The sequence below is a fragment of the Colwellia sp. 12G3 genome, assembly GCF_002836775.1.
GTDB lineage: Bacteria > Pseudomonadota > Gammaproteobacteria > Enterobacterales > Alteromonadaceae > Colwellia.
On record NZ_PJAQ01000004.1, the window covers coordinates 1 to 57,671 of the forward strand.

Consider the following 57,671-nt stretch of genomic DNA (forward strand, 5'->3'; position numbering starts at 1 on the left):
AGTAAAACCTTCTAGCATAAAAATATTTTTATTTTTTAGCTATTTGTTTAACTAAATTAACCCCTGATTGACCTAGTATTTTTTTCATACCTGCTTTTAGAGTACTTTTACTTTCTTTGACAGTAGAGTTTATTAATTCTATCGCTTTACTCTCGTCTCTACTATCTGTAAAAATCTCTAAAACCATTGATTGATTAGTAATTTCAGAATTAACAAATCGAGTTAATACATTATTGAGCTCTGATTTATTGCTTGCGCTTAAATATTCAAAACCAAGGTTCTCTGAATAGTTTTTGATTAACAATGGGGATTTATTCCCAAAATGTTTAGCCGCTGCTATAAATTCATCAGCATCATCTTCAAAATAAGCTGCGGCAGAGTTATATCGCTTAAACTCAGCACCTATACCATTATTAATGACTAGTATACGCAGATTATTCCCAACATGACGATTACCCATTACGTTCATATCGTAAAAAAAGGCTTGATCTCCTAAAACACAAAAATACAAACGTTCTGAATGATTAAGTGAAGCGCCAATTAATGATGAAAGGCAACCATCGGTACCAAAACCGCCGACATTTGATGCCGTATGTACCCCTTCAGCCACATTAAAATAATTCCAAGAACGCAGACTGCTTAAGATTCCTAAATGTACAGTTGAACCTGGCGGAATTTGAGGTGCCACAATAGAAGCAGCCCAAATATTCGAAAAAGGCAACTCTGGTATGCTAATTCTTATCTCGTTAAGTCGATCTTCGCATTTTTGAAAATAACTATCATCATTTGTGGTTCCTCCACAATAAGAGCTAAAAAAGTCTTTTTCCGTCATTTCAAATACATAATGCAACTTTCTGAAAGTATCTCGTATTTCACCATCTTCATTTACTCTCCATACTTTATGTCCGGAAAGCCCCAAAGTTGGATAGTCGCCACTAATATCACCTATATGTATTAAAGTATCAGGTTTAAATGCGGACTTATCCATCTTATCTTGAGCTGCTAATAGTGAAAAAAGAAGACGATACTTTCCTTTATAACCACTAGTATGGTCACAAAAAACTACTGCATTATTTCTAAGACAAAACTCATCTAAAGTCTTAGTTTCGTCGCTAGTAAACTTTTTATGTGAACCGATGAAAACGGCAACTTTACCTTCTAATTGTGGAAGTTTATCTTGTTTAGTTATACGTTTAATGACTCGATAATTAGGTAGAACTTTATTTTCAAAGGGAAGCGTATATTTAGTTGGCACATTTATGTGTACAGGACCGCCATTTTTACGTTTGAGCTCTAGAATAGCTTGGTTAACTTTTATTTCACAATCCCATATATCATCGTCATCTTTAACTATTGGGAGCGTAACACTTAAGTTGACAATATCATTTTGCATCGAACTTCTATCTGTAACCTGTGCAATATGATGGCCAACCTTTGCAACATCTTGAGTAGATGTTAGAGCTAAAATAGGTAAGTTACGATAATATGCTTCAGTTAATCCAGATATATAGTTTCGTGCAGCTGTCGCACCTGTGCAACTTATAACGACTGGTTCACCACTATCCTCAGCCATGCCACACGCCATATATGCTGCCGATCGTTCATCAACTGATGAGTAAATCTCAAAAAATGGATCTTTTTGAATAGACCCTACAAAAGCAATATTTGTACCACCTGGTGAAGTTATAACCTTACGAATCCCATGGGATTTCAACAATGATATAACGATTTGTGTATTAATTTCTTTTGTATGTGAGTTACTCATAAAACCTCTATTTTTTATTGCAAACTAACGATTAACTCTGTACTTACAGAGTTTCAAATACCATAAGCAAATAAGATTCATTTGCTACAGCCATCATTACTTCAACTTGAATACTATCTTTTTATTAATTTAGATGCTTAACTAATGGATCAAAATACTTATCATTCCAATCCGGTACTGTAAAATCTGTTTCGTTTAAAACATTTTTAACCGTTTCATTTACTGTATCAATTGAGTCCGCAAACTTAACGAACTTCACGCCATCGAACCAATCAAATGCCGATGTTAATTTATGATCTACTGTTTTTAATACAACTGTTGGTTTTTTACATAAAATAGAAAAAATCAGTCCATGGAACCTATCTGTAACGATATATTCATACTTAGAAAACATTCTTAAAACTTCATCTAATTTTTCTTTTCGTTGCTCATTATCAATATTTTCAGGAATCGTAGTATCATAAACATCAAACTCCAATGCACAATTTTTAAGTAGATCAGCTCGTTGCTTATTTGATATTGCTGATTCATCATCTTCTCTTAAGCAAAATAATACTTTTCCGTTAGTTACGGTTTTTTCCAAATCTAGGTGTTCAGTATTATAAGATAAAACAAAATCAGGTGCTTTGTTCGTAGAACACTGTTCAAAATACTCATTTGCTAATTTAAAGCTTTCGTTATCACGAGCGACAATGGTTAACTGTTTATGTTTATTATATATATCTTTAGATATACTTAGCTCTTTTTGCCCTTTTTCAGTATTTCTAAAGTTAATTGTTTGTGGCAAGCTGAGTATCTTATTGTTTGGGAAGTTATCTATCATTTTTCTTCTGGAAGTTTCAGACCAAAGCCCTCTGTCACCGAGGTTTCCTCCACTATGCAAAACTATTAAGTCAGTAGTCTGAACTTTATTTTTAAAGCTAGAAACACAATTGATAACTTCATCTTTATTAACTTCAATAATTGAGTGATTAGGATAATTACGTTCTAACCACTTATAAATAGCAACAACTTGCGCTTGATCACCTAAATTACTTAATTCAGGTGTCGGTGTTATTGCATATATAATACGTTTACCTTTCTTATTAAATCTAGCATTTATTTCTGAGGCTTTTAATTTCCACTTTATGATACTGCGTATTTTTCTTAGGACTCTGATAGGTGATTTTTTCATTTTGATCTCTATATTTAAATAATAAAAATGCTACAGCTGATATTATGAAGCATATTGCCATGTAAAGGCTTGATTAATGTCCTCGATTAAAACAACTCGGGAAGTTACATATGGGAAGAACGATTAAACGACCTCTTTCTTTGCAAATACAAAGTGAAAAACCAATACGATAAACATACCAAAAATATCCCTGAGTAGCCTTGCTAAATACACAAATAAAGGCGCGTATTTAACCATACCAAAATCAATCGAGATTAATGGCGTTGAGGCAACAATTGTTTTGAAGGTATTTTAGGCTAACATCCGTATTATTTTTTTCCTATTGTTCAATAAATCGTTGTAAATTTCCAACACCAAACCTCAGATGGTTCTATCACCTGAGACAAATTCTGTCGTGATTGAGACACATTTTTTACCATTCAAAAACTGCTCAACCCACACTAAATACTGGCACCGCGGGCTTGCCGCCATACCCTTTCAATTTCTGCCAACAGGTTCGCATATTGAACACTTAATTAACATTCAAATAAGCTTCCGCCCTTTGGTTTCGCTCCAATAAGCAAGAATAGCATATTTTATATAATTCTAATTAATTAAAAATTGTTAATTAATTTTGTCAAAGTCATCATTTTCAATGACCACTTTATTTTCTTTACCGAGTATATTTAATAGTAAAATAGAGCGTTCTAACCCATCTTTACATTGGTATACCCCTTTAAGGCCAGCTAAGGGACCGTCTAAGATAACTAATTCATCACCTTTATTTATATTGATTAAGGTTTTTAGATTAGTTCGCTCAGCTTGGTTATTTAAATCACTTGATAATTCATTAATAAATTCATTAGAGACTTTGCCGTAATTTAAGCCAAAACGTACAAAGTTACTAACTCCTCGAGTAGAGCGAATAGCATTAAAGTTATCTTTTTCGGTATCTAATTTAACGAATAAATAATTAGGAAATAGTGCTTCTTCACCAATTAGTTTCTTTCCTTGTCTTTTTTTTAACTGCTTTACTTTGGGGAAGTAAACTTCTATTTTCTGTGCAGTTAAATTTTCAACAGCTCTTTGTTCATTTTTGGGTTTTGTGGTTAATAGATACCAGCTTGTTCTCACTTTATTCACCACTAATTACATCCACCAAGTCCATTTATTGTAACTTTAACGCGGCAGAATTATACGCGAGTTGTATTGATTTACCAGACATTAATACGATTAAATACAAATTTGTCGTCTATATAATCACTGTAAATAAGAAGTGGGGTTTGGGGTTTGGGGTTTGGGGTTTGGCATCATTTGAAGGACAAACTAAAACTAGTAATAGAAATATCACCACCGAGGACACAGAGGGACTTCGTCCTACACCGAGAAGCGAACAGTATTAGTGATGAGATAAGTTAATGGATTCAGGAGAATATGCGTCCTGCATTCTCTAATAAGTGGCATCCATGCCACGTCAGACCAGTAATAACTGCAATGACAGTCATCAACTGGATGCTAGTTGTTCTAGTGATTAAAGACAGGGATATTCACCACCGAGGACACAGAGGGACTTCGTCCTACACCGAGAAGCGACTTAAACTAGCAAGTGATGAGATAAGTTAATGGATTCCCGATCAGAAACTTCGGGAATGACGGGGTGATTGTGTGGTAGCTTTGATTTTTACTTTCCTATTTCTATCAATGCATCAGGCAGTAGTTCTTGGTAATGCTGTTTTAATGAGGCTTTAGCTTGCTCATCACCATGGACAATTAAAATGTGTTTTGGTTTTATGCGCATACGCTTAACAAAATTTATTAATCCTTGTTGATCTGCGTGGGCAGAATAACCACTAATTGTGTGAGTATTGGCTTTAATAGTAATTTTTTTACCATCAATGTAAACATAACCGCATGCTTTGCTTTTTCCTTCGCTCTTTTCTTCGTGAGGTTTGGGTGCATATTTTTGGATATCTCGCCCTAGTGTGCCTTGTGCTTGATAACCGACAAATAAAATATCAGCGGTTTTATCATGTAAAAACTGCTTTAGGTAATTTACAATTCGACCACCACTACACATACCGCTAGCTGCAATGACAATAGCGGGCTTATTGCGTTTGGCCAAATATTCAACAGTTTGTAGGTGCTCTTGGTGTGCGTTTACTGTGTAAAGTTGCTCGAAACTTAAGGGATGGCGACCGACACTAAGTTCGCTTTTAGCTTCTTTATCCCATAGGTCTTTGAAGTTTTGGTATTGTTCAGTAAATTTCGCCGCCATGGGTGAGTCAACGATTATATCAATATTATGCCAAAAGCTATTTTTATGTTTGGCTTGTTTTTTGTGTTGATGAATTATTTTTTCTAGTTCATAAAGTAATTCTTGAGTACGACCAATACTAAATGCCGGAATCAGTACTACCCCGTTATCGGTTACTGCTTTTTCAATAATGGTTTGCAGGTTTTTAGTGCGGGCTTTTCTATTTTGATGATTTTTATCACCATAGGTTGATTCAATAATTAAGGTATCAGCACGATAAGGGCTTTTCGGTGCAGGAAGTAATGGCGCATACGGCGCGCCTAAATCACCTGAGAATACTACTCTATGGTTATTAGGCCGTGTAGTACTTTTTTCTGACTCTACATTTAGGTCAACCTCCACATAAGCAGAGCCTAAAATATGCCCTGCCATTTGAAATTTAATCTTTGCCTTGCTTTGGTTGTTAGCGCTATTTGAACTAATTGCTAGTTCAAGTGACTGCCATTTTCTGTATTCAACTGGTACTAACTGGTTTTTAAGTAGTTTTATACAGGCTCTTATGATGGACTGATTACGAGTTACGCCAACTTTAAGTGCGTCTTCAATCACTAGCGGTAATAGCGCTGCGGTTGCTGTGGTGGCATAGATTGGTCCTTTGAAACCTGCGGCAAGTAGATAGGGTATGCGGCCAACGTGATCTATATGACAATGAGTAACTATGAGGGCTTTTACTGTGCTGATATCAAAATTTATGGCTAAGTGATCTTCATTCTCGGTATCAGCTTCTGTGCCTTGGAAAAGACCACAGTCGATTAGTACTGAGTTATGGTTATCAATGTGAAGTTGATGGCATGAGCCTGTTACGCCGTTTATTGCTCCGTGGTGCTGAATGCGCATAAACAATCCTTGTTTTAGTGTCAGTAATATTATGATAGTTAACTTTTTGATAATCAGTTATAAAAATTACGAATAAGTGATAAGTGATAAATCTTACCACCGAGGACACAGAGGGGCTTCGCCCTACACAGAGAAGTGATTCGACATTAAATACCTAGCAGGAAATTATAATTTGATTACTTTGGCTTATGTCTTCTCGGTGTAGCGTAACGAAGTGAAGCCTCGGTGTACTCTGTGGTGAATTGGTTTGATTTTTTAAACATTTTAGAGACTAGATATATACCACCGAGGACACAGAGGGGCTTCGCGCTTCACAGAGGAGTGACTTAAACAAAAAAACAATGCGGTTAAAGAACTAGCTATATTTTTCTTGTCATTGTTCTTTTATTTCTTCTCGGTGTAGCGTAACGAAGTGAAGCGTCGGTGTACTCTGTGGTGAGTAGGTTTGATTTTTTAAACATTTTAGTGACTAGATATCTACCACCGGGGACACAGAGGCGCTTCGCCCTACACAGAGAAGTGACAATTCAAGCTTTCTAATTACTAAATTAAATGCTTACCCGTTTTATGCCTGATGTTAGCTTTTGTACATTGAAGTTAATCAGTAGGCCTGTTTTGATGCCACTGAGTTTTAAGTAGGTGATTAGTTGTGCTGTGTGGATAGGTTGTATTTTGTCTACGGATTTTAGTTCGATGATTACTTTGTTAGGTATCAGAATATCTAGTCTGTAGCCTGCATAAATTTCATTACCTTTATAAATGATGGGTAATAATGTTTGTCTTTCAATAGGTAGGCCAATATTGCATAGTTCGTAGGCTAAGCAGCTTTCATAGCTTGATTCTAATAAACCTGGGCCAAGTATTTTATGAACCTCAATGGCGCAACCGATAACTTTTTGTGTGATGTAGTCCATATCCATCATTGCTCCCTGCAAGTTATTTTCTAACATAGTATAGCTTAGTGGAAATTCACTGAGAATGTTCAGGTATTAATAGACTAGATAATCACCACTAAGGTCATTTGAAAAGTGATTTTTAGTGAATAAAGATATATCACCACCGAGGACACAGAGGGGCTTCGCCCTACACAGAGAATTGATTCGACATTAAATACCTAGCAGGAAATTATAATTTGATTACTTTGGCTTATTTCTTCTCGGTGTAGCGTAACGAAGTGAAGCCTCGGTGTACTCTGTGGTTCAATTCACTTGGTCTTTGAACTGATTATTTTAGAGATTAGATATCTACCACCGAGGACACAGAGGGACTTCGTCCTACACCGAGAAGTGACTTAAACCAGCAACACAAAATAGGTTACAGACTCAGCCCCTTAAAAAGGGATCTAAGTATCTCTCGTCACTTTGGCTTATGTCTTCTCGGTGTAGCGTAACGAAGTGAAGCCTCGGTGTACTCTGTGGTGAATAGGTTTGGTTTTTCAAACATTTTAGTGACTAGATAGCTACCACCGAGGACACAGAGGGGCTTCGCCCTACACAGAGAAGTGATTTAAACCAGCAACACAAAATAGGTTACAGACTCAGTCCCTTAAAAATGGATCTAAGTATCTCTCGTCACTTTGGCTTATTTCTTCTCGGTGTAGCGTAACGAAGTGAAGCCTCGGTGTACTCTGTGGTGAATTGGTTTGACTTTTGTTATACATTTTAGTGACTAGATATCTACCACCGAGGACACAGAGGGGCTTCGCCCTACACCGAGAAGTTCAAAATACTTTACACACTTAACGCATTTATTGCGCTTTGACAAAATAACAGGATCGTTTTATATTTTTTATCTTTTACAATTAGCTTAATAAGTGTCTTATCTATATTGAGGTAGTCATGCACTAGTGAATTGCGTAACCCTATGATTTTTCGCCATTCGGTGAGTTCATTTTCATTAAGGATAGTAAGCTCATGTAGACCAACAAACGTTTGATAAGCATTACTACCTGATTCTTTTTTGAGCGACTTAAGCCAGTGTTTGGCAAGTCCAATTGATACTTCAGACAACAGTTGCAACAAGCGCTCTGCGGCTCGGTAATCTCGAGTATTCAATGTGGTTAATTGACTTAATTCATTTAACTCAAATTCATACTCGTTAATATGGATCACCACCTCTTTTAAATAGAGCTTTAAACCATGATCTACCACTTTCAATACCTCTGTTATTTATGCTCTATCATTTCAAATTCATACTGGCTATATATACGTTGAATTTCTTTAAACTCCCTAGCGCTATTTTTGCTACAAATAACTCTGCCGTATTCAACCACGTTAAGCGCTAAATATACAGGCACAGTGTTAATATCAATAATAGACAGTTTACCATCAGGTAAATTTAGCTGCTCTGACCAAATAAGGCTCAACTCTTGAGGGCGTAGCTTTCGGTCTAACTCCGACAAGTTAAAGTTTTTAAAAGCGATAGCTAAATCGATATCACTTTGGCTGTGTGCCGTCCCTTTCGCTTGAGAACCATACAACCATAACACTTCGATATTAGGATCTAATGAAGCAAGTTCTGCAATTGATTTTATTGTCTTTTCCTGACTCAACATAGGTTACTAATTTTTTTTGCTAAAGTAGCGAATTAATACAATTAACACCGACAGCATACCACCAAGCATAGTGCCTAACACCACAATTAAAGCGCGTTTTGGTTTGTCTTTGGTATCTGGTACTTGAGCAGGGTCTATGGTTTTAAGTACATATTCTTTTTTCACCATAGTTAACATCATGCTTTTAGTTTGTTCTTCAATAAGCTGATAAAAAACAGTTTCCATGGTAGCGACTTTAATATTAACAAGTTGTTTGGTTAGATAATCAATTGAAGCTTTGGCTTCAATTTGATCTTGATCTCGCATAAATTCATTAATGTCTTGAACCAACCAGGTTAACCATTGTTTCGCTATTTCTGGTGAATAAAACTCAATATCAATGTTAACCATTGAACTTGTTTTATCTTGCGAAACTGTTACTAGGTTTGAGAATGCTTGATAGGCTTCCCATGAAGATGGCTCTGGTTTTTTAGGTGCTTTGACTTCCCTTAGCCACTTATTGTTTACTGAGTCGTACATTTCTTCGTTTATGACTAAAGTGTCTGATGCCCTATCCCACTTCATCGATGCCATTAATGGTACGACTAAGTCATGCTTTGTAATGAAGGTTTCAACAAATGAACGTGATTTAATAATTTCTAAGGCTAACGCTGTTTTGTCGACTCCACCACCGCCACCAAGACTAATGCCGGCCATACTAGCTAAACCACCGAGTTTGCCAGACATACCACCTAATCCGCCAGCTTTGTCAGAGGCCGGAGCAAGTATTGCTGAGGCTTTATAGATATCAGGTTTAGATAGCGCGAAGAAAACAGAAGCTACCGCAAATATCATACTGATGATAATGATGGTAAATTTTCCCGCCCAAATAGCGCGCCAAAGTTCAGCTAAGTCTATTTCATCGTCTTGGTTTTGAGTGTTTTGTAAAAGTAGTTGTTGCTGAAGTAATTGTTGTTGTAACAATTGTGCATTCACTTCATTTGGCATTGCTTGAGAGTTCTCTACTGACTTTGACACTTTTCACCATATCCGATTGGTATATGTTGTCCGTATTCGCTTAGTTAGCCTAACGAACAACATTAAAATTTCCCGCATTATACGAAGATTCCTCACAAAGTTAAAGAGGGAAAGGCTTGGTATCGTTAATAATATAAATGAACAAAGAGCCACAATAAACAACCAAAACAAACAATTCCACCACCGAGGACACCGAGGGACTTCGTCCTACACCGAGAAGGGATTAGGGATGAAGTGATGGGATAAGAGAATGGATTCCCGATTAAAACATCACGGGAATGACGGAACTTAACATACAACACCATGGATTCAGGTGAATGTGCGTCAGGATAATTGCTCCTGCATTATCTAATAAGGTACTTCCTGTACCGTCTGCATTCTCTAATAAGTGGCATCCATGCCACGTCCGATCAGACACGTCGACAATGACAATATAGCTTCTGTGATCTCGGTCGTGGAGGTAATTTATGCTTAAGTGCTTAATAAAACTAGGTCTTCGCTTTCCATCCCCTTTGCCAATTGAAGATTTTCTTTGCCTCCATGGGACTACCTATATAAAACCTTGGCCATAACAACTTTGTATGTCTCTGGGCTAAATGCCCCCCATAAAAGAAAATATAACCTCCTTCAAATTCACATTATGAAACGAGTTCATTCCAGGTATAGTGCTTAATTAAAATAGTTGGATCTGCTACAATTTTAAATTGTCACGGTCGGTTAGTTCATCTAACCACTTTTTTCCATTTACTTCTCGTACAGATAAATGATTAAAGCTTTGTATATAATGACGATATTTATCTAGTTTTACTGGCAAATGACAGAAAATAAGCATCGTCAAAGTCAATACAATTCACATTCCAGATTTGATCACTTCCGCATATAAGATAATGATATTTTTCATCTAACAGATTCAATTGCTTTACAAAATCATAAGACTTAGTAGTTAACGTAAAGTCTTTTTTAATAAACAATTCAAAATCATCAAATCTAGACTTTAATAGCGGATAACAAATAAAGTTAATGATATTTTTTATTAAAATATTCGTTGATATAACTTCAGGTAATAAACAGTAATATCCCTTTGCCCTTTACTGGAGAAATTAATAATCTCCACTTTAAGCATCTATTTTTCTTTCAATACATACTGCAAAGCATATATTTTTAATATAGATCCAATATTATGGGATGCATGATATGTAGCTAATCCAACTTGTTCATTTCAAACCTTATTAATTTTGTATTTTAAAACAAGATAAAATATTAACCTCTAAACTCATCCTGATTATTCAAAAACCACTCGTAAGCTTTAGTAAGACCATTTTCTAACGGCACTGTATACTGCCACCCTAATGATTTTAGTCTGCCAACATTCATTAGCTTACGTGGTGCACCATCGGGCTTACTAGGATCAAATTTAATTTCACCTTTAAAACCAACAACCTTGGCAACAGTTTCAACTAATTCTCTGATTGTACAATCAACGCCAGTTCCCACATTAATATGGCTTAACATGGGTTCTGTATTAGCATCGTAAATAGATTTGTCTAAGTTCATTACATGAATTGAAGCATCAGCCATATCATCTACATATAAAAATTCGCGCATTGGTTTGCCACTGCCCCATGCTATTACTTCTTTATCACCATTAAATTTAGCTTCATGGAAACGGCGTAATAGTGCAGGAATAACATGGCTATTTTCAGGATGAAAATTATCATGTGCGCCATAAAGATTGGTCGGCATTACACTGCGGTAATCTCTACCATACTGACGATTGTAGCTTTCGCACAGCTTGATACCTGCAATTTTAGCCACAGCATAAGGTTCGTTAGTTTCTTCTAAGGTACCTGTTAGCAAAGCAGTTTCCTGCATTGGTTGCTCTGCTAATTTAGGGTAAATACACGAAGAGCCTAAAAACAATAACTGCTGAATATTAGCTAAGTGCGCGCTGTGAATAATATTGCACTGAATCATCAGGTTTTCATAAATGAAGTCAGCAGGGTAAGTATTATTAGCAACAATCCCACCAACTTTTGCGGCTGCTAAGTATACTTGGTCTATTTTTTCTGTTTGAAAAAAATTAATAACAGCTTGCTGGTTAGTTAAGTCTAATTCAGTCCGCGTACGGGTAATAATATTAGTATTACCACTTGCTTCAAGCTGACGAACAATGGCCGAGCCCACCATGCCGCGATGACCTGCGACAAATATTTTAGGGTTTAACGCTGACATACTGTTAACCTCGATTTTCAATTGACATCGCTACGTTATGGCCGTGCGCTTTAAGTAGTGCGTGTTGTTTTGCTTTACTTAAATCATTCTGCACCATTTCAGCACACATCTCTTCTACTGTAATTTGTGGTACCCAACCTAATTTTTCTTTGGCTTTTGAGGGATCACCGAGTAACGTTTCAACTTCTGCTGGGCGGAAGTAACGTGGATCAACACGCACAATAACATCGCCAACCTTTAATGCTTGTGCGTTATCACCTGTGATAGCCTTAACTGTCGCTATTTCTTCAAGACCTTCACCGGTAAACTCTAATTCAATACCTATTTCTTTAGCTGATAATGATACAAATTCACGTACTGATATTTGTTTTCCTGTTGCGATAACGAAATCATCAGCCGTTTCTTGCTGTAGCATCATCCATTGCATACGTACGTAATCTTTAGCATGTCCCCAGTCACGTAACGCGTCCATATTACCCAGATATAAACATTTTTCTAACCCTTGAGAAATATTAGTAATAGCGCGAGTAATTTTACGCGTAACAAAGGTTTCACCACGACGCGGGGATTCATGGTTAAACAAAATCCCGTTACACGCATACATACCGTAAGATTCACGGTAGTTAACAACGATCCAGTACGCATACATTTTTGCTACTGCATAAGGTGAGCGCGGGTGAAATGGCGTAGTTTCTTTTTGCGGAATTTCTTGCACTTCACCATAAAGCTCTGAAGTTGATGCTTGGTAGAATTTGGTTTTCTTTTCTAACCCTAAAAAGCGGATCGCTTCTAATAACCGTAATGTGCCCATTGCATCTACATCAGCAGTATATTCAGGACACTCAAAAGACACGGCAACATGAGATTGTGCACCTAGGTTATAGACTTCATCTGGCTGCACATCTTTTATAATACGCGTTAGGTTAGATGAATCGGTTAAATCACCGTAATGCAAAAAAAACTTTTGATTGTTTTCATGGATATCTTGATAGATATGATCAACACGCTCGGTATTTAATGATGAAGCACGACGTTTGATACCATGAACTTCATAGCCTTTTTCTAATAACAGTTCAGCAAGGTAAGAGCCATCTTGGCCTGTAACACCGGTGATTAATGCAACTTTTTTCTTTGTCATTTTTTGATTCCTTTACTCAATTTTTAGATATTGCCGTTTAGCGGAAAAATCAAAATTATTTGTTTAATGTTTAATTTTAGCCATTCACATTACAATGTTTGAACATTCTTCACACTTGTAATAACAAATTCACTAGCCTTGAAATAATTTTCAGCCTCTGCATAGCAGCGTAATTCTGTCGTATTACCTGATGGACGTATGTGAACAATACTGTTATCTGCTAACGTAACTATTCATCCGTCAATTTCGTCCATACTTTTAATTCTGCCTTTGAAAAACCTATTGAGCTAACAATTTTTTATGATCTTGTTTGCCTTGTGCGATTATTTCTTGGCTTTTTTCAGTGGCAAAGTTTTGAATGCGATCACTGTGGGTATAACGTTTTGGCAATGCATCAACTAATGTTGATATTAGACCTTTATTTACGGCGAATAATAGCATAATTGCAGGGGATATTGCATCTCGTGTTGGTAATGCTTTTAGTGGTTTTCCATTTAGCTGTAGATCAATCCCTGACAACAAGCCTCCATTGGCTTCAAAACCCGCTACGGATTTAAATTTTTTGTTCAAATTTTAAAATTCCGCAATGACATAAGGCGAGCCTATTTTTGTACGCTCGCCATGGGTAAATTTATTACTTAATTCAACCGCTGTATTACAACTTACTAGGATCGCTAACGCTCCAACATTTAATGCATCGGCCGTTAATAGCCCAAGAATATCACCACGTAACCATTGGCCATTCTCGTCTGACATTAATGGCCGGTCGCCATCGCCATCGCCATCATGGTGTCACCAAAGATTGTATAACCCTCTTAGTCTTTCTCACTAACTTCCCATAAAGCTGACCAAGTGCCGATATCATTGCAGTCGGCATCTAATGGTTGATAAGTTTTATTAAATCACTAGATCACTGTTAGTACACGTATAAGTACTAATTAACGAAACGATTATAAAAACATGTTAAGTATTAGCCATTTATTAGAAAAATAAAATTCTTGATTAATATTAGTAACTTAGGGGATAAGGTGAGTTAAAGAGATCAATTTTGCACCACCGAGGACACCGAGGGACTTCGTCCTACACCGAGAAGGGATTAGTATTTAAGTGATGGGATAATAGAATGGATTCCCAATTAAAACATCACGGGAATGACGTGATGAAACAACATAACTAAACAGATGGCTAAAAAAGATGGATTCTCGATCAGACACGTCGAGAATGACAATATAGCTTCTGTGATCTCGGTCGTGGAGGTAATTTATGCTTAAGTGCTTAATAAAACTAGGTCTTCGCTTTCCATTCCCTTTGCCAATTGAAGATTTTCTTTGCCTCCATGGGACTACCTATATAAAAACCTTGACCTATATCACAGCCCATCTCAGTGACTAAACTCATTACGGAATTATTTTCTACACCTTCAGCAATGGTTTTAATGTTTAAATCTTTTGCAACCGATATGCTGGCATTAATTAGTGCCAATTGGTTCATGCTGTCTTTATTTTCTATAAAGACACTTTTATCTAGCTTTAAATAAGTTAATGGCAGGTTTTGCAGGCGTTCTATGGTTGAGTGTTGTTGACCAAAGTCATCTAATGCGATTTCAACGCCGCGCATGTTTAAGCGGTTTAAGTTCATTAATTCTTGCGCGTGATCACTTGCCATTGCCCCTTCGGTAATTTCAATACATAACCTACTGGCTGGCATGGCGTATTCTTCCAACAACATCAAAAGAGTATCAGTAAATTCAATCTGTTGTAGCGCAATGGGAGATACATTGACCGATAACTTAATATCTAAACCTAATTGCCACCATTTTTTCCAATCACCTATCGATTTCTTTAATACGGCTAAAGTGATATGAATAATTAGTTCACTCTCTTCGGCTTTATCGATAAATCTATCAGGTGATACCATGCCTAATCGAGGGTGATTCATTCGACATAAAGCCTCCACGCCTATAAAACTGCGGGTAGTTAAATCAACTTGGGGTTGGTAAAGTACTTCAATATCATTATTTTTTATCGCTCGAATAATTTCATAAACCTTTAGTGATTCAACGGATGCGTTTTTTTGACGAGAGCCGCCAATTTTGTCAATAATGTATTGAAAATCTAATTCGTGGATGGGCTTTAATAAAGTACCAATATAATTCAACCCATAGGTTTTCGCTAATGATTCTACTGAGGAAATAATCTTAGTTGAAACACCACTCATAATCACTACATAGCCCTTGTAATTTAGCTGGCTTAGTTGTGATAACAGTTGAATCCCGTCAACATTGGGCATATTTAAATCTAGAAATAATAAATTAATTTGACTTGATTGACGAAGTATTTGCATTGCTTCAGGAGCCGAAGATGCCGTATGAATATGGTGAATATCAAAAGATTGCTCTAGTACCTTATTGACATAATTTAATATTGTAACGCTATCATCAACCAATAATACATGTAACCAATCAAAGTCTGACTTTTCCATATTAGCTTCCTAAAACAATCCTAGTTTATGGTGTCGTTGATAAGTTTTATTAAATCACTAGATCACTGTTAGTACACATATAAGTAGACATGTAATTACTAATTAACGAAACGATTATAAAAACATGTTAAGTATTAGCCATTTAATAGAAAAAGCAAATTCTTTGGTGATATTAGTAATTTAGGGAATGAAGTGAGTTAAAGATAACAATTTTGCACCACCGAGGACACCGAGGGACTTCGTCCTACACCGAGAAGGGATTAGTACTTAAGTGATGGGATAAGAGAATGGATCCCCGATTAAAACATCACGAGAATGACGGAACCATTCATCTTTGTTAGTGGTTAAGTCTACTCCTCGGTGTAGCGCGAGCGAGGCCTGCATGGATGTAGGTCATTTAGGTTATGCATGGAGCATATAACCTGCCTCTGCTCTTTATTTGAAATGTCTCGGTGGTAGATATCTTTTTTTGTTGTACTTAATGAACAAAGGGTGGTGGTTTTTACTGTGTCGTTTTTAAGCTTTGTAATAAGCCTGCCACACGCTCAATTTTGATATTACTCAGTTGCCGATAATCAAAATATGGACAAACTATAAGTTTATTGTCGTTATCAATAGCAAATTCATCATCAAGCCACACTAAATTCGCGACGAGTTTACCGCTGTTTATTAACGCTTTGGCATGGCCTTTACCACAAATAATATGCACTACTTCTTTATTTTCTGTATTTAAGGATAATTTCGGCGCTGAAAATAACAGTGCTGTTTTACTTTGTGTTTGTAATAAGTAGTTATCACGATAATCTTGCCAAGTAGTTGCTCTCGCTGAGTAGTCGAAAGACTTTTTATCTAAAGCGTAAAGCAACTTTGCATAAACATTAAATACTTTTCGCCAGCCATTGCCACACGCTTGGTTAATAACGTTAATTTCACCTTGAACCAGTGGAGTAACTTCAGCCAGGTTTTGATATTCAAGCATGTTGGGTTTATTTGCGATATACACTGCAAAGTTAAAATTACTGTCCCCAAAACCAATATTAGTCATATGTTCTTTCTAAAAAGTGTCACTATCGGCTAGTAAGAATGTATTATCACCATCAGCCCGGGCCCTCATGGTAGCAAGTCGAGCTTTTATGCCCCCCATCATTTGTCCAAACTGCTGTTCTTTATTCATTTGCGCTAGAATAGGTTCTAAATCAGCTTGCCATACTTTAATCCAACCCGCATCTATAGCACCCTGAAAATATTGATATGTTTCACTTGTCTTGTTTTGCAAAGCATTAATTAAGGCCATATTATAATAATAAGAGGGCTCATTAGCTTTTTTGCTTTTAGCTTTGTCTAAAAATTCAGTAAAACCATTAATAATCGTGGTTGCCTGTTCAAGCTCTTCTATCTGTATATAGGCATAAGCTAAATGAAGTGCAGACTGCCCTTCCGATAAGTAATAAAAAGAGTCATTGTTCATCGACTTGTCACTACGAAGTCGTTCAAAAGCAGTAATAGCCTGAGTATATTTCCCCTGATAAAAGGCAATTTCACCTTCAATATAATTGTTCATCCCTGCCTTTTCACCGGTGAACTTAATGTTTTTCAATAAAGTAAGCGCTGCATTTATATCCCCCTGAGTCGCGTAAAATCGTGCTTTCATAAAGTTGATATCTTCTACTGAAAATTGAGATTCTTTTTTACCCGCATAATCAAACCATTGCTGTGTTTTTTCAACTTTCCCCATGTCCATATTAGCAATCAATAAGCCCCTTATTGCTTCCTTATTTATCGGGTCAACATCAAGCGCTCTTTCATACATGCTGATTGATTCATCAAGTCTGCCGCGTGTTGATAAAATATCGCCTACTAAGTTATAAGCTCCAGGATAATAGGGGTCATTACTTATAATTTGTGAAAATATGTCCATCGCTTTTTTTTCAGATCCTTCTTGGTAATAACACCAGGCCACATTGTATGCTGCGACTGGAGATTTAGGGTCTAACACATATGCCTGTTCAAATAGTTTATGTGCGCCATCAATATCACCATTACTTTGCAGTAAAGCGCCGTACCACATATAAGTCATTGCGTAGTTAGGGTTAATACTTATCGCTGTTTTAAATGATTGTTCAGCTTTTTCCGCATCGCTTTCTGTTAACATTAATCCTTGAGTCGCATGTGCAGCAGCCAAGTTAGGATTCAATTGAAAAGCAGTATCAAGCGCATCTTTCGCCGCAATATTGGCTTCGTTACCCGGCAAGTTACCATAGAGGGCAAGCAAAATATTGGCATTAGCAATACCAACAAATGCTCGAGCATAGCCAGCATCAAACATCACAGCATCCTGAAAATGCTGTAAAGCTTTATTAATAGAGGGTGCCGTTCGATGTGCTAACTCTTGTTGACCTTTACCAAAGGCAACCATGGCATCAACATTATTAGTTTCTACGACATATTCGAATGTACTGTTTTTACCAAGCAAAGTGACTTTCATTTTATCGACTACGGCTCTAGCAATATCGTCTTGTATTTGAAAAATATCACGGTACTCTCGATCATACGTTTCTGACCAAAGATGTTCACCGGTACTCACCTTAATCAACTGGGCTGTCACTCGAATCTTATTCGTTGTGTCGTTTTTTCTAATACTGCCTTCAAGAATGGTATCTACTCCTAACTCTCTCCCTATTTCTACAATAGTTTTATTAGAAACACCTTTATAAGCAAAGGAAGACGTTCTAGCAGCAACTTGTAAATCGGGGATTTTAGCGAGTAAGTTTAATAACTCTTCGACCATACCATCAGCAAAAAATTCGTCTTCGGGATCATTACTAAACGGCACAAAAGGTAAAATGGCAATGGATTCTTTTTTGTTAATCGATAATGATTTTTGAGCAATAGGTAGTTGTTCACTAGACACGACCGATGTCTGTTGTAATGTTTGTGGGTTTTGCCCTTCTAACCAGAGTTGACAAGCCAAAGTAACAACAACCGCCAAAGCGAGTGAGCCTGCAACCGACAAGGTTGTTTGGATATTCGCTTGTGGTGTACTATCTGATGCGCCACCACTTTTAACTCTTACAATGCCTTTAGCCGTGAAGTTATATAACCAAGCAAAAATTAAGGAAACGGGGAAACCGACTAAAAACACTTGTAATAAGGTTGTCATCACAGAGTCGGGTAGTCCTAATGCAGGCACCGCTAAGTCAGCTATTTGAATTAATGGCCAAGCAGACACCGCATATATGGTGGCAACTTTGAATACTTGTCGGTGCCTTAATTGTGCTAAGAAACTATCCAATTATTTTCTCCACGGTCTTGTTAAGCACTAATTTATTCATGAGTTATTTTTGCTATAGAAACTGAGCCATTAATAGTATTCATACTTAATTTTCCAGAGCCCTCACCTGAAATAAAATTAAGTGTTTTCTTATGTAAATTACCATCTATAGGTAAGTCAGTAGTAAGTTGGTTTTTAATTTCTCCACCAAATTGACTAACCACCTCACACTCTGCATTTAGCTCACCGGCGACTTTATAGAACATGTCTCCACTGACACTAGACAGTTTTAGCTGCGCTTGATTTTTAACTGGACCGCTGATGCGAGTATCACCTGATATATTTTTGATTATTAATTTATCTGTACCACTAATCTCTGCGGTGATATCGCCTGACACAGACTTTAGAAATACCTGTTCAAAATCACCTGAAAAAACAATCTTACCGCTAACCGATTCTATTTTAGTCAAACCGGAAGACTCAACGAGTGTCACATCTCCGCTGACGACAGACAGCTTGATTTTCCCGTGTGATTTTTTTACCACTAAGTTACCACTAATGGATTTACCTTCAATATGGCTATCTAACTGAGTAATATTAAAGGAAGTATCAACCCCTTTGAAACGTAACTTTAATTTCTGTGGCATGAATATACTGAGTACACTGGAGTCCCCCCAATGCTGTTGTCGTTGGGTATCAATTTTGATCAAGGTTTTGTCTTTTTTAGTTTCAAATATTAACTTATTAGTCGTATCGTCTAGTTCACCTTGAACCATGACCTCCTGTTTATCCCATCCTTGTATTTTGACAAGTCCGCGAGGTATTTCTACAAAAACGATCCCCTTATCTTCAACCGATAATGACTGGTTAATTTTCTCCCCTGCCATGCAAGCACCCGAAAAGGTAATAATCAGAATGAAGCTGAATTGACTAAAAATTTGATTCAAAAAGTGAGACCTCGTTTAATGCCAGATGAGTTTATCTATTGGAAACTATAAAATAAGTATACCTAAATTTTAAAAAATGATTATTATTAAATCGTTAGACGATGTTTCAGACTACAAAGATTGAATTGGAATCGACATATTATAGCGCAGACCTTTATTAGGCTCACTTTGAACAGTGATCTTTCCATTTAAGGTCGAGGTCACTAAGTTATAAATGAGATGAGTACCTAAACCGCTGCCGCCACTACCTCTTTTTGTAGTATAAAATGGTTCAAATAACATTTTTATTTCATCCTCATTTAATCCCTTGCCATTGTCTTGATAACAAATAACAAAACAATCATTTTCTTTCACAATAGTAATTTGTATGCAGCCTTTATCGTTATTATTTAACCCATGAATAATCGAGTTATTGATCATATTGGTGAGTACTTGAGAAATAGCGCCCGGTATCGTTTTCACTACTAAATTATCAGGACATTGTACAATAACTTCATGAGGCAACTTTTTTAAAATAGGACGCAACGAAAGCAATATTTCATCAATATATTCCTTCATGTTTATTTCACGTGATGCTTCGGAAGATTGGTCAACGGCTATCTCTTTAAAACTATTAATTAGTTTTGCCGCTCTTAGCGTATTTGATTCGATTATGGTGCAAGCTTCATCTACATCCTCAAAAAAGTAATCTAAATGTTTATCGGATGCCGTATTATTTGTTATGTTCTTTTTCAACGTTTTATATTGGTGATGTAAGTTAGTTATCGCTGTGACGCATATGCCTATAGGCGTATTGATTTCATGAGCAATACCCGCAACTAAATTACCAAGGGAAGCCATTTTTTCTTTTTGCACAAGCTCATCTTGCGTATCGTTGAGCTTTTTCATCATACTTTCTAACACTACGTTTTGTTTTTTAATCAGTTTCAAGCCACTTTCAAGGGATTCTTTATCTTCTATTTCTTTATTTATAAACTTTCGTTGCTGAAGCACAATCGCTAAGTTTGAAGCGACAAACGAAAGTAATTGCAGATCATTTTCTTCATACATATGATTACTTGAATAACTTTGTATGATAATTATTCCCATGATGCCTTCATCGTTAGAAATAGGTGCACCCATCCAACTTTCACTTAACGAACCGATAATATGGGAAATTTTTCCTTTAGCTTTTAATTCTTCCTGCTCTGCACTGGTAAAAAGGCAAGGTGTATTTTTACTAATGACATATGAAGAAAGACCTTCTCCAATCGGCATACTTGTACCGATAATTACGCTATCTTTTTCATCGACAAAGTAATCAAAAACAATTAATTCGTCACTTGGTTCGTATAAAAATATGGCTATATTTTTTACATAGATTATTTCAGCAATTATCTCATGAATTTTTTCATAAATTTGAGTAAGAGTTAATTTAGACAACACTAGTGAAGATATCTTCAATAAAGCATTTATAACATTGAGATGGCTCTTATTAGCGCTTGTGGTGGGGCTGTTATTAATATTCATTAATTACAAACAGTCACTTTTTGTTAGCTCATTATTTATTTGAACTATGTCATCAAGCCTGTTCATTAGAGCTGTTACTACATCAGGATCAAAATGTTTATTTGTTTCCTCTTTCAATAGTTTCAAAATATCTTCTAAAGCCCAAGGTTCTTTGTAACAACGTTTATGAATTAATGCATCAAACACGTCTGCAACCGCTACTATTCTTGCGAATATATGAATTTCATCGCCTTTTAATGCTGCCGGATAACCCGTTCCATCATATTTTTCATGATGTTGCTGCGCAATTACCGCCGCCGCCTTTAATATCGGTCTATCCGAGCCCGCTAAGATATCAAATCCCAACTCTGCATGTTGCTTCATAATGGCCATTTCTTCGTCAGATAATCTACCTGGCTTTAAAAGTATGCTATCGGGTATCGATATTTTACCGACATCATGCATTGGGGTGGCTTGCTTTAAAATTTCGCAGTCACTCTCTGGTAAATTTAATTCCTTCGCTAAAACAAAACAAAATTCTGACATACGTTTAATATGGTTACCCGCTTCTTTTGAACGAGACTCCACCGCATTACCTAATCGGTTTATTAAGTCTTCTTGAGTTTTTATTATTTCTTCATTCAACAATAAATTATCAAAGGCAATGCCTATGCTATTTGAAAATAAATTGAGCAATTGAATATTAACATCTGTTAACTGCTCAATTTGATTACCCTTTAAATACAGTAAACTTTCTTGATCGCTCTTTGACGGGAAATAGGCAACATAGTGTTCACCTTCATAGACACTACCTTTTATTTTTCTTGATTCATCCAATAACTCAATGGCTTTGGCTTCTAACCCATTTTCTAATGAAATATTGCCGCACTCAGCAATGATTTGATAATCGTTCGCATAACAAATTGTTCCTGCCCCATCTACCGGTTTTATTAGGGCTCCTTTTTGATCTACATGAATTAAGGAAACAACTTGCTGTAATAATCCATTAAAGAAATGTTTTAAGGTTTTCTTTTCAAGTAAATCCGTGGTCGATTCAATAACCTGCTGCAATCCTAATCGATAAGCCCTTTCGTAAGTTCTAGATTGGTCTATTTTAATCAAATCTCGATAAGCTCTTATAGCGGTAACCACTGTAGTAAATAGCTTGGTTCGGTCTAGCTCAGTTTTTTGTTTATAGTCATTAATATCGTAATTCATAATAACTTCTTCTTCAGGTGCCTGCCCTGGCTGTCCTGTTCTGAGTATAATCCGAGTAAAAGTATTTTTATTTTCTTCTCGTAGCCATTTAGCAACTCTCAGCCCAGCATCATCAGTTTCCATAACAACATCAAGAAAGATTAATGCTATATCATCATTTTCTTCAAGCACTTGCATTGCTTCAATTGAATTGAAGGCACTTAAAAACTCTACACCTCGCTCTTCTAATTCGAAGCGTTTTAGCGCCATTTTTGTTACGGTATGAATGTCTATCTCATCATCAACAATGAGTATTCGCCATGGTTTCAACTGTGGTTGAGCTTCATCACTTTTAAGCAAACTAAAAGGCATATTCATAACACTAAATAATTGGGGTTATATATTTATATTAGCTCGAAATATTTATAAGTAAAAAAACTGCAGAAATAAAACTTAACACCATGAATAGTAATATTTATTTAAAGCGATACTGATGTACTTAATATCGGATTTATAAATCAGTTCACTTGCTCTGGCCAGTTTACTTTAGCGTTATCTAAGCCATTTTTACAACTCATTGGCTCATTGCCTTTATAATTTTGACATCCCCAAAACTCACCCTTTTTACTTGAACGCAAAATCATGTCGGCATCACATTGACTACAAGTTGGTATCACATTTTCACATAAATCATTTAAACAAATTTTAAAACCTGGAAAGCGCTTTCGTGTCATTGGACTTTCACAATTTGCACAAGACTTTTCTTTATGCTCACAACGAGGGAAATGGGTACAGGCATAAAAAGCACCAAAGCGGCCAGTTTTTTTCTTCAATGTGCCCGTTTCACAAACCAAGCAATTTATTTCATTTATGAATAATTGACTTGTTGTAGTGTCAAATTCATTCAATTCAATGTGATGCTCATCCACAAGCTCCTTAACAAAGCAACTGGCCTCTATCATATCGGCAATCAAATAAACTCTATCTTTAGCTCGAGTGAGTGCCACATAAAATAATCGTCGCTCTTCCGCATATTCAAAGGCTTCTTTTTTTGCGAGTAGCGCATCGAGTAATGTTGAGGCAACTTGTTCTGAGGGAAAACCATGAACGCCTTTTTTCAGCCCTAAAATGATCACATAATCAGCCTCTTTGCCTTTTGATGCATGAAAAGACTGGGCCTCGATAGTTAACAATGGGTATTGGTTATTCAACCTATTAAGGTCAACGTTGTTAGGTAAGAGAAACCAAAAACGCGCTAATACATAAACGTTTACCGGCTTAGCTACTTGAGCTGAAATAGCAGCTAAAACGTCATCAAGTGCACCATTTCCCATCTCATCGATAATCGTTGCTTTTTGTGACTTCGCTAGATTACTCTCTCGTTTAAGAAGAGAAATAGCAGGCGCGTTAACTTGCTTTAACGATTTAATGGTTTTATTAATTTGTGCCGGATTTTTACTAATGAAATTGGTTGCGACTTTACCTATTTGATTATTGAATCGAAAAGTCTGGTCTAATTCTGATTGAGTCGTTGCGCCAAAATAACTGGAGAATTCAGTTGTTAGGGTGAAATCCGCGCCGCTGAATCGATAAATAGCCTGCCAGTCATCGCCGACAGCAAACACCGAACATTCTTTATTATTGTCACGTAACGCTTTGACTAAACGCGCGCGCGGCTCTGATATATCTTGAAATTCATCGACCATAATATAACGCCATGGGGATTGAAACTTCCCCGTTTGTACGTAGCTTAATGCCTTATTAATCATATCTTCAAAATCAATTTCAGCGTGACTGGTTAAGCGTTGTTCATAAGCAACTAGAATAGGTTTAAGTAATGCTAGCACTTTTTCTGTCTGTGCTGGATGCTCCGAATTAGCGATGAGTTTATCTTTTAAAATGTTGTCTAACTCCCCCTCTAAACAGGCAGACTTATAAAGTCCAACTAACTGACAAATAGTTTGTCCAAGATCCGTTATTCTGCCACTTTTATTTAGCGTTGAGAGTATTAACTCGCTAGGTATTAACGCTATAGGAAAACGTTCGGCCGGTAATAAGTTTAATTGCGATTGTCGCTCAATCAGTGATGCCATTAAGGCGCTAAGTAGCTTGCCTTCTTTATGCTGAGCAAAGCTAAATTCAAGACATTTTGTCTCAAACTTTTTATGGGTGTCTCGTTTCCAATGAATACTCTCGTGGTAAGCATCGTTATCAATATAATCGGCGGTACCTCCGTTCTCGTCTATCGCGTAATACTCAAGATAAATATTTAGCGCTGGAAGGAAAAAATTAGGCTGATATTGTTTACGATCTAGCGTTTTCACCCCATAAGCGTAGTTAGTTTGATAATGATATTCTATACCGTGAGAGAACAATCTATTGGCAATATGCAGCTCTGCAAAGCTGTTAACTCTGTCGCCTTTAAAGGTGCGGATATTATTATCATTAAAGTACTGATAGCAATCTCCAAGACTTTTAAAATCAAAACAACTTCGCTCAACGTAAAAGTACTTAACGAAATACTCAAGGGTCAGTTCACAATATTGAGCATCTTCGCTAATGCGCTTTTCAAAATAACGTTGAATCCATTTCGATTTTGCTTTTTCATCTTGTGAAAATACCGATAAATTGGGTCTTTTACCTTCAACCTGAGTGATAATACTCAGCCCTAAACTATGAAAAGTAGTCGCGCTAATTTTATCAGTTGATAACTTATCTTTTATTCTTTCATCCATTTCATCAGCCGCTTTACGACCATAAGCGAGCAGTAATATTTGCTCACTTTCGGCCTGTCGACTATTTAATAAATACCCTGCACGACCAACCATCACACTGGTTTTGCCTGTGCCAGCACCAGCTAGCAATAGATTATTATCATTATCGATAATACAAGCCCTGCGCTGGCGATGTGTCAAAGGGTTTGACTCAACATTATCAAAAAAGGCTTTATGCGCTTGTAGTTGTTTATTGATATAGCTTTCACGACAATCAGCTATGCCCTGCGCTTGCCAATGCTGGTAATACGAAAGCCATTGCAGTTTTTTGGCAATTGTTGCCTGATTTTTACTACTCGATTTACTTAACTTGCTTAACTTGCTTAAGCTAAACCACGGGAACCAGCGCTGCCACTCTTGATTTACCGCTAATTGAATAGGTTCAATACTCGATTGACGTAAATAGCGATTAGTGGTGATTTTTACTATGGTTGCTAATAATGTTTCAACACGCTTAATACTGGCCGATGCCCAAAGTAGTTCACAATTACTTTTTTGTATGCGTTTTGAGTTATACGCCAACATGGTAAAAACATAGTTTTTATTGGCTGTTTTAAATGAAAGGATTTGTCCAAAGAAGCTAAGATGAAATTGTGGCGGAGCCAGTAGCTCTTCCCATTGAAACTTGATCAAGCGATCTTTAACTTCAATAGTTATGCCACTGTCACTGATTTCTATTACTGTAGATATTCCAATAAACCGACCAAAAATACTTGAAGAGATACATTTCATGTACAACAAAAACCCACATAGGAAAAATAAACAAACTCGAGAATGATTATTCTACCATTAGTGTTGTATCTAGGTAAAAATGAAGTGACACACTTATGTCGCTATTATATTAATCCTTGTAATTAGTCCTAGTAATTAATTATCAGATAGCGCCATTAGCTTGCATTAAGTTATGATTCAGTACGCATTGATGCATAAAAAAATAAGCAACAAAATATTGTACTGAACAAGCAAGATCAAAGTTTGGGAGAAGTTAGCTTATTTACTCCCACCATATAAAAATTTAAGATAATCTTGTGCTACGTCTTGCCATAAGAACCTTGTGGCAAGCGCATTGCTGGAAATTTCGTCCCATGCTTTGCTATCTTTATGTTTCTGACTGAGCAGCAAGTGAAAACAACTAAGCATGTTTTCAGCTTGTTGTAACGGATTGCCACCACTAAAAGTAAAGCCATTTTGATTATCAATAATAGTGTCACTTAAACCACCGACACTGTGAGCTAAGCATGGCTGTCCTGCTCGCATTGCTAACATTTGACTAATACCACATGGCTCGAAAGAACTTGGCATTAAAAAGAGATCACCTGAGCTATACATACTTTCTGATAAGGCTTCAGAGTAACCTTTAAGAAATATAAAATTAGTATGTGTTGATGCAATCTCTGATAAAAAGTTTTCTAATTTTTTGTCACCGCTGCCTAATAAAATAAACACGCCATCATCACCCAACGTATTTAACAATTGTGCTAAAGCAGTTTCACCGTTTTGCATGACTTGTTGAAAAAGTCTTACTTTTTGGTCGGTAATACGCCCTACTGACGTTAAGACTAAAGGGGTCTTTTTATACTTTTTCACAGACAGCTGTTTTAATCGTGTTAAGGCGATTAAATGGGCGTTATCAACCAAAGGTTTATCTGCCAACCATTTCATCACTTCGTTTTCAGACAGTGTCATTAACTCTTTCAAGTTGAGACGAGCATTCACCTGTGCATCAACATTTTCAGGATACTCACAACCATTTAATATGCCGTGTAAGCGCTGAGAATCAGCAGCATGACGTAAATCATTTTCTAATCCTTCTCCGCCAAAATATCCTTGTTCAGGCATGCTAGGTGATAATATTTCTTTTGCGTAAGTAGGTGAAACGGCATGCACTTTATCTGATAAGTTAATACCTGAGCGCATAGGATTAAAGCAATGATGATAACGGGGATCATTAATTTGGTTTTGATCAAACGCTAAATGCGGAAACCAAGCCTTTAACGACGATTCATCACCATCAATGGGTCTAATACCTTGCAACGCTAAATTATGAATGGTGTAGACGGTTTTTATCGCTTGCAATGCTTGGTATTGGGGATCATAGGCGCGCAGTAGTGACACCATAGCGGTATGCCAATCGTGTAGATGTAACACGTCAATTTTCCCAAAAACATCACTAACAATAGCTTTAGCGACGGATACACTAAATAAAGCAAACTTAGTGGCATCAGATGCAAAGGGTCTATTATCAGGGTCATCACAATAGATACTACCTTCACCACCTATTGCAAACAAAGGGTGTTCTATCACCCATTGAGTCACTAGATTAGTCGCTTTCTTAGCCGGAACTTTGAAAATTTCAATGGTTTGCTCTTGGCCACCAAACATCACTTGCAATGAAGTAATATGTTCAGCGCCTGAAAGCTTAGAAAAACGGCCATAGCCTGGCATAACCACATCAACCTGTTGACCAATGTTGGCTAAAGCGATCGGGATATCTCTTACAACATCACCAATACCGCCAACTTTACCACCAGGTAAAGCATCATTTTCTGCAGCAGCCATTAATATTTTCATTTTATCCCTTTCGCTATTTTCAAAAATTTATTAATTATTATCTTAATATAAGATAGTTAATTATCATTCTATAATCATTAGGTGATCACGTCAGGCTTTTCTCTGCCAGTAAAGCGTTTAATACCTGCCAAGGTATCAGCCACTTGAATTAATTCGCTTAACGCTTCTTGGGTATCTTGCTCAAATAAATCAGGGTTATTTTGGTAACAATCAAGATAAACCCTTAACGTTGCGCCTTGTGTACCAGTACCTGAAAGCCTAAAGACAATGCGCCCACCATTGTTTAAGTAAACTCGAACGCCTTGCTCGGTAGTTTTACTGTTATCAACGGGATCAATATATTGAAAATCATCCGCAGATTCTATGGTAAGTCCTGCACTTTGACTACCCGAAAAAATCTGACCTGGTAATGAAGGTATTTTTTCTTTTAATTGGCGGATCATCTCTTGTGCGTCACCACTGTCTACTGCTTCGTAATCATGACGGGTAAAGTAATCACGGCCATACTTGGCCCAATGATTTCTGACAATATTACTGACTGGCTGTTTTTTTACGGCAATTAAGTTAAGCCAAAATAATACTGCCCATAAACCATCTTTTTCTCTGACATGATCAGAGCCAGTTCCAAAACTTTCTTCACCACAGAGGGTTATTTTTCCCGCATCTAATAAATTACCAAAAAACTTCCAGCCAGTCGGTGTTTCATAACACGGTATGTTCATTGCTGTCGCCACCCGATCTACCGCTCTACTTGTCGGCATTGAACGCGCAACGCCTGAAATTCCCTTTGAATAAGCGGGAATACAATCAGCATTAGCCGTTAATATTGCTAAACTATCACAAGGGTTTATGTAAAAGTTTTTGCCTAACACCATATTTCGATCGCCATCACCGTCTGAAGCGGCACCAAAATCAAGGGCATCCTCTCCGTGTAATAAATTAACGAGTTCATGGGCATGGACTAAATTGGGGTCTGGATGTCCACCACCAAAATCGGTTAATGGTACCCCATTAATGACCGTACCTGCAGGCGCGCCTAGACGGCGTTCGAGGATCTCTTTTGCATAAGGGCCGTTAACCGCATGCATCGCATCAAAACATAATTGAAAATCACCTTGTTTGAACAGGCTCTTCATTGCATCAAAGTCAAACATTGATTCCATCAAATCAGCATAATCAATGACGGGATCAATAATCTCAATTTGGGTCTGCGCTATCTGCAAGGTGCCTAATTGGTCAAGTTCAACATCTTCTGCATCAATGGTTTGATAGTGCGTAATAGACAATGTTTGCTGGAAAATTTCATCCGTCAATTTTTCAGGGGCTGGACCGCCATTTTCACCATTAAATTTAATACCGAAATCTTCATCCGGTCCACCTGGATTATGGCTTGCCGATAAAATAATACCACCACAAGTTTGATGTTTTCTGATCACACAAGAAGCCGCTGGTGTCGATAAAATCCCGCCCTTACCCACTAATATGTGAGAAAAACCGTTGGCGATTGCCATTCTAATGATTACTTGTATCGCTTCGCGATTATAAAAACGTCCATCGCCACCTAACACCAACGATTTACCAGCACAGGGAGCAATGGTGTTAAAAACAGCTTGAACAAAGTTTTCTAAATAGCCCACTTGTTGAAATTGGGTGACTTTTTTACGTAAACCAGAAGTACCCGGTTTTTGATCATCAAATGCTTGGGTTGTCACTTCTTTAGTTGTAATGTTTTTCATCATTTATCCTTAAAAATAATTATTATTTATAGCCAATAATTAGTCATTATCCTGCCATTCAAAAATCATGGTCGCTAGTGGTGGAATAGCTAACGACAGTTGATTAGGCTGACCCGCATAAGCCTTATTTTGTGAGCTAACACCACCGCCATTACCAACATTACTACCGCCATACTTGACGCTGTCAGTATTTAAACACTCTCGGTAATAACCAGACAAAGGCACGCCAACACAATAATTATCGTAACTGGTCGGCGTAAGATTAACGACAACTAAAGCTGGAGCAGTGCCTGCTCGTCCTTTGCGTAAATAGATTAAAATGGATTGTTCGCTATTTTGTGAGTCTAACCACTCAAAACCGGTGCTGTCACAGTCCATTTCATACAAAGCCGGAATGTTACGATAAGTATGATTAAGATCTTTTATCAAGTCTTGAACACCTTTATGGCTATCGCTTTCGAGTAAATGCCAATCTAAACTTTGATCGTGATTCCACTCATTACGTTGAGCAAATTCACAGCCCATAAAGAGTAATTTTTTACCGGGATGCGTCCACATAAAACCGTAATACGCGCGTAAGTTAGCAAATTTTTGCCAATCATCGCCCGGCATTTTATTAAGCATTGAACCTTTACCATGCACAACTTCATCATGACTGATGGGTAAAACAAAATTTTCACTAAAGCTATATACCAAGCCGAATGTCATTTCGTTGTGATGGTGTTGACGATAAATAGGATCGCGCTCCATATATTTTAAGGTATCATTCATCCAGCCCATGTTCCATTTGAAGCCAAACCCTAAACCTCCGCTATCTACCGGTTTCGAAACCCCCGGCCAAGCAGTTGATTCTTCTGCAATCATCATCACACCCGGATGTTTTAAATAGGCACGGGTATTAACTTGCTGCAATAATTCGATAGCCTCTAAATTTTCTCTTCCGCCGTGAATATTAGGAAGCCACTCCCCTGCTTCTCGGCTGTAATCTAAGTACAACATTGAGGCAACGGCATCAACACGTAAGCCATCAATATGGAATTGATCTAGCCAGTAAATGGCATTACTGATCAAATAACTTTTTACTTCTGCACGGCCATAGTTGTAAATGAGTGTTTGCCAATCTGGGTGAAAGCCTTTGCGTAAATCTTCGTGTTCATACAAACATGAGCCGTCAAATTTTCCGGTGCCATGTTCATCGGTAGGAAAATGTCCTGGGACCCAATCTAGCAATAAGCCAAGGCCCGCTTTATGGCAACAATCAACAAAATATTTAAAATCTTCGCTGCTGCCAAAGCGTGCAGTAGGCGCAAACAAACCTATTGGTTGATAACCCCACGAGCCGTCAAAAGGGTATTCACTGACTGGCATAAGTTGAAGATGGGTAAAGCCCATGGCTACCGTATACGGTATCAATTGCTCAGCCAATTCACGGTAAGTTAAATAGCTAGGTGAATGTTCTGTAGCAGAGTAGTCCTCACCGTTTCTTTTCCATGAGCCTAAATGCACTTCGTAAATAGACACCGCACCTTGATAATGATTTGATGAAGTAGCTCGTTCACTCATCCACTCGCCATCTTGCCATTGGTAACCACTGTTTTTAATAACCTTGGTCGCAGTTCCCGGGGATTTTTGCATTTCAAATGCGTACGGATCTGCTTTTAATGGTTGAATTTGTCCATGTTTATCAGCTATTTCATATTTATAACTCGCATTAGCAACAATGTTAGGAATAAAAATTTCCCAAACACCAGCCGCAGGGTGTTTGCGCATGACATGGCGTCTACCATCCCAAAAGTTAAAGTCACTCACTACCGATACACGCGTAGCATCGGGTGCCCATAAAACAAAATGAACGCCTTTAACATCATCGATTGCACGCTCGTGGGCGCCCATCCATTGGTAGGTTTGTTCGTGAGTACCTTCACAAAAAAGGTAAAGATCATCCTGATTTATCATGGATGGATATCGGTATGGGTCTTCTATAACGAGTATGTCGCTTTTATAAGAAACACGTAAACGATAGCTAAAAGCATTACGTCGACGTCCTAGTTTCCCTTCAAAAAGACCGGCTTGATTAACACAATTAAGTACTGCGACCGATTTATTAGTTTTGCTATCGATAACCTCGACGTTGAGTGCTTCGGGTAAAAAGGCTCGAACAACTAACCCACTCTCAGTTGGGTGCTTATGCATCCCCAATACCGAGAAAACATCTTGATGTTTCGCATGAATGATTGCTGAAACGTCTTCATTAGCTAACAAGCTTGTTGCTTGGTTATTCATTATATTTTCCTAGTATATCGTTCAAACGGCCTAGCACTTTTTAACAAATCGCTAATATAGCCATTGAAATAATATATGCCCTATTAAAGTGAATAAATACTGAGCTAAGCAGAGTAACTTCAACGGTGGTGAAATTATCTGCTAGCTAAATAGTTCTCATATTGTTAGCGCTTATTTATTTTTTGCTTCAAGGGCAGCGATCATACCCAGTGTGACTAAAACGACGCCTTTACTCGTAACCCTAAAACCATTGGCTCGGTCATTGTCATGATTTATACCAATTTCCATGCCTTCAGGAATAACACAACTTCGGTCAATGATGGCTTTTGTAATTTTACAGCCACGGTTGATAATTGCACCCGGTAATATTACCGATTCGTCAATGTCACAAAAAGAATTAACCCTGACTTTTGAAAATAACAATGAACGTTTCACCGTAGAACCCGAAACAACTACGCCACCAGATACCGTAGAATCAATCGCTATGCCACGTCGTTCTTCTTGGTCAAACACAAACTTTGCTGGTGCTGTTTGTTCCTGATAAGTCCAAATAGGCCAATTTTCATCGTACATATCAAGTTGCGGCTCGGGTTCAACCAATTCCATATTAGCTTCCCAGAACGAGTCTAACGTACCAACATCGCGCCAGTAAGGTTGCTTATCACTATCGGGATCTTTAAATGGAAAAGCAAAAACGCGATGAGATTTAATGATGCCAGGAATGATATCATTACCAAAATCACCACCTGAACCTTCTTTAGCTGCGTCTTTTTCTAATTGCTCAAACAGAAATTCAGTATTAAAAACATAATTTCCCATTGAAGCTAAAGTAACACCGGGTTTACCTGGTACTTCTGAGGGATTTTCTGGTTTTTCATCAAACCGGCAAACACGACTTTGTTCATCAACGGTCATAACACCAAAAGAACCCGCAGCTTCCTCAGTGGGTACTTCAATACAACAAACCGTCATATCAGCATCATTAGCAACATGTTTCGCCAGTAAAGGACCATAATCCATACGGTAAACATGATCACCCGATAAAATCATCACATATTTAGGTAATTCATGTCTGATGATATCGATGTTTTGAAAAACCGCATTCGCCGTACCCATATACCAACCTTCACCCTTTTGCTGTGATGCTGGCAATATTTCAATAGACTCGCCTAATTCTTTTTTGAAATGTCCCCAACCACGGTTTACATGACGTATAAGTGAGTGAGATTTATATTGGGTGGCAATACCTATCCGTCGGATGCCTGAGTTAATACAGTTTGATAAAGGAAAATCAATGATCCTAAACTTACCGCCAAAAAAAGTTGCCGGTTTTGCTCTTCTGTCCGTTAATTCAAATAATCGTGAACCTCGCCCACCCGCTAACACAAGTGCATAGGTATCTTTTGTTAAACTACTGATTCTTCTTTCTTCATACTTGGGCATAATGCCTCCTTTACAAATATTAATTATCGTACAATAAAACAACTTTTTTCTTCTTTACCCTGAGTTCAGGTTATTCAGCTTTACGTTATAAAACTAAAGTTTCCAGATCTCATCTCGATACTGTCTGATAGTGTGATCGCTTGAAAAAACACCGCTGGCCGCTGTGTTTAAAATACTCATTTTGGTCCACAAGTTTTGATCTTTATAGGCTTTATCAACGCTGCGTTGCGCGTTAAAATAACTATCAAAATCATACGCGGTTAACCACATATCATGGGGGTCACGAATAGTATTAATGATTGAATCAAAAATACCCGGTTCGAATAAATTAAAGTGACCACTTTCTAACAAGTGCATTACCGCTGATAACACCTCAGAATTAGCAATAATCTCATTAGGTTGGTAATTTTCAAGAATAGACGGAATTTCATCAGCTTGAGCACCGAATAGGAAAAAGTTTTCCGCTTCAACCGCCTCTCTAATCTCTATGTTTGCACCATCTAACGTACCTATAGTTAGCGCACCGTTCATCATAAACTTCATGTTTCCGGTACCAGATGCTTCTTTACCGGCTGTGGATATTTGCTCAGACAAATCAGTCGCTGGGCAAATAATTTCCATCGCCGAGACATTGTAATTAGGAATAAAAGCGACCTTGAGGTATTTAGACGCTTTGGGGTCTAAATTAATGGTGTCTGCTACATTATTAATTAATTTAATAATCTCTTTCGCCATCACATAGCCAGGAGCTGCCTTTCCGCCAATGAGCACACAGCGTGGTGTAATGTTAGCCGTATCACCTTTTCTAATTCGGTCGTATAAACCAATAACATGTAAAATATTAAGTAACTGACGTTTGTATTCATGAATACGTTTAACTTGCACATCAAACATCATATCAAGGTCAAACTTGACCCCAGTTGCGCGTTCAACAAAGTCCACTAAAACGGCTTTATTCGCTTTTTTACTGTCTCGCCATTGTTGTTGAAAAGCCTTTTCTTCAGCAAATTTACGCAATAAAGATACCTCTGAAAAATCAGCTACCCAGGTTTTACCGATTTTACTCGAGATGAGTTTAGCGAGACTTGTGTTGCAATGTGATAACCAACGACGAGGAGTAACACCATTTGTTTTATTATTGAATTTGTCAGGCCATAATTGATAAAAATCGTTAAATAGTCCTGCCTTTAACAGTTTGGTATGTAAGGCAGCAACACCATTAACAGAGTAACTTCCCACAATAGCTAAATGCGCCATTCTCACCTGTGGTTCATGTCCCTCTTCAATTAATGACAACGCTCGTTGTTTTTCAGAATCACCCGGCCAGGCGACGGCAACCTGGAGTAAAAAGCGTGCGTTTATTTCATAAATAATTTCTATAATACGCGGTAATAAATTTTCAAATAACCTAACAGGCCATTTCTCTAGCGCTTCGGGTAATAAGGTATGATTGGTATAAGCCATGGTTTGTGAGGTAATGTTCCACGCGTCATTCCATGCAATAGCATAATCATCCATTAGAATACGCATCAATTCAGCCACAGCGATGCTCGGGTGCGTGTCGTTTAATTGAAAACTATTGAGTTCAACAAACTTGTCGAAATCATTGCCCTCATTTTCAACGTAACTGTTGATGGTATCTTGCAAAGAGGCTGAAGATAAAAAATATTGTTGACGTAGGCGTAGTTCTTTACCATTTTCACTGCTGTCGTTTGGATACAACACCATAGTAATTTGTTCAGCGAGGTTTTTTCTCGCAACCGATTCGGTATAACTACCGGCGTTAAATTCATCAAGATCAAATTCATCTGTCGCTTCAGATTTCCATAATCTTAACGTATTAACGATACCATTTTGATAACCAGGGATCGGCATATCGTAGGGTACGGCAAGCACATCGTGGGTGTTATTCCATTGTCGGTATTGCTGGCCACTTCGCTTAGTAATTACGTCTACCTGACCAAAAAATTTAACTCTAATGGCTTTTTCCGGCGCGGCTATTTCCCAAGGATTACCATTACGTAACCAATTATCTGGGTGTTCAACTTGATTACCGTTTTTAATTTGTTGATTAAACATACCGTATTCGTAACGAATGCCATAACCAATAACAGGCAAAGACAAACTTGCACAGCTATCTAAAAAACATGCCGCTAAACGACCTAAACCACCGTTACCTAAGCCTGCGTCATGCTCTGATTGTTCAACATCTTCTAAATCACAGCAATAGCCTTTGAGCGCCTCACGAACAGTGTCATCTAAATCTAAATTCAAAATGGCATTATTAAGGGTTCGTCCCATTAAAAACTCTAACGAAATATAACCAACACGGCGTTGATGCCCTCTAGAGGCACGCGTTTTTCTCCATTGGTCAACTAAACGGTCACGAATGGTGATGGCAAGCGCGTTATAAAGATATAAATGAGATTCTTGCACTTTGTCACGACCCAATGAAAAATGGAAATGTCGTGCTAAATCTTCTACAAAGGTATCTTCATTCATTAAAACACTGTTATCAGATGTGGTGATTTCACAAAGGGGGTTTGGTTTATTCATTAATCGCTAAATCCTATTCTTGTATCAATAAGTAGTTATAAACAATCGTTTAATAAAACAATCGTTGAAAAGGGTGCCATGGTAATTATTCGTTCTGCTGGAATAAGGCGTACTTCGGTTTGTTCAGCACTCGCTGTGGTATCGATTATCACCTGCCAATGCGCTATGGCATCTATCTCAGGTAATTGAAATGCTACCGGCTCTTTTCCTGCGTGAAAAAGGCATAAAAGTACTGGTGTCGAAGGCTCTTTTTCTTGTATCAAATACCCTAACGTCGACGCATGATGAGCATGCCAATCCTCTTTTCTCATGGCGTAGCCTGACGAATGGAACCAAGTGATATTGACCGCAGCCTCTTTATCATCGTTATGAATAAAACGGTCATGGGCTAACATAGAAAAACGTTTTCTTAATTGCGTTAAACTTGCTACAAAAACTTTTAGCTCGTCGGCGTGTAAAGCATTGTCGTCCCAATCTAACCAATTTATTTCATTGTCTTGGCAATAAGCATTATTGTTGCCTTTTTGACTACGCCCTATCTCATCACCGGCAAGTAACATAGGTACGCCTTGAGAAAGCATTAGCGTTGCCAACATATTTTTTATTTGTCGTAATCGCAACGCTAAAATGTCTTTATCGCTAGTTTCACCTTCAACACCATGATTACGTGCAAAGTTATCCGAATGACCATCACGATTATTTTCGCCATTAGCTGCGTTATGGCGATCTTGATAACTCACTAAATCATGTAAGGTATTGCCATCGTGACTACAGAGAAAATTGATACTGGCAAAAGGCTGACGACCACTGTGTTCAAAAATATCACTTGAGCCATGAATTCTCCGTGCAAATTCAGGTAACATGCCTTGATCACCACGCCAATAGCGTCTGATGGTATCGCGATAGCGGTCGTTCCATTCAGACCAAGGCGAAGGAAAGCCACCTAATTGGTATCCGCCAGGGCCGATATCCCAAGGCTCAGCAATGACTTTTACACTGTTAAGTACTGGGTCTTGTAAAATAGCATCTAAAAAACCATTACTCTTGTCAAACCCATGTACTTCACGACCTAGAATGGTGGCTAAATCAAACCTAAAACCATCAACACCCATCACTTGAACCCAATAGCGCAAACTGTCCATAACCATTTGTAATACACGAGGGTGGCTAATATTTAAGGTATTTCCACAGCCAGTATCATTGATATAATAACGTGGCTCAGTGGGGTTTAAGCGATAATAAGAATGGTTGTCTATGCCTCTAAAACTTAAAGTAGGTCCTAACCAATTTCCTTCACACGTGTGGTTGTAAACCACATCAATGAGCACTTCAAAACCGGCTTGATGAAGTTCATCAACCATGCGTTGAAAATCTTTTATTTGGTGTTGGTTTAAATAATCTTTATGGGGAACAAAAAAAGCAAGAGAATTATACCCCCAGTAATTAGAGAGGTTTTTATCTGCTAAAAATTGTTCAGAGATAAATTGCTGAACAGGTAATAATTCTATGGTGGTTATGCCCATAGCACGGTAATGAGCAATCATCGAGGGATGACTTAATCCTAAAAAAGAACCACGTAAGTGTTTAGGAACATTTGGGTTAAGTTGCGTTAGACCTTTAACATGACCTTCGTAAATAACCGTGTTTTTCCAAGCAATTGGCTTTCTTGGTAAAAGAGGAGCAGATGGCTCCATAACAACCGCTTTGAGCATTACATCGGCATTATCTCTATCATCAAATGATAAATCTTTTTTGGGATCATTCACGTCATAAGCGAAGTGACGATCTGACCATGAAAAATTCCCTGTTAATGCTTTTGCATAAGGGTCTAACAATAATTTATGATGATTAAAACGATGACCGAGTTCAGGACTATAAGATCCATAGACCCGATAACCATACACTAAACCTGCTTTAGCTCCTTTGAGAAAACCATGCCAAATATTATGTTCACACTGTGGTAAAACGAAGCGTTCTAACTCTTGGCGACCGTGCTCATCAAAAATACAAAGCGCTATCTTTTCGGCATGTGCGGAAAAAATAGCAAAGTTAACACCGGTGTCATCAACAGTCGCACCTATAGGATAGACATTTCCCGGTTCTATTCGATATTGTTCCATGTTTCTCCAATAACCATCAGTTAGTAACAATCAATGGTTGATTGTTACTTGATTGAAAACAAAATACAGGAAGCGCTTTCAATCAAGGTAAACTATAAGAAAATAAACAGCAATAAAATAATAGTATTTAACTTTACTAGCATTTAAAGGCTAGTAGTTACCACACTATTATCACTACCAAAATCATTAGGTAGATATTGATCCGCTTTATCATCGTTTTCCCACTCAGTGTTATTTAGCAGGTAACGAAAATGGAATGTTCCCCCTTTTGGCAACCTGAGTTTGGTTTTAAAACTTTGTGTTTTTTTATTAAACTTCATTTCAATGGCTTGCCAGTCGTTAAAATCACCAACTAACATCGCTGTTGTTACGTCACTTCGATTAAATTCAAAGGTCACTTCCGCTTCATCTTTCGTCTTAAAAAATTTTTTTGTTAGCATTGTTATTCTCCATTAATCATGTATTAATCAACTTTACATTACTGATTTTCGCTTTATTTCAGTGCAAAATATTGCAAGATTGCTCCAGTAATGCGCGTTTACGTTTTAAACTAGTCGTTTTTTGTTACGACATGATGAAATAGCATAAATCAAGCCGGATATAAAAAAACTAATCGATGTCAGTAAAGTAATGATAGTCTTCGATTGAATGACCACCTCAGATATGTTGTAAAAAAACAACATATCTGACTTTTACACGGACAAAAGTATGTATTAAAACTTTATATGCTTTAATTCTAACCTAAATATTGTTAAAATTACAACTAAATGTAATTTTATTTCATGATTAAAAAGGGATATTAATGAGTCTCATTAAACAGTTAGCCGAATTGGTGGGTTTTCACTTAAGTTACAGGGGAGCGTTTGGTGATAAAGTGATAGCTAAAGACCAAGCTAGACGGGCATTATTAAAAGCAATGGGCTTCGACTTAGATGACGAATCGTTAATTAAAGCCATAACGTTATTAAATCAAAAGCAATGGCTAAACATATTACCCGCCGTTCATATTGTTAAACTTGAAGAACAGCAACATTTTATAAAAATAAGTTTGCCTAAAACAGAAAGTTTATTACTACAATGGAAAGTTACCCCTGACTTAGAGAATGAATTTGAAGATGGGTTAGGAAGTGACATTGCCGGCTCTGTAGAGATCAACAGCCTACAACTCATTGACGAGACAGACATTGACGAAACACATTATTGCCAATATTTATTACCCTTGCCGGTACTAGAACAAGGTTATTATCAACTGAATATCCACACAGATAAGGTTCAAGCCAACTGCCCGCTAATTAGTACCCCTAAAATGTGTTACAGCCCTCAAAAAGCGTCAGCTAATAAAATGTGGGGGCTCACCGCACAGTTATATTCTTTACGTAGTAACAATAATTGGGGCATAGGTGACTTTACCGATTTATGTGAACTGGTTGAAACATCAGTAACGCAACAGGCATCAACGATTGGATTAAACCCACTTCACCCGCTTTATCAGCAAAACCCTGCACACAGAAGTCCTTATTCACCATCAAGTCGTTGCTTTTTGAATACTCTTTATATCGATGTAACTAAAGTCGCTAACTTTGAATCTTGTAATATGGCCAAGGTAAAAGTTAACAGTAAAACATTTCAGCAAAACATTACTGCTGCCAAAGCAAGTGAATTAGTTGACTACCCCGCAGTAGCCAAACTTAAGTATGAAATTACCGAATTATTATTTAAAGATTTCGATGATAATAAAAAAGATACATACCCATTAATGTCAGCTGAATTTGACGATTTCAAACAAAAACACGGTAAAGACTTACAGCGTTTTGCTACTTTTGATGCGTTAAATGAGCATTTTAATTTAACGGAAAAGAACGTTTATGGTTGGTCTGATTGGCCAACAAACTTTCAAGACCCAAATAATGCCGAGGTTGGTAAATTTCAACTTTCTCACGCCTCACGGATCGAATATTTTTGCTTTTTGCAGTGGATAGCACATACACAATTAAATGCCGTAACTCAATGCACCAAAGATAAAGACATGGCTATTGGCCTATACCTTGATTTAGCTGTCGGCTGCGATGGTTCTGGCGTTGATGTCTGGTCTGATAAAGCACTTTATGTTGCTGGCGCATCTATTGGCGCACCACCCGATGGTATGAATCCACTGGGACAAAACTGGGGATTAACCCCTATCAACCCTATTGCATTACAAACACAAGGCTACCAACCCTTAGTCAAGGCGCTTCGTAGTAGTATGCAATATGCAGGTGCTTTACGTATTGATCATATCTTAGGCTTAATGCGCCAATATTGGGTAGCACCCGGTATGGCCGCGGATGAAGGTGTTTATATTAGTTTTCCTTTCGATGATATTTTACGAATTATTGCCCTAGAATCTAGTCGTAATAACTGTATTGTTATAGGTGAAGACTTAGGTAATGTACCCGATGGATTTAGCGAAACCATTCAAAATGCAGGGCTTTTATCATTCAAAGTCATGTTTTTTGAGCGATGGGAATCTGGCTTATTCAAACGACCTGAAAACTTCCCTGTTCAATCAATTTCAACAATTGCAACGCATGATACCGCAACCTTATCTGGCTGGTGGCAAGGGCGAGATTTAGCATGGCGTGAACAACTTAACCTGTATCCAAATGAAGAAGCTGGTCATGCAGACAGAAGCTCGCGCGCGGGTGAACGACAAAACCTCATTGCCGCGTTAGAGGATTTGAAAGTGATAGACATAAGCAAAGCGCCACAACAAGAGCCCGCCCTGATGAATACTGAACTCAGTGTTGCGGTACAAAAATACCTAGCTACTTCGCCGAGCCATATACAGCTCATTCCACTGGAAGACGTTCTAGAAATAGCAGAGCAAGTCAATATTCCTGGCACTATTGATCAGCATCCTAATTGGCTTCAAAAATTACCTGTTATGTTAGAAGATTTTTGGCAGGTAAATTCGGTGAAGGAAATTATCCAAGCAATGAAAGAGGCTAGACCTAATTAACTAAAAGAGTGGCAGGCTAGTATTTATATAAGAATGGAAATTGCTTATGTTCAACACTTAAATGCCCTTTGTTATGAAGAACATGTGTTGAGCGTAAGTTAACTTGATATATATCTGAAAGTTGTTAAGACCTTTTCCATAAAGGTCTTAACATTGGTAGTTATTCTGGTACCTTCTCTCGAAATCGTGCAAAAGAAGTATCAGAATATCTTCATCAAGCAATGCGAGTTGATTTATCCTAGTAACGATGTAGTACTAAAAGTGATACCATTTACATTAATTTATGATTCCAACCTTTTTGGTTTTTTTATGTTTATAACGTAGAAAAAACAATGATAATCAGTAAATATAAAACAATTAACCACTTGATCTATATACTCCGCTCAAATAATCCTTGTTAATTTCTAAATAAACAGATTTGATATTCTTTCAAGTATTATCTTATGAAGTCCTCAGTGAAGTTCCTATGTATTGGTCAACAATAGTTAGAGGAAGATAGACATTATTAATACTCTGCCAATATTTGACATACGAACGATTTATTCTAACCTTTAATGATAATAATACGTTTTTAATTAACTAAGCCTTAGCTGAGTTTTGGTAGTGTCACAAGTATTTAGTTTACTGCCCTTTCTTGATTTAAAGGAAATTTATGGCTCAGAAACATCGCAGAAAAAAATTATCTGTTCTGTTATTACTCTCCACAGCATTAGTCACTTCAACAAGTTTTGCACAAAGTCAATATTTGGATACACTGCTCAATCTAAGTTTGGAAGACTTACTCAATGTAACCGTGTCATCTGCCTCTGGTGTTGAAGAAACGCTACGCGATGCCCCCGCCGCAATGGTTATCATTTCCTCAACCGATATAAAACAACGCGGTTATACAAGTATTGACGAAATAATTGTCGATTTACCTGGATTTGATAGTACTGTTACGAACGGTAATGGTGGTGTTATAACGTATCAACGCGGTTATCGCACCCCATTAACTCAACGAACCTTGATGTTAGTTAATGGCATAGTAGATAACCATTTATGGTATCAAGAAGCCACTCTTTCGAAAAACTACCCCTTATCTAACATTGACAGGATTGAAGTCTTATATGGTCCTGCGGGTGCTGTATATGGGCCAAATGCCTTTTTAGGTATCATAAATGTGATCACATTAGATGCCAAAGATACTCACCCGAATGATGATTTTATAAAGGTTAATATTCAATCAGGAAGTTACGATAGCCAAAGTGTTGACTTAACGGCTGGCGGTAACCGTGACGATTTTACCTATAACTTTTCTGCTAAATATTACACAAGTGATGAAGCTGGTATAGATGATCTCTCTTCTTGGGGATTTGTCAGTAATGATCTATTGAGCAACAGAGATATTTGGGGGCCTGTAATATACGACACAGCGCTGGCTAACAATTGTATAGAGGATGGTTGCCCCCATAGCTCTGGAAACAGTAATTTCGGCAGTTACCAAGACCCGCAGAAAGAATGGGGTATTCTCGCCGATGTGAGTTTTAAGCATTTCACACTCGGTTTAATTATGTGGGATATGCGTCATGGTTGGGGGCCACAATATCCTCATGATAGAGCGCAACCTGGAGCTGAGTGGTATCGCAACTCTCAGCAACTTTACCTGCGGCATAAAACCCCCATTAATGAAAAACTTGAAATTAATACCCTTATGCTTGGCAGGACTAGTGGCAATGGCGGCTACTGGGTAGAATCTTTTCCGGGTTCCGATGCATTGTCTGGTCCAGATGTTTTGTCATATCTGACCATTTCAGATTGGAGGACGAGCAATAAAAGCTGGTTATTTAAACAAGATTACGAATACGACTATAGCGACACATTAAAAATCAGCGGTGGTATTAAATATGAAAGCAAAGAGCTTACCAAAGCTTATGATGCTTGCAGCTATTATGCCGAAGCTTTTTGCTCATCTGATACGCCTGAAACCGCTGGTAATGGTGTAGCTCTCAACACCGATAGCACCATTGATATTCAGCCTAATACATTAAGTAGGATGCCAGACGAAAATTTAGAAAAATTAACAGATAAAGGGGCTTACGCACAAGCTATTTGGAACATAAACGATTGGCGAATAAATGCGGGGCTGAGATATGACATAAACAGCTTGTATGGTAGTACGGTTAACCCTAGAGCCTCCGCAATTTATTATCTCTCAGAAAAATCCACAGTCAAATTACTTTATGGCACGGCTTTTCAGGAACCAGCACCGATACAGCTTTGGGGAGGCTGGAGCGGCCGAGCAGCAAACCCTAACCTCAAACCAGAAAAAGCGGAGAACCTTGAGCTTATCTACATGTATCAGCAAGACAATTGGCTGCATGACTTGTCTGTATTCACTGCGAGATATGACGATGTAATAAAAGAAGAAGCAGAAAATGCAGGTAAACGCAGTACCATTGGTTTGGAATATCGTGGTAAATTTCAATATCCTAATTTTATTGATGGTGCGAGCAATATTACCGGACACTTCTACTATACGTATACTAAGTCAAAAAGTAGTGTTAGCTATGATCATGAACAGGGTTTATGGGTAGGTAAAGGGATCGAAAATTGTCAAGAAATCGCCGAAAGCAATATGATTTCATACGATCCCTGTGATGACATGAATGCAGAACTTGGAGATATTTCTCCTCACAAAATTAATGCAAGTATCAATATCCCAATAAGTGAAGCGCTAAATGTGAATGTTAAAGCCAATTGGGTAGCAAGTAAGCCACTATATTTAAGAAATGCACTGCGGGCAAAAAACACAAAAAATGAAGAATACTTAACCGTGGATGCAAATATTATCTATCTGTTTGAGCCTTTACAAATTGCGTTTAAAGTTAAAAATTTATTTGATGAAGACTATTACCATTCAGGCGCTGAAGCGGCAGCTAGCGGTGACGATTTTGAACATCGTTCACAGGGTTGGGCAAACTCCCTTATACCACAGACAGGACGAAACTTTATGATGTCAGTCAGTATGCTTTTTTAACTTGTAGCATATTTCAATTAAAGCCCAGTTCACTTAACAATAAAAAATATCACACCCTACTCGAATAGAATTAATGAAAAAGCTCAACCAAACTTTGATTATTATCCTTTTTGATAGCTTTGTTTCCCATGGCAACGCTAAGAATTAAAATAACTGACACCCATTCAATAAGTGCCTTAATTCTGGTATCTTCTCACACGCTTGTTTCAATGAAATATCAGGATAACGTTAACGATATTTAAAAGTAATGGTTTCTGAGTCCGAAACACGCACACTTAAACTGTCACGGTCAACTATATAGAAAAGTTTGGATTGTTTTTTATTGAATAAAAACTATAATTTTAAATCACTTAATGCCATTTTATACTACCTTAAGATTTTTATCATGGGTACACACAAGAAATCCCCAGTGAGAATAAAAATGACTACGTTTTAATTTAGAACGGTAGAAAAAACGACGATATTCAGTGTTACACAACGATACATAAAAAGAGTTAATTGGTTGATTTATATGAGCAACAAAGAAAGTAAAGTTACACAGAGTGACACGATGAACCAGCCAAGTATTCTCTGGCACGATTATGAACACCCCTTAGTTCTAAAGGGATAGAGTAACTATTTCGCTCATGGGCTCACACATGGAGTCACATCGTTAATTTACTACCATTTCCCTCATAATATACCGCGATAAAAGCTAATTAGCATTAGTATCAGCACACTTAAAAATCATTAGTAAATTAAATATTCGAACTACAATATTTCCCACTTTTGATTGGTAAAGTTTCGACAAGCTTTCGCGCCTAACGTCCCTAAACCTGAATTGTCTGGTGCTATAACAGAAACATCAAATTTTCTACATGTTTGGTACAGGATTGGCATTGCGGCATCATCATAGAAGTCACTTGCGGTTATTGAAAATTGATAACAGGTATCTATGTTTACCCAACTATATTGCTGGTTTTCAACACCTGATTGAAGCACTCGGTTAACCTGAGAAAAATCCCAGTGAGCAAATGCTTCAAGTTTATCGACTATACCATCACCATTTTCATCATAGCCACCATTTACAGGCCCCCTATAAGGATAATTAGATATCAATGATGTCGCTTTAGTTGAACCTATTCCACAGTAATTAGGTACAGATTGACATCCTGAATTAATAACTATTAATAAGATAATTAAAAACCTTCTCACTGCATCCTCCTTGCTCTTACTGACACCTGCCTAATATTTAAATTTATCTTAGTTAACAACCAAGACCATTCATGTCTTAGTTGGTGGTTAAACTCATGCTTTAAAACGTGGAGATATAGCTATGAATATAATGCAAGTACGTGATAACAATGGCAACTTAACTTGGGTAGAAGTAACCCCCGATGGCAAAACAAAAATTAATGAGTCGGTTATGCCATCAAAACTACCTACTGTTGAAGAGATGTTTGAAGATAGACCTTCGCTCATTTCATTATTAGATAAACGACCTGCACATCTATGTAGCGAACGTGATGGTTTTATGGATACCTTATTTTTTGCTGGGGTAACCCTCGCCATGATATTGGTTGGTGTCATGCTTTTTAATCAATCTATGCCGATAGACATTTTTGCTCCCGTAATTTTTTTAGCGATGTTGACACTTCACCTTGTTATATATAAATCACAAGAGAACAACGATTTAGAGTTACAAAAGCAGTGGATAAACCAACAGGCTATGTCGGCTAATTTAAAAACACGATACTGCGCAGATATAGACTTAACAAAATCTAATGTTATTTGGCTAGGAATTAGGTTTTGTCTTTTTGTTGCGCTCGCTGTTTTCATAGTTGCTCTAATTTCTGCGATCTTTGATGATAAAAAAAGCAATAGATAACAACTAGGACGCTTTACATCCTAGTTGTTATATACACTCATATTTTAAAAACGTGGAGGTATACAATGAATAGGATTCAATTACGTGATAACAAAGGCAACTTAACTGGTTGGATTGAAACCGTACATGGAGGTAGAAAGCAAATCAGAGACAGCCGAGGGATATTACTTGGTTGGTATGACGCTGCAAGTGATAAAACGACCTGTGCGAGAACGGGGCGCTGGATTGGTATAGGCGAACAATTGACTGCTTTGTTCCTCTTTAAATTCTTAGCATATTTTTTATACCAAAAGGTGGTATAAGCCTAGCAAAGCTGAAAATATTATAAGACTTACACATGCTGCACGAAATACAAAAAATAAATACAAACCAACGAGACAACCCAACAAGTATCTAGTATTAAAAGGGGATATTTCATTAATGCAATTCGGATTTTTCAGCAGCCGTTTAAGATCATTAAATAAACTAACCTTAAATAAACTTCCTGCTTTGCTAAATTCAGTTTTGTAACTACCCATGCGTTGCCACACAATTAAGCAAGCCAGACATACGGAAAAGGTACTAATAATAAATAAATAACTCATAACACTCCTAAATCATAACAAACCTTTACAATTTATCGTTTATACTAATGATTTATAATTAGCAGATATCATTCCACTAACCGAATACCACCAGAAATCCATTCACAAACTCCAGCAGCAACTAATATTGCGCCAACATAATAACTTCTTTGTAAAACGGCCTTTCCTATTTTCGTTCCATAAACATGATAAGAGATATGACCATCTAATGTACTTACTTCTAGTCCTTCATCACCTAATCTCGCCCCTATTGCTTTTCCATACCGAACGCCTTCACTTCCATTTTGTTGTAGCAAGTAATATGCATCTTGAAAGACAGCCATAAGAAGTTTACAGTCAGTTAATTCAGGTATTTCAATATAATTACTATGTAATATTGCAGAAAATTGATTTCCTTGTACCTTAGAAATTTCAATTTCATTATTACTTTCAAACAATCTATCTATCTTAGAGAACATTTCACGTACATTCATTCACACCTTCCTTATATAAGTTGCGTCTCAGTTTAATTCAACACAATGAATTCATTATATTTTTTCAAGAGTACACTAATAAGTAATTACAAGCTACTAGCAGTGAGTAAATTGGAGCCAATAAAAATAACTATGACCAAATAAAGGTGAACAATTACTTCATAATGATGGAACGGATGACATTACCTTTACAATTTAAGTATCATCAACCGTAGTCAATACTAATCTTCTGTAATCTAGCGATTCCGAAACTCCTTTCCTTAATTCAGAGTTAATAAAATCTAAAGGATTAATATTAATATCGGTTTGTATATCAATTTCAAACTGCTTAATAGCTACTAAAAAAGCAAGATTTAAACAAACCCGTTCACCTAGAGCCATGCAGCTATAGTCTAGATCTTTATGTTTCTCGTATTTCCAAATTTTGTATTTGAGGAAGTCACGAAAAACAAGCGTCATTTTATATTTTAATGACATAATTTGATCTGATGATAAGTATTCATCAGCTAGTTTTTGATAGTCCATAAAAACAATAGACTTATGGTTAATTAGTATTTCTTTTCTTTGAATTTTCATTAGCACTTTCCTTACTTGAATAGCAAAGGCATGAATAACCATTCAATATATTTATAAAGCTATCTAGTATTGCTGCTTTATCATAAGTCCAAAATTAAAAATACCAGCATGTAGCTGGTATTTAATTAAAGCCGTTTAAATGAATAAGTTATTAAGGACAAGCTAACCAGTTAACACCGTTAACACTGCACTCATAAACAGTTGTTCCATCATCTTGCTTTGTTTCTTTACGCCATTCACCTTCATCATTCTTATGTATTACTACGTTGCCTGTCGCTTTACTTTTACGCCAGTAACTTACATCTAGCGCAACTTCATCATCAAATCGATAAGGCATTGCATTAAAAGCAGTAAATAATTCTGTAGCTTCTAATTGTGCACCTTTGTCTTTAACATTTACCCAATTTGATAAAGTTTGAAAATCTGCGTTCATGTCCCTGAAATAGAACTCAGCACCATACTCATAATCAGTTTCAGAGTAACGTAAGCTAAAGTTACGCTCATAAGGGTTTTCTAAACTCGTATTGATACATTCATCAAGTGTTGGGAAAGTGACTGTGGGTATAGTATTTCCAAGTTCATAATGAATCCCTTCTTTTTCAAAGCTAACACGCTCAATATTGCCACAGCGATATGTTTGGTCTGCATTGATATAAACATCTTCCCTAATACTTAACCAACCATTGAATGATTGGTCGCCCCAAGCAATGCCAACCTCATGAAGCTTAGTTAACACAACATCAATTTTATTTAGAGAGCCAGTATCCTTAAGCTTCACAAACTCGATGAAGTCTTCAGTGCCCATGTAGATAATTTCATCGCGATACCAAGCATCAGTGAAGTTATACTCTTCATCTTTATCCTTATCCTGATAGATAACGACTCGAATTTCAGCCGCGGTTGGATATTCAGCTTCAAGGTCTTTTTTATGTTTGTAAGCTGCTTTTAAGCCCGTCACAATTGACTGGGCTTTGTCATAAACGGCACTGTCATTATTAGCAATAAAGTCTGAATAAATTTGATCTGCCGATAAATTGTAATGAGCAACGAGATTTAGTATTACGTCTTCAATCTCACGCTTAAGTTCTTGACGTAAATTGTTATCCGCCTTAAGTTCAGCACAACTTAAGTTCCCTTTACCACTACCTTGGAGTTGACGTCGTAATTGTCCCCAAATAACAGAAGTTAAAGGCGATATATTACGAATATCATCATCTGACAAAGGCTCAATAGATGGAGGGAAAGACATTTGGTATGCCTCTGTAACCTCGCCTAAATCTTCATCAATAGCACCAACAGGCACATCAACGAACATAGTAGAGTATGGTACGCAAGACGCTTGTTCTTCCGTAAATTCAAAACTGTAATTACCTGATTCAGTTGAAACTACTGACGGCTCAGTTTGCTTATCAAACTTACTATCACCATCTAAATCCAACCAGACAGTAGCACCTGATACGTAACCATCAATAACTTTACCCGTAAGAGAAATCGTATTAGCTACTATAGGGTCAGGTTTATCAGGTGCAGCATCAGAACCACCTCCACCACAACCAGCAAGGCTAGCCGTCATGGCTAAAGAAATAAGAAATTTACTTTTTTTAACAAACATACAAATTTATCCTTTTTTGTATTTAAAATTAATTAACCACTTAGTCGTGTGAGTTTACTTATTGTTACCACCCTTCTTTCCAAATGCGGGAGATAAACGATCTGAAATGTCATCTTCAATGATTTGAAGCACATCTCTTGTTCTATCAAATTCCATAATCGTAATTTTGTAATCACCATCAAACCAATGCTTAAGGTGCAAGGCATAAGTGCTTTTATTACCATCACCAAGGTGCTGTTTTATCCGGCTTTTAACACCCGTTGTAGAAGAGCCAACATACATGATTTTTGATGGTGAATTTATTGCAGGACAAGACCTTTCTTTAGACGCCTTATACTTTGAAAGAGAATCAAAAGCACCATTAATATCGCCAGTTACTTGTTCAATAATATAAATGGCTGTTTTTATTCCATCCAACTCTGAAAGCTCACCTAAAACAAATTCATTCGTTGGCTTTGCCTTTTTAGCTTCTTCACAATTGGCTATTAACTTATCGATATAACTCATAAATTTATCCTTGTTGATTTGAGAGAATTAAATATAACAAGGTAGTAGGACAACAACTGTCTTATAGAGGTAGCCTTTTAAATTAATCAATTTACAGACAAGTACAGATACTATATAAAATTAACTTTACTAATACAGTTAACGTCAAATCCAATCATAAATAACGCGGCTTCTAGTGCATGTAACTGTGCTGTTGTTGAATCATCATGCAACGTTTCCTTCTTAAATATAGAGTTTTTCTTAAGTTCAGAGGCATGAATAATTTCTTCCATCAACCAGCCTAGCCTGACTTTTGAAGAAGCCCAATCGTAAGAGCGTTTCCTTTTTCCCGCTTCTGTCGTTTCACGAGTAATTCGTCCAGGGTCAATAACCTGTTTTTGGATATGATTCATTCCTATAACTCTTCTGCGAGGTGCGTTATCCACTGCCTTAAAAGTTAAAAGGTCTGGTAATTTATTCCAAGGTTTATTCGTGTTTTGTCTATATATTTCAATTAAGCAAGCAATAGCCCCTGCAACTCTAGAATCATAAATGGGCAATCCATCATCTGAAGCCAAAGCATGAACTTTTGTTAACATTGCATTCATTTCAAAGATTTCTGATAGTTTACTAATATCGGCGGTTTTTAACAAAAGTTGATTCTTAGTAGTAATTAAGTAATGCTGTATATCACCCTGAAGTTTAAGCAAAAATTTTCCAGCACCAACTGCTGGATTTCTATCGCCTCCCCAAATTAAAATTTGGTTACAGTGATTAAATACATCAGTAGAACTTGCTGATTGAATGTTACCTCTAAACCACTTACTTAATTCATTTAACGACTTTCTTGTAGAAAACCAATCACAAGATTCTGTAAAATTCCCTTCTGAATCTTCCCACTTTCCCGCCCATTGATAAGCGTTTGTTATAGCGTCCATTCCAACAAATGTACCTTTGACACCAGGCCCAAATGTAGAAGGCAACTTGTTCATACCTTTAATTCGCCCAGTTCCTTTATTAGAAATGTTTAAATTTACTTCAAGCGTAGGTAAAAAACTTATAGACCATTCAACAAAGTCAACAACTTCAGGTGTAGTTGCAAATTCACTTTTATTCATTAATCATTTCCTTCCAAGTTTCATATAAAAACACCATAGCGACAGTGTCAGCCTCGCAGTGGCACAACAGCGCTTTCTTCAATTCTTCACGTTCATAGTCACTCATGTAAGTAAACTGTAACCTTGAATGAGCAGTTAACGCTAAGCCATCATTATTTAACTCATCACCATCTGAAGCAGTTCAACATCATGCCCTGTTAACTTCTTACTAGCTACATGTGGCAACAGAGCCATTTTTTAATCTCTTTACAGTTAACCCACTCGTACCTTGCAAATATATCACTCCATCATGACATACCTCAGATAAATCACCCGTCCATGCTGCTGAAGCTCGGTCGAGCCGTCCACAACCAACAATTAAAAGGGTTATTACTAATAAAAAAATAAATCGCATGCTCACTCCAGGTAATTAAAATTGACTAATCTATTGTGTTCTATTAATTACAAATTAGATTAGTAATGTCCTATTGAAATCAAGTGTACTTTTATACTTCTTAATCAAGTGGGTTAAAGCCTGTAACCATTGCTCTCCAAGCTTCATATATAGCTACCATTGCCCACGTATCTGTCTCGCAGTAGCACAACAACGCTTTTTTCAATTCTTCACGTTCATAGTCACTCATGTGAGTAAACTGTAACCTTGCATAAGCGGTTAATGCTAAGCCACCGTTATTAAGCTCATCACCCTCTGATAACAATTCAACATCATGGTCTGTTATATCAGTAAACATTTTAGGTAAATGTTTATATGGGTCTTTTACTTTACCTTGTTCATTAAATTCAATCCAAACTTTTTCTTTAAAGTTCAAACTGTTAATTGAATCACCACCACCTTCACTACCATAAATGGGCTTACTGTATTTCTCTTGTAAATGTTGAGAGCTATTCAAAATGGCAGGTAAAACATATTTAATCGAATTTGAGCCATTCGTTGCTGGGTCGTAGTAGTATTTTTTAACAAGGTCAAGCATATCTACCATACAACGGTCACCACACCAGTTTTCTTTACTACTCGTTGTTGAACGTGTAATGGTTTTGATAAATTCACAAAGCTCGTCTTTGTCTAACTCATTTGAATTATTTAATTGTCTATAAATCATATTCAAGTATGAGTTCTCATGGGGTGAGTACATGAATATAGTGCCCTGATCATTTTCAAGCTGCGCCTTTAAAGCACGAACAAATTCAAAATTAGGGAATTCACCTTTTGCGGTATTTAAAAATTCACCCGCATGTTCAATTCGTCCATCAGCATGAGCCATGTGATGCGAAAATTGAAATGCTATGCCCTCGTATGGACTCATGCCTTTGTAGAATGGAATAGCTACAGCACTGGTTTCAAAGTCAATAAAGTGTAACGGATAAGTCCAGCTAGCCATTACGTTCCGCATACTGTCGGTATCAAAATAGATACTAGTGTCTTTGTTCTGTTCTTTCTCAACTTGTAGCCACTGACGTTCTTTGAGGGCTAAAGCAGTAATTTTATTTTCTACTTCCCCAATATGTTCAGGTTCGACATCAACAAGTTTGATAATCCCTTGTTCAATAAGTTTATCAGCACCCCTAAAGTTCCAAATATCAAGTACCGTTTTATTATCAAAATCAGCATCAGACCAGCGCAACTGTTCTTTCCAGCAGGACTTAAAGCCACTTAGCTTTCCATTTTGCTCATCAGCCATTGAGCATTGAAACTCACACGTTTTGCACTTCTTTTTGATAACAGGTGCTATTTTCTGGTCTTCTTGGTAAAACTTAGCAAGTGCCGTAATGTTCTCTTTGAATGAATGGGCTGGCATTCCTGTGGTTAATTCGGTGTCGTATGCAAGTTGCACTGCCTTATCAACATTTACCTTAACTAACAGTTTATTTGATAAGTCTTCTTTGGTAAGACTTGATGATACTGACACCCCTTTCCGATTATGTTCATCTTTAGCTAAAACAAATTTTTGATTAAGACCATCGGTTGCACAAGTTGCCGTTTTATCTACTAGCATTAAGTAGCTACTGACAGTCGATTTTGGAAAGAAATTTTTTAAAACATGTTTTTGAAAGGCAACATCAAAAATGTACGGTTTCCATTTTGAATCAAGCTTGTCACCTTTTTTATTATGAAAGTCACCATTATCTTTTGTTGAATAAGATTTTGCTTTCACTTCAATCAATTCAAAGTGATTACCTTTTTTAACTAATACATCAATACGAATAAACAAGTTATTAAAACGAATAGCAGGTTCAAATATTACCACTTCATCGAGCGCCAAAAGTTCTAATGTTTGCTTTTCAGCTTCATCATAATCAAGCGTAGTAATGTCAAAGCCATTAGGGTAATACTGCTTAGCTAATTCACCAACTTGATGACCACCATCAGCAAGCGCTGCTAAGAATGGGTCATCAAGCATGGTATTTGGGTATTCTTTTTTACCTGTATAAAAAAGCTTAGTTGGGCATTCCGTTGCCATTTTGAAACGAGATTTAGTTAAGTAACGAGGTTTAGTCATTTGTACATCCATTTGTAGTTAACAGTTAAGCATCATTATAATGACTACTGAGACATAGTTTATTCCAGTAATTTCATTACAAGCTTTTATCTATTTCCTTAGGCTTTTCAACGTTACCCGTTTGCTCATGAGGACTAATACTTATAACAGGCACACTATCAAATTTATCTGAATACAATTTTGATAAATTATCTGCCCGTCGCTTCATTTCTTCTCTTAAGAAATCAGGTTCAATAACCTCCATTGAGTCAGCAAAAGCACTAAGGAAGTTAGCTATTGCAAAAGGGTCTGGCTGGCCTTGTTTCTTTTTAGAGAAGTGTTCTGGAACTTTAATAGTTGACTTTATAATCCATGAATCATCAGCTTCATATTCGGGTTCTTTAAAATTATGGCCGAATCTGACACTCTTAAAGTAATCTTTAACACCAACGTTAACTCTCGCTTCAAACTTGTAGTTCTTTTCATAGGTATTGAAATCAACTTGTTCAAACGAATAATCTAATGACTGTTTAATATCCCTAAGCCGAGACACTTCAAAAGTTTTCACACAATTTGATTCATGAACATAAGCTAAAACCATCACTTTATGATTTACATATTGAATTTTTTGCAATGATAAAGAAACTAAACTAGGAATTATCCCTTTATGTAATGTTTCATATTTTGCTTGAATAACATAATCGTTATTCAATGCATCATAAACTTTATGCCAGTCTTGTTCATTACCAATAACAATTCTAGGGTTAGGGCTAACTTCAAAACCAGACGGGTGAAACTGTAGTTTCTTTTGCCAAAACTTTCTTTTATGTAAATCGTCATTCGCTTCATCCATATCAACTTCAAGGCTTTCAATAATGCTTGGTGGAAGAAACTCTTTTAAATATACATCTACAAATTGAAATGCTATCGCTCTAGCCATCATTCTATCGTCAGAAATTTCTTCACGGCCTAGTGCCGCATTTTTTAATTCACTACTCTTCCAAAAATAGAAATATGTTTGGCCACGTTTAACTTTATCAATTGTTCCTAAAGACTCTATTAACGTATCCATATTTCGTTGGATTTTCTTTTTAGCTGAGACACTTTTTTTATATAGCTCAGCCTCTTCCTTTGTTTTTAGAGGCAACTTACTCTCTGTTTTATTCTTTTTCGCTTTTTTTACTAAAGCATTTGATTTTTCATATTTCCAAAAACACTCAATATCAAGTTCAGACATTACCTGAACAGCATTCTTAGCCTGTCCTTCACCGTATGGTATGGCATTAATTAAATCATCCTTTGTATATAATGGTTCATTAATTTTAATTATATTTTTATCAGTGATATTGTTTTTCATTAGTACTCCTTTTACTTAGTAACTCATAAACCTTTGAATAAGTGATAATTGATAAAACAATCCCGATACCACTGCCCAATGCTGAACATAGGTAAGTAAGCATAAATTCATCGCTCATCACAAACACTTTGATATAAAGCATGTTGGACAATGAAATGAACCATGCTAACGAAAAGGCCCCTACACAGTTTTTATCTCTAACTAACTGGGAGTTTATGCCAAGCATGTAAACCGTTAATAACGAACCAAAAAACACCGTAATATATTCCATCGCAACCTCAACAATAATGATTTATATGTTCATTGTAAACACCAACTTAGACACCTTTTGTCTTAGCTGGCCTTTTAATGTGCTTTTGAACCTATACTTAGGAAATATTGAAACTCCAAGATTTCGTTTATTGAAGGAGTAAGGTCATCTTTTTGAAATTCATCAGCTTTATTAAAAGCTTTTCTAGTTGCCGTTAATAACCCCTGAGTTAACTCTTTAGTTAGATATAATTCTCTATCAGACAATGTAATTACATCTTGTGATAATTTATCAATGACGGTTTCAACCTCAGCGAATATACCTTTGTCACTCCACATGGCTGGTTCATTAAACAGATTAAGCATATAAACAACATTTGATATATTCATGAAATGCATCCTCTAACTTAATTTGTCATTATTTTGATGACGTGATTTATCTCTTTTTGTTTTTTTATCCATATTGTTAGCAAAGGCTTCATCTAAGTTAATACCAAGCTGATTTGCTAAACACACGACAATAAACAGCACATCGGATAACTCGTCAGCAATGGCGGTTTTAATGCACTCTGGTTTTTCACCTTTCTTAAAGCTTTGTTCCCCATACTCACGACCTATTAAACGAGCTACTTCTCCCACTTCTTCAATTAGGTTTGATAAGTTAGTTAACTCGCTAAAGTAACGGACACCCAAGTTATTAATCCATTCATCAACTTCTTCCTGTACCACTGATAATGATGATTGCTTATCAATTGAGACTTGTGATGGCTTACAGATCTCAGTGACTAGTATGTCATCTAGAGTTAATTCAGCATGCTGCTTTAAATAAATTTGATCTTCGTGCCCTGTTAGCAATTGTTCAAAACGATGTGCAAGGTATTCAAAGCACTGATTTGGAGAACCCTCACAATTAAATGTATCAACGACAACATCATCTTGATTAATCACTGATGCTTTATAAAGGCAATGCTGATGATTCATTGAAGATAGTGCTACTGGCTTCATAGTGCAGTTGGTAATGGCTAAAGTGTACTTGCCAGACAAACTATTAAGAACACCAGTAGTAGCCAGTAGAATATTAGCTTTGTTTTGATACTCAGGTTTAATTCGATGTAACATGTAGTCTTCAGGTAATTGATTATTGACTGTATTCATAAGTGCCCTATTCGTTGTTATAAACTAATTTTCAAACCATTACACGTACCACTAAGACACCTCTTGTCTCAGCTTTCTAATTCCTCTATATCTCTCCAAACTAATTAACTCACGACAAATTAACGGTAATCTATTTTCTAACTCATATAGCCTTACTAAGTCGCCCCAATAACATTTATCGTAATCAGCTTGTTTGTTACCTGAAAAAGTTTCATTAATAAATTTATATAAATGGAACTCATATTCACTATAAGAGCCAAGTGCTTTATATTCAGCAGGTAAACGATATTTCAGGACAATGATATCTTTATTCAAATCAATCAAATTAACATTTTTATGCTTTTTATTAACTTTAAGACCCAAGTCAAATCTCAGCTTGCTTAACCTTCTAGGTAAGTCATGTTTGATTTCGTAGCACTCAAGTGCTGCCATCCATGTAAGGTATTCAAATCCCTCCAGCTTACCCTCAGTTGTATCTTGTTCTAATAAGTCCTCCCCACTAAAGACATTCAGGTGCTGAACAATGACTTTGTATAAATGTTTCTCATAATCTTCGGTACTGTTAATTTGCTTATCTTCGGCTCTAACCTTAAAAAAATTCAGCATCTCTGATCTGGTTACATCATTTGAAATTTGCATACTGTCTCTCTTATTTAATCAATTAGCTTTTAGAGAATACTGATATCTTTACAGATTCAGAACATTGAATATAAATGTGCTGAAAATAAGGCATGCGGAACAAAGTAAAGGATATAACTTAGTAAAACATGTGACGGTCTGTTTCTAATGCTCAAAGTAAGTTTATGCATTTCGGCTTCTGATAACTCTTTCCAACTGTACACTTCCGCTATATGAAGTACTCGTATTTCTTCTGCTCGTTCCTCCCACATCAAAAACCACTCCCTCAAGCTATAACATAAAAAAATCAGTAGACTAATGCTCGCTCCTACACCAATTTCTAAACGAGTGAACGCAAATAAAATAAGTCCTATTACCATACAGGCATAGCAAGAAAAAAAATTAACTACCCAATGTGCCAAGGGAGCAAGTTGTAAGTTTGCTTGCGGTATTTTATTGTTTCGACTTTCCATTTTACCCAGAACTTCTAAAGCTTTAACTGTACCGATTGTTTGAATTATTTTATTCATGCCACTCTCCTGATTGATTTGAATACCAATTAGACCGACATGTGATATATGAGTTACTCATAATCAAGCCGAATTGATAGAATCATTATAAGGAATGATGAGACACTCGTTGTCTCAGTTTTTTAGTTCGGAGGTGGTAGTGAATAAAACTAATAGGAACGGATAAAATTAAATTTGCTACGAAGCAGTTAACCCTGATTTATGTAACTTGATTTGTTAATATTAATTATTGAAGGTAAAGTAAAAATAAAAATATAGTAGGAATAAATTGAATTCAAACACACAAACAATTTACTGGCACGATTATGAGACCTGGGGCATAAACCCTAAGTTTGATAAACCATCTCAGTTTGCCGGCATTCGCACAGATCTCGATCTCAATATCATCGGCGAGCCTGAGATGTTTTTTTGCCAACCGCCCGTTGATTACTTACCGCACCCAGAAGCTTGTTTAGTTACGGGTATTACGCCGCAAAAAGCGCAGCGTGAGGGCTTGTCTGAAGCTGAGTTTGCTACACGTATTCATACGCTTTTTTCTACCCCTAATACTTGCGTGGCGGGTTATAACAATATTCGCTTTGATGATGAAGTGACTCGCTATCTACTTTATCGTAATTTCTACGACCCTTATGCACGAGAGTGGCAAAATGGTAATAGCCGTTGGGATATTATTGATAT

General features: G+C 37.0%; 44 protein-coding genes (1 of these 44 running past the window's edge). 5 read left to right on the forward strand and 39 right to left on the reverse strand.

Features of this window, described 5'->3' with window-relative positions:
- Positions 1-28 precede the first annotated feature (28 nt).
- The 26 genes from CXF71_RS01260 to CXF71_RS01390 all read right to left on the reverse strand — a co-directional run bounded on the left by CXF71_RS01260 (position 29) and on the right by CXF71_RS01390 (position 38,317).
- Positions 29-1,765 (reverse strand): thiamine pyrophosphate-binding protein, encoded by a 1,737-nt coding sequence (locus CXF71_RS01260; RefSeq protein ID WP_101231184.1) that lies wholly within the window; start codon positions 1,763-1,765, stop codon positions 29-31.
- A 124-nt stretch (positions 1,766-1,889) separates the two neighbouring features.
- Entirely contained in the window at positions 1,890-2,939 is a 1,050-nt protein-coding gene (locus tag CXF71_RS01265; protein ID WP_101231185.1) for a polysaccharide pyruvyl transferase family protein, read from the reverse strand.
- 603 nt (positions 2,940-3,542) lie between these two features.
- Entirely contained in the window at positions 3,543-4,052 is a 510-nt protein-coding gene (rfaH, locus tag CXF71_RS01270) for a transcription/translation regulatory transformer protein RfaH (RefSeq protein ID WP_157826675.1), read from the reverse strand.
- A gap of 547 nt (positions 4,053-4,599) precedes the next feature.
- The gene (locus CXF71_RS01275) at positions 4,600-6,069 is read right to left on the reverse strand and encodes an MBL fold metallo-hydrolase RNA specificity domain-containing protein (protein ID WP_101231187.1); all 1,470 of its coding nucleotides are present in this window, start codon (positions 6,067-6,069) and stop codon (positions 4,600-4,602) included.
- A gap of 548 nt (positions 6,070-6,617) precedes the next feature.
- Positions 6,618-6,989: a GxxExxY protein gene (locus CXF71_RS01280; protein ID WP_101231188.1), complete on the reverse strand. Its 372-nt coding sequence runs from the start codon at positions 6,987-6,989 to the stop codon at positions 6,618-6,620.
- Between the two features lie 810 nt (positions 6,990-7,799).
- Positions 7,800-8,219 carry a type VII toxin-antitoxin system HepT family RNase toxin gene (hepT, locus tag CXF71_RS01285; RefSeq protein WP_101231189.1) on the reverse strand — a complete coding sequence of 140 codons (420 nt, stop codon included), beginning with the start codon at positions 8,217-8,219 and terminating at the stop codon, positions 7,800-7,802.
- A gap of 14 nt (positions 8,220-8,233) precedes the next feature.
- Positions 8,234-8,623, reverse strand: coding sequence for a type VII toxin-antitoxin system MntA family adenylyltransferase antitoxin (mntA, locus tag CXF71_RS01290; RefSeq protein ID WP_101231190.1), 390 nt, complete (start codon positions 8,621-8,623; stop codon positions 8,234-8,236).
- Between the two features lie 6 nt (positions 8,624-8,629).
- Complete coding sequence (locus CXF71_RS01295) at positions 8,630-9,598, reverse strand: Wzz/FepE/Etk N-terminal domain-containing protein (protein WP_232771336.1); 969 nt, start codon at positions 9,596-9,598, stop codon at positions 8,630-8,632.
- A 1,302-nt stretch (positions 9,599-10,900) separates the two neighbouring features.
- A complete protein-coding gene (gene fcl, locus CXF71_RS01300; RefSeq protein ID WP_101231191.1) occupies positions 10,901-11,872 on the reverse strand; it encodes a GDP-L-fucose synthase in 972 nt (323 codons plus the stop codon).
- A 4-nt stretch (positions 11,873-11,876) separates the two neighbouring features.
- The gene (gene gmd, locus CXF71_RS01305) at positions 11,877-13,010 is read right to left on the reverse strand and encodes a GDP-mannose 4,6-dehydratase (protein ID WP_101231192.1); all 1,134 of its coding nucleotides are present in this window, start codon (positions 13,008-13,010) and stop codon (positions 11,877-11,879) included.
- Positions 13,011-13,289: 279 nt separating this feature from the next.
- The gene (locus CXF71_RS21870; RefSeq protein ID WP_101231193.1) at positions 13,290-13,580 is read right to left on the reverse strand and encodes a hypothetical protein; all 291 of its coding nucleotides are present in this window, start codon (positions 13,578-13,580) and stop codon (positions 13,290-13,292) included.
- 3 nt (positions 13,581-13,583) lie between these two features.
- Positions 13,584-13,766, reverse strand: coding sequence for a hypothetical protein (locus CXF71_RS21875; protein ID WP_101231194.1), 183 nt, complete (start codon positions 13,764-13,766; stop codon positions 13,584-13,586).
- A gap of 528 nt (positions 13,767-14,294) precedes the next feature.
- Positions 14,295-15,491 carry an EAL domain-containing response regulator gene (locus CXF71_RS01325; RefSeq protein WP_101231195.1) on the reverse strand — a complete coding sequence of 399 codons (1,197 nt, stop codon included), beginning with the start codon at positions 15,489-15,491 and terminating at the stop codon, positions 14,295-14,297.
- 502 nt (positions 15,492-15,993) lie between these two features.
- Complete coding sequence (locus CXF71_RS01330; RefSeq protein WP_101231196.1) at positions 15,994-16,536, reverse strand: DUF6942 family protein; 543 nt, start codon at positions 16,534-16,536, stop codon at positions 15,994-15,996.
- A 9-nt stretch (positions 16,537-16,545) separates the two neighbouring features.
- Positions 16,546-18,783 carry a tetratricopeptide repeat protein gene (locus tag CXF71_RS01335; RefSeq protein WP_101231197.1) on the reverse strand — a complete coding sequence of 746 codons (2,238 nt, stop codon included), beginning with the start codon at positions 18,781-18,783 and terminating at the stop codon, positions 16,546-16,548.
- Between the two features lie 32 nt (positions 18,784-18,815).
- Positions 18,816-19,649, reverse strand: a complete 834-nt coding sequence (locus tag CXF71_RS01340; RefSeq protein ID WP_101231198.1) for a DUF4097 family beta strand repeat-containing protein — start codon at positions 19,647-19,649, stop codon at positions 18,816-18,818.
- A gap of 171 nt (positions 19,650-19,820) precedes the next feature.
- Positions 19,821-21,218, reverse strand: a complete 1,398-nt coding sequence (locus CXF71_RS01345) for a GAF domain-containing sensor histidine kinase (RefSeq protein ID WP_101231199.1) — start codon at positions 21,216-21,218, stop codon at positions 19,821-19,823.
- Positions 21,219-21,221: 3 nt separating this feature from the next.
- Positions 21,222-22,766: an HD domain-containing phosphohydrolase gene (locus CXF71_RS01350; protein WP_101231200.1), complete on the reverse strand. Its 1,545-nt coding sequence runs from the start codon at positions 22,764-22,766 to the stop codon at positions 21,222-21,224.
- Between the two features lie 146 nt (positions 22,767-22,912).
- Positions 22,913-25,900 carry a UvrD-helicase domain-containing protein gene (locus tag CXF71_RS01355; RefSeq protein ID WP_101231201.1) on the reverse strand — a complete coding sequence of 996 codons (2,988 nt, stop codon included), beginning with the start codon at positions 25,898-25,900 and terminating at the stop codon, positions 22,913-22,915.
- A gap of 258 nt (positions 25,901-26,158) precedes the next feature.
- On the reverse strand, positions 26,159-27,739 hold the full coding sequence (locus CXF71_RS01360) for a glycogen synthase (protein WP_101231202.1): 1,581 nt from the start codon (positions 27,737-27,739) through the stop codon (positions 26,159-26,161).
- Between the two features lie 77 nt (positions 27,740-27,816).
- Positions 27,817-29,475: an alpha-D-glucose phosphate-specific phosphoglucomutase gene (locus CXF71_RS01365; protein WP_101231203.1), complete on the reverse strand. Its 1,659-nt coding sequence runs from the start codon at positions 29,473-29,475 to the stop codon at positions 27,817-27,819.
- 39 nt (positions 29,476-29,514) lie between these two features.
- The gene (glgB, locus tag CXF71_RS01370) at positions 29,515-31,758 is read right to left on the reverse strand and encodes a 1,4-alpha-glucan branching protein GlgB (protein ID WP_101231204.1); all 2,244 of its coding nucleotides are present in this window, start codon (positions 31,756-31,758) and stop codon (positions 29,515-29,517) included.
- A gap of 171 nt (positions 31,759-31,929) precedes the next feature.
- Positions 31,930-33,201 carry a glucose-1-phosphate adenylyltransferase gene (glgC, locus tag CXF71_RS01375; protein WP_101231205.1) on the reverse strand — a complete coding sequence of 424 codons (1,272 nt, stop codon included), beginning with the start codon at positions 33,199-33,201 and terminating at the stop codon, positions 31,930-31,932.
- Between the two features lie 93 nt (positions 33,202-33,294).
- Complete coding sequence (locus tag CXF71_RS01380) at positions 33,295-35,757, reverse strand: glycogen/starch/alpha-glucan phosphorylase (protein WP_101231206.1); 2,463 nt, start codon at positions 35,755-35,757, stop codon at positions 33,295-33,297.
- A gap of 35 nt (positions 35,758-35,792) precedes the next feature.
- On the reverse strand, positions 35,793-37,877 hold the full coding sequence (gene glgX / locus CXF71_RS01385; RefSeq protein ID WP_101231207.1) for a glycogen debranching protein GlgX: 2,085 nt from the start codon (positions 37,875-37,877) through the stop codon (positions 35,793-35,795).
- Positions 37,878-38,020: 143 nt separating this feature from the next.
- Positions 38,021-38,317 carry an isoamylase early set domain-containing protein gene (locus CXF71_RS01390; RefSeq protein WP_101231208.1) on the reverse strand — a complete coding sequence of 99 codons (297 nt, stop codon included), beginning with the start codon at positions 38,315-38,317 and terminating at the stop codon, positions 38,021-38,023.
- A 362-nt stretch (positions 38,318-38,679) separates the two neighbouring features.
- Here CXF71_RS01390 and malQ point away from each other — a divergent pair, with 362 nt between their 5' ends.
- Together malQ and CXF71_RS01400 are read left to right on the forward strand one after the other, a co-directional pair.
- Positions 38,680-40,875: a 4-alpha-glucanotransferase gene (malQ, locus tag CXF71_RS01395; RefSeq protein ID WP_101231209.1), complete on the forward strand. Its 2,196-nt coding sequence runs from the start codon at positions 38,680-38,682 to the stop codon at positions 40,873-40,875.
- A 652-nt stretch (positions 40,876-41,527) separates the two neighbouring features.
- On the forward strand, positions 41,528-43,891 hold the full coding sequence (locus CXF71_RS01400) for a TonB-dependent receptor plug domain-containing protein (protein ID WP_101231210.1): 2,364 nt from the start codon (positions 41,528-41,530) through the stop codon (positions 43,889-43,891).
- Between the two features lie 750 nt (positions 43,892-44,641).
- Here the strand turns inward: CXF71_RS01400 and CXF71_RS01405 are convergent.
- Positions 44,642-45,085 (reverse strand): hypothetical protein, encoded by a 444-nt coding sequence (locus tag CXF71_RS01405; protein ID WP_101231211.1) that lies wholly within the window; start codon positions 45,083-45,085, stop codon positions 44,642-44,644.
- A 121-nt stretch (positions 45,086-45,206) separates the two neighbouring features.
- Between CXF71_RS01405 and CXF71_RS01410 the strand changes: the two genes are divergently transcribed.
- Positions 45,207-45,758: a hypothetical protein gene (locus CXF71_RS01410; RefSeq protein ID WP_101231212.1), complete on the forward strand. Its 552-nt coding sequence runs from the start codon at positions 45,207-45,209 to the stop codon at positions 45,756-45,758.
- Between the two features lie 65 nt (positions 45,759-45,823).
- Complete coding sequence (locus CXF71_RS01415; protein WP_101231213.1) at positions 45,824-46,060, forward strand: hypothetical protein; 237 nt, start codon at positions 45,824-45,826, stop codon at positions 46,058-46,060.
- Positions 46,061-46,410: 350 nt separating this feature from the next.
- Here CXF71_RS01415 and CXF71_RS01420 read toward each other — a convergent pair whose 3' ends face one another.
- From CXF71_RS01420 to CXF71_RS01480, 12 genes are all read right to left on the reverse strand, one after another.
- On the reverse strand, positions 46,411-46,815 hold the full coding sequence (locus tag CXF71_RS01420) for a hypothetical protein (RefSeq protein ID WP_101231214.1): 405 nt from the start codon (positions 46,813-46,815) through the stop codon (positions 46,411-46,413).
- 195 nt (positions 46,816-47,010) lie between these two features.
- The gene (locus CXF71_RS01425) at positions 47,011-47,391 is read right to left on the reverse strand and encodes a hypothetical protein (RefSeq protein ID WP_101231215.1); all 381 of its coding nucleotides are present in this window, start codon (positions 47,389-47,391) and stop codon (positions 47,011-47,013) included.
- A 151-nt stretch (positions 47,392-47,542) separates the two neighbouring features.
- Positions 47,543-49,003, reverse strand: a complete 1,461-nt coding sequence (locus CXF71_RS01430; RefSeq protein ID WP_101231216.1) for a hypothetical protein — start codon at positions 49,001-49,003, stop codon at positions 47,543-47,545.
- A 54-nt stretch (positions 49,004-49,057) separates the two neighbouring features.
- On the reverse strand, positions 49,058-49,510 hold the full coding sequence (locus tag CXF71_RS01435) for a GIY-YIG nuclease family protein (RefSeq protein ID WP_101231217.1): 453 nt from the start codon (positions 49,508-49,510) through the stop codon (positions 49,058-49,060).
- 110 nt (positions 49,511-49,620) lie between these two features.
- The gene (locus CXF71_RS01440) at positions 49,621-50,607 is read right to left on the reverse strand and encodes a hypothetical protein (RefSeq protein ID WP_101231218.1); all 987 of its coding nucleotides are present in this window, start codon (positions 50,605-50,607) and stop codon (positions 49,621-49,623) included.
- 208 nt (positions 50,608-50,815) lie between these two features.
- The gene (locus CXF71_RS01445; RefSeq protein WP_101231219.1) at positions 50,816-51,001 is read right to left on the reverse strand and encodes a hypothetical protein; all 186 of its coding nucleotides are present in this window, start codon (positions 50,999-51,001) and stop codon (positions 50,816-50,818) included.
- Positions 51,002-51,101: 100 nt separating this feature from the next.
- Positions 51,102-53,105, reverse strand: a complete 2,004-nt coding sequence (locus CXF71_RS01450) for a DUF2779 domain-containing protein (protein ID WP_101231220.1) — start codon at positions 53,103-53,105, stop codon at positions 51,102-51,104.
- 76 nt (positions 53,106-53,181) lie between these two features.
- Complete coding sequence (locus CXF71_RS01455) at positions 53,182-54,441, reverse strand: WYL domain-containing protein (RefSeq protein ID WP_101231221.1); 1,260 nt, start codon at positions 54,439-54,441, stop codon at positions 53,182-53,184.
- 345 nt (positions 54,442-54,786) lie between these two features.
- Positions 54,787-55,080 carry a hypothetical protein gene (locus CXF71_RS01465; RefSeq protein ID WP_101231223.1) on the reverse strand — a complete coding sequence of 98 codons (294 nt, stop codon included), beginning with the start codon at positions 55,078-55,080 and terminating at the stop codon, positions 54,787-54,789.
- Positions 55,081-55,092: 12 nt separating this feature from the next.
- A complete protein-coding gene (locus CXF71_RS01470) occupies positions 55,093-55,845 on the reverse strand; it encodes a nucleotide pyrophosphohydrolase (protein ID WP_198559799.1) in 753 nt (250 codons plus the stop codon).
- A gap of 51 nt (positions 55,846-55,896) precedes the next feature.
- Entirely contained in the window at positions 55,897-56,484 is a 588-nt protein-coding gene (locus CXF71_RS01475) for a hypothetical protein (protein WP_101231224.1), read from the reverse strand.
- Positions 56,485-56,540: 56 nt separating this feature from the next.
- Positions 56,541-56,993: a hypothetical protein gene (locus CXF71_RS01480; RefSeq protein ID WP_101231225.1), complete on the reverse strand. Its 453-nt coding sequence runs from the start codon at positions 56,991-56,993 to the stop codon at positions 56,541-56,543.
- A 268-nt stretch (positions 56,994-57,261) separates the two neighbouring features.
- Here CXF71_RS01480 and sbcB point away from each other — a divergent pair, with 268 nt between their 5' ends.
- On the forward strand, positions 57,262-57,671 hold the 5' end (the start) of the coding sequence (gene sbcB / locus CXF71_RS01485) for an exodeoxyribonuclease I (RefSeq protein ID WP_101231226.1). 1,033 nt of this gene lie beyond the right edge of the window; the window shows 410 of its 1,443 coding nt (coding positions 1-410); the start codon lies at positions 57,262-57,264; its stop codon lies off the right edge, out of view.

Coding starts and splice junctions, on each gene's coding strand:
- CXF71_RS01260 (WP_101231184.1), bottom strand. CDS start 1,765: ATGAGTAACTCACATACAAAAGAAATTAATACACAAATCGTTATATCA.
- CXF71_RS01265 (WP_101231185.1), bottom strand. CDS start 2,939: ATGAAAAAATCACCTATCAGAGTCCTAAGAAAAATACGCAGTATCATA.
- CXF71_RS01275 (WP_101231187.1), bottom strand. CDS start 6,069: ATGCGCATTCAGCACCACGGAGCAATAAACGGCGTAACAGGCTCATGC.
- CXF71_RS01280 (WP_101231188.1), bottom strand. CDS start 6,989: ATGGATATGGACTACATCACACAAAAAGTTATCGGTTGCGCCATTGAG.
- mntA (WP_101231190.1), bottom strand. CDS start 8,623: ATGTTGAGTCAGGAAAAGACAATAAAATCAATTGCAGAACTTGCTTCA.
- fcl (WP_101231191.1), bottom strand. CDS start 11,872: ATGTCAGCGTTAAACCCTAAAATATTTGTCGCAGGTCATCGCGGCATG.
- gmd (WP_101231192.1), bottom strand. CDS start 13,010: ATGACAAAGAAAAAAGTTGCATTAATCACCGGTGTTACAGGCCAAGAT.
- CXF71_RS21875 (WP_101231194.1), bottom strand. CDS start 13,766: ATGTCAGACGAGAATGGCCAATGGTTACGTGGTGATATTCTTGGGCTA.
- CXF71_RS01325 (WP_101231195.1), bottom strand. CDS start 15,491: ATGGAAAAGTCAGACTTTGATTGGTTACATGTATTATTGGTTGATGAT.
- CXF71_RS01330 (WP_101231196.1), bottom strand. CDS start 16,536: ATGACTAATATTGGTTTTGGGGACAGTAATTTTAACTTTGCAGTGTAT.
- CXF71_RS01340 (WP_101231198.1), bottom strand. CDS start 19,649: ATGGCAGGGGAGAAAATTAACCAGTCATTATCGGTTGAAGATAAGGGG.
- CXF71_RS01345 (WP_101231199.1), bottom strand. CDS start 21,218: ATGAATATTAATAACAGCCCCACCACAAGCGCTAATAAGAGCCATCTC.
- CXF71_RS01350 (WP_101231200.1), bottom strand. CDS start 22,766: ATGCCTTTTAGTTTGCTTAAAAGTGATGAAGCTCAACCACAGTTGAAA.
- CXF71_RS01355 (WP_101231201.1), bottom strand. CDS start 25,900: ATGAAATGTATCTCTTCAAGTATTTTTGGTCGGTTTATTGGAATATCT.
- CXF71_RS01360 (WP_101231202.1), bottom strand. CDS start 27,739: ATGAAAATATTAATGGCTGCTGCAGAAAATGATGCTTTACCTGGTGGT.
- CXF71_RS01365 (WP_101231203.1), bottom strand. CDS start 29,475: ATGAAAAACATTACAACTAAAGAAGTGACAACCCAAGCATTTGATGAT.
- glgB (WP_101231204.1), bottom strand. CDS start 31,758: ATGAATAACCAAGCAACAAGCTTGTTAGCTAATGAAGACGTTTCAGCA.
- glgC (WP_101231205.1), bottom strand. CDS start 33,201: ATGCCCAAGTATGAAGAAAGAAGAATCAGTAGTTTAACAAAAGATACC.
- CXF71_RS01380 (WP_101231206.1), bottom strand. CDS start 35,757: ATGAATAAACCAAACCCCCTTTGTGAAATCACCACATCTGATAACAGT.
- glgX (WP_101231207.1), bottom strand. CDS start 37,877: ATGGAACAATATCGAATAGAACCGGGAAATGTCTATCCTATAGGTGCG.
- CXF71_RS01390 (WP_101231208.1), bottom strand. CDS start 38,317: ATGCTAACAAAAAAATTTTTTAAGACGAAAGATGAAGCGGAAGTGACC.
- malQ (WP_101231209.1), top strand. CDS start 38,680: ATGAGTCTCATTAAACAGTTAGCCGAATTGGTGGGTTTTCACTTAAGT.
- CXF71_RS01400 (WP_101231210.1), top strand. CDS start 41,528: ATGGCTCAGAAACATCGCAGAAAAAAATTATCTGTTCTGTTATTACTC.
- CXF71_RS01410 (WP_101231212.1), top strand. CDS start 45,207: ATGAATATAATGCAAGTACGTGATAACAATGGCAACTTAACTTGGGTA.
- CXF71_RS01415 (WP_101231213.1), top strand. CDS start 45,824: ATGAATAGGATTCAATTACGTGATAACAAAGGCAACTTAACTGGTTGG.
- CXF71_RS01420 (WP_101231214.1), bottom strand. CDS start 46,815: ATGAATGTACGTGAAATGTTCTCTAAGATAGATAGATTGTTTGAAAGT.
- CXF71_RS01425 (WP_101231215.1), bottom strand. CDS start 47,391: ATGAAAATTCAAAGAAAAGAAATACTAATTAACCATAAGTCTATTGTT.
- CXF71_RS01430 (WP_101231216.1), bottom strand. CDS start 49,003: ATGTTTGTTAAAAAAAGTAAATTTCTTATTTCTTTAGCCATGACGGCT.
- CXF71_RS01435 (WP_101231217.1), bottom strand. CDS start 49,510: ATGAGTTATATCGATAAGTTAATAGCCAATTGTGAAGAAGCTAAAAAG.
- CXF71_RS01440 (WP_101231218.1), bottom strand. CDS start 50,607: ATGAATAAAAGTGAATTTGCAACTACACCTGAAGTTGTTGACTTTGTT.
- CXF71_RS01445 (WP_101231219.1), bottom strand. CDS start 51,001: ATGCGATTTATTTTTTTATTAGTAATAACCCTTTTAATTGTTGGTTGT.
- CXF71_RS01450 (WP_101231220.1), bottom strand. CDS start 53,105: ATGACTAAACCTCGTTACTTAACTAAATCTCGTTTCAAAATGGCAACG.
- CXF71_RS01455 (WP_101231221.1), bottom strand. CDS start 54,441: ATGAAAAACAATATCACTGATAAAAATATAATTAAAATTAATGAACCA.
- CXF71_RS01465 (WP_101231223.1), bottom strand. CDS start 55,080: ATGAATATATCAAATGTTGTTTATATGCTTAATCTGTTTAATGAACCA.
- CXF71_RS01470 (WP_198559799.1), bottom strand. CDS start 55,845: ATGAATACAGTCAATAATCAATTACCTGAAGACTACATGTTACATCGA.
- CXF71_RS01475 (WP_101231224.1), bottom strand. CDS start 56,484: ATGCAAATTTCAAATGATGTAACCAGATCAGAGATGCTGAATTTTTTT.
- CXF71_RS01480 (WP_101231225.1), bottom strand. CDS start 56,993: ATGAATAAAATAATTCAAACAATCGGTACAGTTAAAGCTTTAGAAGTT.